Below are 57671 nucleotides of genomic sequence, written 5' to 3'. Positions count from 1 at the left end.
CAACTCCTCGGCATCGGGAGCCAGCGGTTCCACGGCGGTTGGCGCCTTCTCCAGCGCCAGTGCCACCAATAGCGTTGCGCTTGGCGAATTCGCCACGGCATCCGCTGCGAATGCTGCGGCGGTCGGTCCCGGCGCGAAGGCCGCCGCGGCGAATGCGACCGCAATCGGCAATCTCTCGCAGGCGCTGGCGGCATCGACCGTGGCCTTTGGCGATTCGAACACGGTCGCCGCCACCGCCGGCACCGGCTCCATCGCCGGTGGTCGCAACTCGCAGGTGCTGGGCGGCACCGGTGCCGTGGCGCTGGGCGAGAGCCAGACGGTCAATGGCGATGGCGCGGTGGCAATCGGCGATCCGAATTCCGCGACCGGCACCGGTGCCGTCACGGTCGGTTCGAACAATACGGCCAACGGCACGGGTGCCGTGGCGATCGGCAGCGGCAATAGCGCGGTGGGCGCCGGCTCCATCGCCCTTGGCAACGGCAGCACCGTGCAGGTCAACGGCGGCGTGGCGCTGGGCAATGGCGCCAACGCGGTGCACGGTAATGATGTGGCGTTGGGTTCCGGCAGCGTGACGGACGTGGCGGTTGGTACGGGCAGCTACACGATCGCCGGCAATACCTACACCTTCGCCGGCACCGGACCCGATTCCACGGTGAGCGTGGGTTCGGTCGGCGCCGAGCGCACCGTCACCAATGTCGCCGCGGGCCGCATCAACGGCAACAGCACGGACGCGATCAACGGCTCGCAGCTGTATGCCACCAACCAGGCGGTGGACAACCTGAGCAACGTGGTGGCCGCAGGTGCCACGCATTACTACAGCGTCAACGACAACGGCACGCAGGGCGGCAACTACGCCAACAACGGGGCCACCGGCGTCAACGCACTGGCCGCGGGTGTCGGTTCCACCGCCACGGCAGACCGCAGCACCTCGCTGGGCCAGGGCACGGGTGTGTCGATTCTGGGCGGTGTCGCGTTGGGCGCGGGAGCGGTGTCCGATCGCGCGATCGCGCCGGCCTCCGGCTCGATCATCGTCGGCACCAATGTGATCCCGTACAACACCACGGATCGCAACCTGCTCGGCGCGGTATCGGTGGGCAACGCCACCGACTTTCGCCAGATCACCAACCTGGCGGACGGCACGCAGGACCAGGATGCGGTGAGCCTGCGCCAGCTGAAGGGCGCGATGAGTTCGTTCTCGGTGACGCCGATCAAGTACTTCCATGCCAACTCCGCGGCGACCGACTCGGCCGCGATCGGTGCGGAATCCGTCGCCATCGGTCCGCAGACCACGGTGAACGGCGACAACGGCATCGGCCTGGGCAACGGCGCGATCGTGCAGCAGACCGCTCCTGGCGGCACGGCGATCGGCCAGACCGCCACGGTGAACCTGGCCGATGGCGTGGCACTGGGCACCAATGCCACCTCCAACGGCATCCAGGCGATGGCACTGGGCGCGGGCACGCAGGCGGCGTTCGCCGGCAGCGTGGCGTTGGGCGCCGGTTCGGTGACCGACGCGGCGGTAGGCACGGCCAGCTATGCGATTGCCGGCACGACTTACAACTTCACCGGTACTACGCCCGGTTCGACGGTGAGCGTGGGCGCACCGGGTGCCGAGCGCACCATCACCAACGTTGCGGCGGGACGGATCAGCGGCGGCAGCACGGATGCGATCAACGGCTCGCAGCTGTACGCCGCCACCCAGGCCATCGACGCGCTCAACACCAGCGTCGTCGCCAACGCGATCCACTACTACAGCGTCAACGACGGCGGCACGCAGCAGTCCAACTACGCCAACAACGGTGCGACGGGCGTCAACTCGGTCGCGTCCGGCCCCGGCACGCTGGCAGCGGGCGTGGGCTCGGTCGCCATGGGCCATAACTCGCAGGTGCAGAGCGGCACCGGCGCGGTGGCGATCGGCGAAGGCCAGACCGTGAACGGCGACGGCGCCGTGGCGATCGGCGATCCGAATACGGTCTCCGGCACCGGTGCGGTGGGCATGGGTGCCAACAACACGGTCAACGGCAATGGCGCGGTGGCGCTGGGCAACGGCAACAATGCGCAGGGCGTCGGTTCGGTGGCCCTGGGCAATGCCAGCAGCGCGCTGGCGGCCGGTGCGGTGGCGTTCGGCAACGCGGCGACGGCGAACAATGCCAATGACGTGGCGCTGGGTTCGGGCTCGACCACCACGGCCGCGGTGGGCACGGCCAACACCGTCATCAACGGCACCACCTATGCCTTCGCCGGCACCAACCCGACCAGCACGGTCAGCGTGGGCAGCGTCGGCAACGAGCGCACCGTCACCAATGTCGCCGCCGGCCGCATCAGCGGCAGCAGCACGGACGCGATCAACGGCTCGCAGCTGTTCCAGACCAACCAGGCCTTGAACACCGTGGGCAACACGGTGACCAACCTGGGCGACTCGATCGCCAACAGCTACGGCGGCAGCACCACCTACGATCCGACCACCGGCACGCTCAACACCAGCATCACCTATGCCGGCAATACCTACAGCTCGCTGCAGCAGATCTTCAACCAGATCAGCGGCGTGGTGGACGGCGCGGGCATCAAGTATTTCCACGCCAACTCGACCCTGGCCGATTCGCAGCCCACCGGCACCAACAGCGTGGCGATCGGCCCGGTGTCCAATGCCACCACCACCGATGCGGTATCGATCGGCAACGGTGCCACCGCGGGCGCCAACGTGGGTGACGTGGCGCTGGGCGCGGGCAGCACCACGGGTACGGTGGTGCAGACCGGTAGCGGCACCATCGACGGCAACACCTACACCTATGCCGGCGCGACGCCGACCAGCACGGTGAGCGTCGGTGCCCCCGGCGCCGAACGCACCATCACCAATGTGGCGGCCGGGCAGGTCAATGGCGGCAGCACGGATGCCGTCAACGGCTCGCAGCTGTTTGCCACCAACCAGGCGGTGGAGAACCTCAGCAGCACCGTCACTGCCAATGCCACCCACTACTACAGCGTCAACGACGGCGGCACCCAGGGCGGCAACTACGCCAACAACGGCGCGACGGGGGCCAATGCACTGGCCGCCGGCGTCGGCGCCAGCGCCACGGCAGCATCCGGCACGGCGCTGGGCCAGAACACCGGCGTCTCGGTGCTGGGCGGCGTGGCGCTGGGTTCGGGGGCGGTGTCCGATCGCGCGATCGCGCCGACTTCCGGCTCGATCCTGGTCGGCACCAATGTGATCCCGTACAACACCACCGACCGCAACCTGCTCGGCGCGGTATCGGTGGGCAATACCACCGACTTCCGCCAGATCACCAATGTGGCGGACGGCACGCTGGACCAGGACGCGGTGACCTTGCGCCAGCTGAAGGGCGCGATGAGTTCGTTCTCGGTGACGCCGATCAAGTACTTCCACGCCAATTCCACGGCGAGCGATTCGTTGGCGGCGGGTGCGGAATCGGTGGCGGTCGGTCCGCAGACCACGGTCAATGGCGACAACGGCGTGGGCATCGGCAACGGCGCGATCGTGCAGCAGACCGCTCCGGGCGGCACGGCGATCGGCCAGAACGCCACGGTGAACCTGGCCGACGGCGTGGCGCTGGGTACCAATGCCACCTCCAACGGCATCCAGGCGATGGCGCTGGGCGCGGGTACGCAGGCGGCGTTCGCCGGCAGCGTGGCCCTGGGTGCGGGTTCGGTGACGGATGCGGCGGTCGGTACGGCCAGCACCACGCTGGCAGGCACCACGTACAACTTCGCCGGTACTACGCCGGTCTCGACGGTCAGCGTCGGCGCGGTCGGTGCCGAGCGCACGTTGACCAATGTTGCGGCGGGCCGCATCAGCGGGAGCAGCACGGATGCGATCAACGGCTCGCAGCTGTACGCCACCAACCAGACCCTGCAACAGCTGTACACCAGCCTGCAGAACCTCACCACCACGGTGAACAACCTGCCCTCACAGGGGCCGGGTAACGGCACCACCATCAACACCTATCAGACCAGCGTCGACAACACCAAGAACGCCACCGCTACCGGCAGCAACTCCACCGCGGTGGGCGCGGGCTCGACCGCCACCGCCGACAACAGCGTGGCGATCGGCGCCAACTCGGTGGCGAATACCGCCAATACGGTGTCGGTGGGCTCGGTGGGCAACGAACGCACCATCACCAACGTGGCAGCCGGCACCAACGCCACCGACGCAGTCAACGTGGGGCAGCTCAACGAGGCGATCGAGAGTGCGAAGAACTGGTCGAAGGACTACGTCGACCAGCGCTTCCAGACGGTCGACCGCGACCTCAACCGCATCGGCAACCGCGCCAACGCGGGCATCGCCTCGGCGATGGCGATGGCCAGCCTGCCGCAGGCCTACCAGCCGAACCAGAGCTCGGCGGCCGTGGCGGTAGGCACCTTCCACGGCGAGTCCGGCGTCGCCGTCGGCGTGTCCACCATCACCGAGAGCGGCCGCTACGTGTTCAAGCTCAACGCCACCACCAACTCGCGCGGCGATACCGGCGCGGGCGTCGGTGCGGGCGTGGTGTGGTGAGGGCGGGCATGACCATGAGCGATATCCAAGGAGCCAAATCCATGCGTAATTCCATCAAGCACATCGCCGTCGCCTCGCTCGTGCTCGCACTGGCCGCCTGCGGCAACGTCAGCCACGACATCGCCAGGGACGGCGGTTCGGCCAGCCAGATGGTGTGGCCGGAGCCGGGCGCGACCACGCCCATGCACAAGGGCGGCACCTTCCCCAACCTGGCCAACCTCCGGCAGATGAAGGCCGGCCTCAACAAGCCGCAGGTGTCGGACCTGATCGGCTATCCGCACTTCAGCGAAGGCGTGTGGGGCGTGCGCGAGTGGAACTACCTGTTCAACTTCCGCAAGCCCGGCAGCGACGAAGTGACGGTGTGCCAGTACAAGGTGCTGTTCGACGAGAACAAGCTCGCGCGCAGCTTCTACTGGAAGCCGGAGTCCTGCGCGGCGCTGCTGGACGAGCCCAAGCCGGCGGCGCCGGTTGCGGCCGCGCCCGCGGCGGGCAAGCCGCGCGTGCTGTCTGCCGATGCGCTGTTCGCGTTCGACAAGGCCGAGCTGTCGCCGGAAGGCCGCCGCACGGTGGACGACCTGGCCGCGGAGTTGCGCGGGCAGGGCGACAAGCTGCGCTCGGTGCGCATCGCCGGCTACACCGACCGGCTCGGTGGCGACGCCTACAACCAGAACCTGTCGCAGCGGCGCGCCGAGTCGGTGAAGGCCGAACTGGTGCGCTCGGGCGTGCCGGCGGGCGTGGTGACTGCCGAAGGATTCGGCAAGGCGGATCAGGTGAAGGACTGCCCGGATGGCAAGCGATCGGAACTGATCGCCTGCCTCGCGCCGAATCGGCGAGTGGAAGTGAAGGTGGATACCACCGAGTAAATCCGTCGCTGCATGGTTCTCTTCCCTCCGGAGCGAACGGAGGGAAGAGAGCTTGAAGCGCCACAGCCGTTAGAGCGCACGCATCGGGTCTCGAAAGAATTTGCCTGTGTGATGCATCGCCGCTTTTGCGATCCGTACGGCTGCGCGCCTTGCCCGGCCTCGGTTACAAAGCGTCCGCGCAGTGGTCGCGCTTTGAAGGTCTGGAAAGATGCGGTATTGGAAGTCCGGTGGTAAGCGCGCGCCGACGCTGGTCGCGCGCCTGATGATGGCGGCGCTCGCGGTCTGCGGCGCCGGTGCGGCGAGCGCCGAAGGCTCGACCTTCGTGCATCCTGGCCTGCTGCATACCGGGCAGGATTTCACGCGCATGCACACCAAGGTGGCGCAGGGTGCGCAGCCGTGGAGTGCGGGCTGGCAACGGTTGGTCGACAACCGCCATGCCTCGCTGGGCTGGCAGCCGCGCGCGCAAAGCATGGTGTACCGGGGGCGCGACGGCGCGCATCCGGAGAACTACTCCGTGCTGTTCAACGATGCCGCCGCGGCGTACGCGCTGGCGCTGCGCTGGAAGGTCTCGGGCGATGCGGCCTATGCGGACAGGGCGGTGCAGGTGTTAAACGCCTGGGGCGCGACGCTCACCGGCATCGGCGGCAACTCCGATCGTTTCCTGGCCTCGGGCATCTACGGTTACCAGCTGGCGAACGCCGCCGAGATGCTGCGCGGCTACAAGGGCTGGAAACCGGCGGACGTCGCGCGCTTCCAGCACATGATGCTGAGCGTGTTCTATCCCATGAACCACGATTTCCTGGTGCGCCACAACGGCGCCCGGGTCGATCACTACTGGGCCAACTGGGACCTGGCCAATATGAGCAGCATGCTCGCCATCGGCGTGCTGACCGATCGCCACGACATCTATCGGGAGGCGGTGAACTACTTCCGCCACGGCGCCGGCAATGGCGCGATCGAGCATGCGGTATGGAAGCTCCATGGCGGTGGGTTGGGCCAGTTGCAGGAAAGCGGCCGCGACCAGGGTCACTCGATGCTCGACGTCGCGCTGCTGGGCGCGTTCTGCCAGATGGCCTGGAACCAGAGCGACGATCTGTTCGGCTATGACGACAACCGCGTGCTCAAAGGTGCCGAATATGCTGCGCGCTACAACCTGGGCCAGGACGTGCCTTACATCAGCTACAGCAACAGCGATGTCACCCAGCCTGGGATTTCCCCCGCGTCCCGTGGCAATACACGGCCGGTGTGGGAGTTGATCTACAACCACTACGTGGTGCTGAAGGGCTTGAAGTCGCCGGCGGTGGCGGAGTTCGCGGCGAAGGTACGGCCGGAGGGTGGCGGTGGGGATTACGGGCCGAACAGTGGCGGGTTCGATCAGCTGGGGTATGGGACGCTGACTTACAGCCGGTGAATCATTGGCCGCAGCGAACCTCAATGTGCCGTGCACCGACATGGCGTGGCGATGTTGGGGTTCGCCTTCGGCTCACCCCAACCTACGGTTAGCGGCGTAGGTTGGGGTGAGCGCAGCGAACCCCAACGTGCCACGCACCGATATGGCATGGCGATGTTGGGGCTGACCCCAACCTACGTCGATGGTTCAGTGCAGGATCCACTGCTGCGGCGCCAGGCCGTTATCGGTCCATAGCTGCAGCTGTGTTCCATGCGTGGTCGAGCCGGCCGGGTCGTCCAGGATCAGCGAACCCGAGGCCTGGTTCAGCAGCTTGTAGCTGCCGTTGCCCAGGTCCATGAACTGCCAGTTCTGGTTGGCGTTGTTGGCGCAGCCCCACAAGGTGACGAGATTGCCGGGCGATGTACTGCCGCCGGTATTGTCCACGCACAATCCGGTCGCCTGGTTCTGGATGCTGAACCAGCCGCCGCCCTTGGCATGCACGGTCCAGTTCTGCACGGACAGGTTGTTGCAATCCCACAGTTCCGCGCTGGTGTTGTTGGCGGTGGACCAGCCGGTGTTGTCCAGGCACAGCGCTGGCGCTTGAACGCTTTGCAACGCATGCGTCGAGCCGTCCGCGGGCAGGCGGTTCCACGGTTCGCTGGCGAAGTACACGATGCAGCCGCCGTTGAGGTAGTCCGAGGCCAGTTCCAGGATGCTGGAGCCATCGGCCGCCGGCAGCAGGGCCGAGGAATAGTTGGGACAGTAGTTGTCGTACGCGCCCGGCACCTGCACCGGCGCGGCGATGGTGTACCAGTTGCCGCTGCCGTCCACGTTGGTGTTGGCGAACAGCACCTTGCCGTTGGAGGCGGACACGTTGCCGTTGGACTCGTACATCACCTGGCCGACCAGCAGGATCGCGCCGTTGGCCGACAGCACCGACGGGCTCCAGCGGTTGAGCGGAGCGTGCTCAAGATACTGGCCGGCGGCAGTCTGCACCCGCGTGCCCATGTTGGTGGGGTCGCCGTAGTTCCAGCCGTCGGTGGAGGTGCGCGAGAACACCGTGCAGGCCGCCGGTCCGCACAGCTCGTTGCTCATGAAGTAATGCCCGTTGGGCAACTTGCTTACCGTGATCATGCCGGGGCGGTCGCCCTGGATGGTGCTGCGGATGGTGTCGGTCCGGTCCTGCCAGGTGCTGCCGTTGTAGCTGCGGATCTGCGCGAGCTTCTGGCTGCAGCACGGGTCGGTCTCGTCGGACCAGAACATCACCAGCGCGCCGTCGCTGGCTACGCTGAATTCCGGTTCCCACAAGCCGCCATGGTTGTTGTCGGCGGCAAGCGCGGGTGTGCTGTGGTAAGTCCACGACACGCCCTGGTTGGTGCTGATGTAGACCTCCACCGCCGGGTTGCCGCCCGAGAAATAGGAGCCGGCGGAGATCAGCGTGCCGGCTGCCAGCGAGCCCACCTGCTGCGGCAGCTCGTACAGCGTGGCGCAGCAGCGCTCGCTGCTGCCGGGCGCGGTGGGCACCGGGCCGAGCAGGTTCCAGCTGGCGCCGTTGTCATTGCTCTGGAAGATGATGCCGTTGGTGCTGGCGATAAGGCGGCCGTAGGTGTTGGCAGGGCCGTGTTCGAGCCGTACCACGCGCGGGTAGAGGGTGCTGCCTTGCAGGACGGTGCCGGTTGCCGCGTGGGCGGAGCCGATGCAGGCGAACAGGCACACGCTGAGTACACAGGACCACCAGGAACGGATGCGATGCATGACGTTCTCTCCGGATGAGTTGGTGGCGTGTGGGTGAAGGCGTGGTGCGCGCGGGCCGGTAGGTCCGGCCTCGCTTTGACTACTGCACGTAGCGATCGTGCTTGTATCGAATCCCAGACTGGAATCCTTCTCCCTTCGGGAGAAGGTGGCGGCAGCCGGATGAGGGTACGGGCGGAGTGAGGCGCACCACTCCGCCCGTACCCTCGCCCCAACCCCTCTCCCGGCGGGAGAGGGGCCGGTCGAAACGTTACCGGCCGATGTCGCGCAGCCGCTTGCCAGCCATCAGGTTCCGCTCGATCTGCTCCAGCGTCACGCCCTTCGTTTCCGGCACCAGCCAGAACGTCAGCACGATGAACACCGCATTGAGCGCGGCATACAGCCAGAACGTCGAAGCGTTGCCGATGGTGTTGAGCAGGCTGAGGAAGGTGAAGCCGACCACCATGTTGGTGATCCAGTTGGTGAAGGTGGAGACGCCGATGCCGAAGTCGCGGCCCTTCAAAGGCTGGATCTCCGAGCACAGCGTCCACACCAGCGGGCCGGCGGACATGGCGAAGCCGACGATGAAGAACAGCAGCATCGCCACGCAGGTGTACTGCTCGGTCTGGCCGTTGATGCCGCCGTTCATCAGCGCGCCCACCACGCCCAGGCCCACCGCCATCACGGCGAAGCCGGTGTAGAGGATGGGCTTGCGGCCCCAGCGGTCGATCAGGGCGATGGCAATGAAGGTGGCCAGCACGTTGGTCAGGCCGACCAGGGCGGTGAACCACATCTGCGCGGCCGTGTCGTAGCCCATTTCCTGGAAGATGCGCGGCGCGTAGTACATCACCACGTTCATGCCGGTGAACTGCTGCATGATCTGCAGCAGCGCGCCCAGGAACACCGAGCGGCGGAAATTGGGGTTTTCCGCGAACAGGTCCCAGCCGCGCTGCGGGGTCTTGAGCTGCTCCTCGATGTCGGCGGCCTCGCGCGCCACCACCACCTCGTCGCCGCGCAGGCGGCGCAGCACGTCGATCGCTTCGTCGCGGCGGCCGCGCATCATCAGCCAGCGCGGGCTGTCGGGCAGGCCGAGCACGCCGAGCAGGAACAATGCGCCGGGAATGGCGATGACGCCGAGCATCCAGCGCCAGGCACCGTGGTAGCTGAGCGCGGTGTCGGAGAGGAAGGCGACCAGGATGCCGATGGTGATCATCAGCTGGTAGGTGGAGATCATCGCGCCGCGGATATGCTCCGGCGCCACTTCGGCCAGGTACAGCGGCGCGGTGAAGGTGGCGATGCCGATGGCCAGGCCCAGGATCACGCGCGCGGCGATCAGGGTTTCCGGCGACCAGGCCAGCCCGCACAGCAGCGAGCCGATCACGAACAGGATCGCGCCCAGGATCAGCGAACGCTTGCGGCCCAGGTGCGAGGACAGCCAGCCGGCGCCCAGTGCGCCTACCGCGGCGCCGAACATCATGGAGCTGACGATCCACTCGATGGTGTGGTCGCTGATGGCGAACTCTGCCTTGATGAACTGCGAGGCGCCGGAGATCACGCCGATATCCAGCCCGAACATCAGGCCGGCCAGCGCGGCGAGCACGCAGGTATAGATCACGGTGCCCTTGACGTGGGCGGTGGGTGTGGCGATGGCTTGGGAGTTCATGGAACTGACGACCTCGCTGGCGTGAAGGGTGAACCGCCGATGGATGAGAGCGAACGATGGATCAGGAGGAGCGCCCGAAACCGGGCGGCGCTCCGCGGAAACGCGGTTCGGGCAGGCCGCTCGCGCCGGCGTCCGCCGCGAACAGCGCGCCGGCCAGCGGTTGCGTCGCCAACGCCGCGCTGGACAGGCCATCGCGTGCGCTGGTGATGTAAAGCGTGTCCAGCGGCGAATCGCCGAAGGCCGGACGGGTAGGTTGCGTGGCCGGCACCTCGACGATGCGGTCGACCCGGCCGTCCGGCGCGTAGCGCACCACGCGGCCCAGGCCCCATTGCGCATTCCACAGACAGCCCTGCGCATCCACCGCCGAGCCGTCCGGCTCGCCGCGCTCGTCGTCCACGCGGGCGAACACGCGCGGCTCGCCGCAGCGGTCGCCGTAGTCGCAGCACTGGATCACACGGGAGGGCGAGTCGCAGAAATACATGGTGCGGCCGTCGGGACTGAAGGCGACGCTGTTGCTGATGCCGATCCCCGGCAGATTAAGCCGCTCCAGCGTGAGGTCCGCGTTGAGGCGGTAGAACGCACCGATCGGTTGGCGCGTCTCGCCGGCGGCGGGCTCGTGCAGGGTGCCGAACACGAAACGGCCCTGGCGATCGCAGGCGCCGTCGTTGAGGCGGGTGGGCAGGTCCGGTTCCACCGAGACGAGCGGCAGCAGCAGGTCGTCTTCCGGACGGAAGAACGCCAGGCGCGTGGCGAGCCCGAGCAACAGCCAGCCATCGGCTTCGCACAGCGCCAGGCAGCCGAGGCGTTCGGGCATCTCCCAACTGCGCGTCGCGCCGTCGGCCGGCCGGTGCCGCCACAAGGTCGCGGCCTGGATGTCGGTCCAGTACAGCGCCTGCTCGCGTTCGCACCACAGGATGCCCTCGCCCAGCGTATTGGCAGGGTGGTGGACGACGCGCGCGTTCATACCCAGCCGCCGTCCACCAGGAAGGACTGGCCGGTGCACATGCGGCTGTCGTCCGCGCCGAGGAACAGCGCGGCGCGCGCCAGGTCCTCGGCCATCAGATAACCGGGCAGGCACTGCACGCGCTTGATTTCTTCTTCGCCCGCCGCGTCCAGCCACAGGCGGCGCTGCTTCTCGGTGATCACCCAGCCCGGCACCAGCGCGTTGATGCGGATGCGATCGTGGCCGAGCTCGCGCGCCAGGCCGTTGACCAGGCCGTGCACTGCCGACTTGGCCATCGCATAGATCGGATAGCCGGCGTTCTTTTTCATCCAGCCGGTGGAGCCCAGGCAGATCACCGAGCCGCCGCCAAGTGCGCGCATGTCCTCGCGCACGGCCTGGGTGGCGAAATACTGGTGGCGCAGGTTGATGGCGATGCTGCGGTCGAACTGCTCGCCAGTGGTATCGCCGAAGGTATGGCGCACGTCATTGGCGGCATTGTTCACCAGCACGGCAACCGGGCCGTGCGCTTCGCGCGCGGCGGCGATCGACGCCTGCAGCGCATCGAGATCGGTGATGTCGCAGGGCAGGAAGCGCGGCGCGTGGCGTTCGCCAGCCAGGCTCTGCGCGAGCGCCTCGGCGTGCTCGCGGTCGATGTCGACGAAAGTCACGCGGCTGCCCTGGCGCGCGAAGTGCTCGACGAAGGCGGCGCCGATGCCGGTGGCGCCGCCGCTGACGAAGACATGGCGATCGATCAGGCTGGGGTAGGTAGCGAACTGGCTCATGCTCACCACTCCGCCACGCTGCCGTCGGCATGGCGCCACAGCGGATTGCGCCAGCGATGGCCTTCGGCGGCGCGCTCGGCGACGTATTCCTCGTTCACGGTGATGCCCAGGCCAGGGCCGGTGGGCATGGTGACGTAGCCGTCCTGGTAGGCGAACACGCTGCGGTCGCTGACGTAGTCGAGCAGGTCGTTGGAGGCGTTGTAGTGGATTCCCAGGCTCTGCTCCTGGATGAAGGCGTTGTGGCTCACCGCGTCGATCTGCAGGTTGGCCGCCAGCGCGATCGGGCCGAGCGGGCAGTGCAGGGCGATAGCCACGTCGTAGGCTTCGGCCATCGCGGCGATCTTGCGCGTCTCGGTGATGCCGCCGGCGTGCGAGGGATCGGGCTGCAGGATGTCCACGCCGCCGGTTTCCAGCACGCGCTTGAAGTCGTAGCGCGAATACAGGCGCTCGCCCAGCGCGATCGGCGCGGGCGAGATGGAGGCGAGCTCGGGAATGCATTCGAGGTATTCGGACAGCACCGGTTCCTCGATGAACATCAGCTTGTACGGTTCCAGCTCGCGCATCAGCACCTTGGCCATCGGCTTGTGCACGCGGCCGTGGAAGTCCAGGCCCAGGCCCACGTGCGGACCGACCGCATCGCGCACCGCCTGCACGTTGGCAAGCACGCGCTCGACCTTGTCGAAGCTGTCGACATACTGCATTTCCTCGGTGGCGTTCATCTTGACCGCGGTGAAGCCGCGCGCCACCGCTTCCATCGCCGCGCGCGCGGTGTCGGCCGGTCGGTCGCCACCGATCCACGAGTACACGCGGATGCGGTCGCGCACCGGGCCGCCGAGCAGGTCGTACACCGGACGGCCCAGGTCCTTGCCCTTGATGTCCCACAGCGCCTGGTCGATGCCGGCGATCGCACTCATCAGGATCGGGCCGCCGCGATAGAAGCCGGCGCGGTACATCACGCTCCACAGGTCCTCGATATGGTGCGGGTCCTTGCCGATCAGATAGTCCGACAGCTCGTCGACCGCCGCCGCCACCGTGTGTGCGCGACCCTCGACGACCGGCTCGCCCCAGCCGCTGATGCCCGCATCGGTGTCGATGCGCAGGAAGCACCAGCGCGGGGGAACCAGAAAGGTGGTGAGGCGGATGATCTTCATGCGCGGTTTCCTTGCGAAGCAGGGTGTAGATGCCGCCAGGCGTCGGCGAAGTCGCGCGCGCGGGCGGCGACGTCGACGGCCGGGCGGCCGGGGGCGTACAGCGACGAGCCGATGCCGAAGCCGGCGGCGCCGGCGGCCAGCCACGGCGCCATGTTGTCGGGCGCGATGCCGCCGACCGGCAGCATGGGCACGTGCCTGGGCAGCACCGCGCGCCAGGCCTTGAGCACGGCGGGCGAGGACTGCTCGGCGGGGAACAGTTTCAGCGCGTCGGCGCCGGCGGCGAGCGCGGCGAACGCCTCGGTCGGCGTGGCGACGCCCGGTACGCAATACAGGCCGGCCTGCTTGGCGGCGCGGATCACAGCGACGTCGGCGTGCGGCATCACGATCAGGCGGCCGCCGGCATCGGCGATGTCCTTCACGCGCGCCGGATCGAGCACCGTGCCGGCGCCGATCAGGTAATCGTCGCCGAGGGCGTCGACCAGGCGGCGGATGCTGATGCAGGGTTCCGGCGAATTGAGCGGCACTTCGAGCACGCGGAAGCCGGCGCCGGCGAGCGCGCCGCCGATCGCCACCGCTTCGTCGGGATGCAGGCCGCGCAGGATCGCGACCAGCGGCAGGTCTTGCAGCCAGGTATGCATGGGCGGTAAGGCACTCATGAGGTGATGGTCGCGGGCGCGGGAACGAGGCCGGCCGCGGCGGCGATGCGCCACAGGCCGTCGGCGGTGGTGCCGTCCGGCGCGCGCGCCAGGCGCAGGCCGAACGTGTCGGCGGCGCGGCGGTAGCGGTCGCACAGCGGGCCTTCGCCGACCATCGGGATGGCGTCGTCGGCGTCGGCCCAGCCGGCGGCCAGGGCCATGCGCAGCTCTTCGCCGATCAGCAGGCCGGACAGATAGTCGGGCACCGCGGCGGGATCGAGCACGCCGTCGAGCATCAGCGCGCGCGCGGAGAACAGCAGCGACAGCGCGCCGGCCGGACCGCTGCCGCGCGCGGCGGCGACGCCGCGGCGGAAGGCGTCGGCGTCGTCGCGCGCCTCCGGCAGCGCAGCGCCCAGGATCGAATGCTGCCGCAGCAAGCCGTACAGCTCGCCGGTCATCACCGTGGCGAAATCGGTGACGATGCCGTCGCGCAGGCGCACCCACTTGCTATGCGTGCCGGGCAGCAGCAGGCGCGTGGTGGCCGGTTCGCGCGCCAGCACGCCGGCGATCTGGGTTTCCTCGCCGCGCATCACGTCGGGACGGTGCGTGTCGTGCAGGCCGGGTACCAGATAGAGCGCATGGCCGTCCGGCGCCGCGATGCGGGTCAGGTGCTGCGCCAGCCGCTCGACGCCGGTGGGCGTATCCAGATAAGGCACTTCCTGCCAACCGTTGCGGCTGCCGACCATGCCGCAGGCGAGCACCGGCAACGCGGGCCAGTCGCGCACGGCGCTGGAGAACGCTTCCGGAAACCCTCCTGCCGGCAGTTGGCGAATGCCGTGGGGCAGGGCGCGCGACTCGAGCGCATGGCCATCCGCGCCGTACAGATAAGCGCGCAGATGAGTGCTGCCCCAATCCAGGCCGATCAGGCCGGCGCTCACGCCGAAGCCTTCCGGCGCGTGCGCGGGCGGCTGCGGCGCATGTTGTCGCGCGAGTCGGCGATCATCGCCAGCATTACCTTGCGCGCCACTTCCGGTTGCTTGCGGCGGATCGCCTCCAGCACCTGGTGGTGGTAGGGCAGCGAATACTTGAAGTCGCCCGCGCTGCGCGCGGACAGGCTGAAGAACGCACTCAACGCGGTTTCCACCACCGAGAACAGCGAATGCAGCAGCTCGTTGCCGGTGGCATGCAGCACGGCGTCGTGGAAGCGCACGTCGGCTTCGGTCCAGGCATCCAGGGTCTGCGCGGCATCCATCGCCTGGTAGGCGGCGTCGATCTCGGCCAGTTGCGCCGCGGTGCGGTGGCGCGCGGCGGAGGCCGCGGCGGCCGGTTCGATCAGTTCGCGCATCTCCACCAGCTTCTCGACGAAATCGTCGGTGGGCATGGAGGCGCAGCGCCAGGCCAGCACGTCGGAATCCAACTGGTTCCAGTAGCGTTCTTCCTGCACGCGCGCACCCACGCCGGTGCGCGAGGCGATCAGGCCCTTGGCCGACAGCACCTTCAAGGCTTCGCGCAAGGCGGTGCGGCTGACGCCGAGGTTTTCCGCCAGGGTTTCCTCGCGCGGAAGCACGTCGCCCGGCTTGACCCGTCCGCTGACGATGCGCTGGCCGAGTTCGTGCATCACATGTCCGTACAAGGTGCGAACGGCGGACGGCTTCTTCATGAATTCCTCGTTCCCCAATGTCTCTCTGACGCGAGAGGCGGCGGTGCCGCAGCTGCCCGGCTTTCGCGGCGCCGGGTCGTTTGTCATACAAACCGACTATAAGCACTTCGCTCGGTTCCTGCCAAGCGTCGAGCGCACTTTCGGACACTTCGTCACATGGACGGCTATTCGTCAGCGATGACGCATTGCGATATTTCTCAGGTCGATTGCGAAAATTTCGGGTCTAGGGAAGTCGCGCAATGGCCTGAAATGACCAAACGAAAACGCGAAGCGATGTCATCCGGATAACCGATGTTGCGTCGCGCAAGGCCGAAAAATCGCGCCGAAGATCACTTGCACGATAATCATACAATGTGATTGCATGCCCCGTCCCGTAAGGGTGGCGAAGGGGAAATGCGACATGCGACGTGCGATGCTCCTGGGTTCCTTGGGTGCGATGGCGATGACGATGGCGACGACGGTGCAGGCGGTGGAAGCGAAGCGCAAAGCATTCGGGGCGCTGCCCGATGGCACCAAGGTCGATGCCGTGGTGCTCGACAGCGGCCATGGGCTGCGCGTCCGCGTCATTGCCTATGGCGCCAGCCTGCAGGAAGTGGTCGCGCCGGATCGCCACGGCAAGGGCGCCAATATCCTGCTGGGTTACGCCAAGCTCGATGACTATCTGAAGAAGCCGCAGTACTTCGGCGCCACGGTGGGGCGTTATGCCAACCGCATCGCCAAGGGCCGCTTCGTGCTGGACGGCCACGCCTACCAGGTGCCGGTCAACGACGGCCCCAATTCGCTGCACGGCGGCGGCAAGGGTTTCGACAAGGTGCTGTGGACGGTGGGCGAAGTGAAGAGCGGCGCCGACGGCGCCAGCGTCACGCTGACCTATGTCAGCCCCGACGGCGACATGGGCTACCCCGGCAAGCTCACCGCCACCGCCATCTATGCGCTGGACGCGCACAACCGCCTCACCATCGAATACCGCGCGAGCACCGACCAGCCCACTATCGTCAACCTGACCAATCACGCCTACTGGAATCTCTCCGGCGAGGGTTCCGGCTCGGTGATGGCGCAGAAGCTCACCATTCCGGCCGAGACCTTCCTGCCGATCGACGCCACTTCGATTCCGCTTGGTCAGTTCAAGCCGGTGGCCGGCACGCCATTCGATTTCCGCCAGGGCAAGCCGATCGGCCGCGACATCCGCACGCCGGATCCGCAATTGCTCAACGGCCGCGGCTACGACCACGACTTCGTCATCGCGCACGACGTGGCGAAGGAGCCGCGGGTCGTCGCCAAAGTGGAAGATCCGGCCTCCGGCCGCGTGATGACGCTCAGATCCACCATGCCGGGCCTGCAGTTCTATTCCGGCAACTTCCTCGATGCGACCAGCGTCGGCACCGGCGGTCAGGTGTACCGCCAGGGCGACGCCTTCGCGCTCGAGCCGCAGTTCCATCCCGATACGCCCAATCAGCCGGCGTTCGGCTCGGCGCGGCTGGCGCCGGGGCAGGCATACCGCCACACCATCGTGTACGAGTTCGGCACGGAGCCGGTGCAAGGCAAGCACTGACGGGCAGGCAGGCGCCCGCCGCAGCGATCGAGCGAAGACGCCCCGAGCGGGCGTCGCGGGAGCGCTTTGCCCGGATATCAACCCAAGGCCTCCGGCAGGGACCGGAGATCGTCTGAAAAAGGGGAGTTCGAAATGAAGCATGCATTGATGGCGACGGCTCTGGGACTGGCGGCGCTGCTCGCCACGCCCGTGTCCCTGGCGCGGGAAAGCACCGCGCGCTGGACGCCCGCCGAAGCCAAAGCCTGGTACGCCAGGCAAGCCTGGCCGCTGGGCAGCAACTATCTGCCGGCCAACGCGATCAACGAGCTGGAGATGTGGCAGGCCGATACCTTCGATGCCGCACGCATCGACCAGGAACTGGGCTGGGCGCAGCAGCTGGGCATGACCACCATGCGCGTGTTCCTGCACGACCTGCTGTGGCAGCAGGATGCCGCCGGCTTCAAGCAGCGCATCGACCGGTTCCTCGCCATCGCCGACAAGCACCACATCAAGCCGATCTTCGTGCTGTTCGATTCGTGCTGGGATCCGGAGCCGAAGCTCGGCGCCCAGCATCCGCCGATCCCCGGCGTGCACAACTCCGGCTGGGTGCAGAGCCCGGGCGTGGCGCTGGCCGATCCCAGCCAGTACCCGCGCCTGGAGCAGTACGTGAAAGACATCGTCGGCAGCTTCGCCAAGGATCCGCGCGTGCTCGCCTGGGATGTGTGGAACGAGCCGAACAATCCCGGCGGCGGCAACTACGACGCGAAGGAGCCGAAGGACAAGTTCACCCTGGTCGCCAAGCTGCTGCCGCAGGTATTCGCCTGGGCGCGCAGCGCGTCGCCGACGCAGCCGCTGACCAGCGGCCTGTGGGAACACGAGGACTGGTCGGATCCTGCGAAACTCGATGCGGTCGAGCGCACCCAGGTCGAGCAGTCCGATGTAATCAGCTTCCACAACTACGGCTGGCCGGAGGAATTCGCCCGCCGCGTGAAGCAGCTGGAAGGCTATGGCCGTCCGCTGATCTGCACCGAGTACATGGCGCGCGGCAACGGCTCGACCATCGACGGCGTGCTGCCGCTGGCCAAGCGGCTCGACGTGGGCATGGTCAACTGGGGCTTCGTCGACGGCAAGTCGCAGACCATCATGCCGTGGGATTCCTGGCAGCGGCCGTACACCTTGCAGCCGCCGACGCTGTGGTTCCACGACCTGCTGCATGGCGACGGCACGCCGTACCGCCAGCGCGAGGCCGAGATCCTGCGCGCACTGTCGCATGCACCGCGCGGCGTGGTGCCGGCGGAGGCGGCGAGCTATCCGGTAGGGACGCTTCTTAAGACGCGCTAAGCCACGCGCGCCACATCGGCGCGCCCGCTGGAGCGGGCCGCCTTCTTTTCTTCCAAACGCATGCCGCCGGCACGCGCCGGCGTCGCTTTGACTCCGAAAACCGGGGAGGTTCATTCCATGACTCGCTACCGCATCCCGCTGTCCCTGCTCGCGATCGCCATCGCCGCCGCGCTGGCACCTGCCTACGCGGCCGATACCAAGCCCGCCGACCAGGCCGCCGATCCGCAACAGTCCACTGACCAGGCCGCACCCGCCGGCCAGGCGCCGGCCAAGAAGAAGGCGGGTACCGCCGACCAGGCTTCCACCCAGAATGCGGTGAATCTCTCCGGCGTGGTGGTGACGCCGCTGCGCGAAAGCCTGCAGAGCGCGCAGGCGCTCAAGCAGGACTCGCGCATGGTGGTCGATTCCATCGTCGCCGAGGACATCGGCAAGCTGCCCGACAACAGCGTGGCCGACGCCATGCAGCGCATCACCGGCGTGCAGATCGCGCAGGGTTTCCAGGGCGAGACCAGCTCGGTGGTGATCCGTGGCCTGCCCAACGTGATCACCACCTTGAACGGCCGCGAGATCTTCAGCGGCGTGGGCCGTGCGTTCGCCTTCCAGAACCTGCCGGCGACCGCGGTGAAGACCGTGCAGGTCTACAAGACCAGCGAAGCCAGCCTGCCCGACGGCGGCATCGCCGGCCTGGTCGACATGCAGCTGTACCGCCCGCTGGATTTCGACGGCAGCAAGGTGGCGGCGACGCTTACCGGCACGCACAGCAAGTACGGCGGCCACACCGATCCCAACGGCAGCCTGCTGCTGAGCAACCGCTGGCACACCGACGCCGGCGAGTTCGGTGCGCTGCTCAACGTCGGCTATGACAAGCAGCGCTATGAGTACAACGCCGTGTGGGCGGACTTCCCCAAGGTGCTCACCGGCGGCAACGGCGCACCGATCCGCACCTCCGCCGGCGACCTGATCTCCGTGCCCAACGGCTGGGGCGCCGACTACAACATCGGCAGCCGCAAGCGCCAGGAAGCCAACTACGCCTTGCAGTGGAAGCCGAACAAGGACACCGAGGTCTATATCGAAGGCCTCTACACCTGGGATTCGGACCGCTACAACCAGCCGTATTACTTCAGCTTCCCGGTGGGCGTGGTCAATCCGTCCAGCCTGTCGGTCACCAACCATTGCTATGCCGACCAGCTGACCGGTTCGCCGTATTACGGCCAGCGCATCTGCGACGCCTCCAGCGGCATGTGGACCGGCGACACCTACGCCGCCACCAGCACGCAGGCGCACGAGCAGTGGGGCCATGACATCCAGAACTCGATCGGCATGAAGTGGCATGGCGACAGGCTCAACCTGTCCACCGACCTGTCCTTCAATTCCAGTTCGTTCCACGACCAGACCTTCATCGTCGACACCTTCCTGAAGGGACCGGTCACCACGGTGTGGAACGGCGCGCAGAACTGGACGCTGGGCGGCAATCCGCAGCTCAACCCGTCGAACTACTACCTCAACGGCCTGTTCCAGACCTGGAACAACCAGCGCGGCGAACAGACCGCGTGGCGCGGCGACGGCACCTATGACCTGGGCGGCGACTTCTTCCAGTACATGGATTTCGGCCTGCGCTATTCCGACCACAAGGCCGAGTACCGCGGCAGCGTCGAGATCTCCACGCCGCCGCCGGGCGGCACCGGCCAGATCGCGCTCAACCCGAACCCCGCCAACCAGGTGGTGGCGCGCTTCCCGAACGGTTATTTCTGCAACCAGCCGACTACCGATGCGATTCCGGTGTCCTGGCTGAGCGGCTGCTACAACTTCCTGGTCAACAATGCCGATGCGATCCGCGGGCTGTACGGCCTGCCGAACGGGCTGGCGCCGGAGAATCCGGGCCGCTTCTATCACATCCAGGAGAAGTCGTACGCCGGCTACCTGCAGTTCGGCTACGGCAACGAATTGTTCGGCCTGCCGTACGACGGCCTGATGGGCATGCGGGTGGAGCGCGTGAAGCGCCATCTCGATGCGTTCTCGTTCGACGCGTCCACCGGCGTCTACTCGCCGCTGACCGCTTCCACCAGCGCGCCGGTCTACCTGCCGAACCTCAGCTTCAACCTGCATCTGCGCGACGACCTGCAGCTGCGCGTGGTGGCGGCCAAGACGCTGACCTATCCGGGCTTCGGCCAGTTGAATCCGTCGATCTCGCTCAATCCCGGCACGATCAACCGCGCCGGCGTGGCCAGCAGCGGCAATCCGAACCTGAAGCCGATCCGCAGCAACAACTATGACGCCTCGCTGGAGTGGTACTTCGGTCCGGCCAGCTATATCAGTGGCGGCGTGTTCTACCGCGACATCAATGGCTACATCCAGAACTACATCACCGACGTGACGATCGGCGGCCAGCCGTACCAGCTGAACTCGCCGCAGAGCGCGGGCTCCGGGCATCTCGACGGCGCAGAATTCGCCTACCAGCAGTTCTTCGACTTCCTGCCTGGCGTATGGAGCGGCCTGGGCGCGCAGTTCAACTACACCTATATCGAGGGCTCCACGCGTTCGCCGCAATACATCGGCGGGCCGATCACCGCCTCGCCGCTGCAGAACGTGTCGAAGAACAACTACAACGCGGTGCTGATGTATGAGAAGTACGGCTGGTCCGCGCGCCTGGCCTACAACTACCGCAGCCGCTACATCCAGGGCTTCAACCAGCCGACGGTGGCGGGTGTGAACGACGAGATCAAGCCGGCCAACCAGGTGGACTTCTCGCTGGGCTACGACGTCAACCAGAACTTCACCGTGGTGCTCAACGCGACCAATATCTTCGGCGCCAACCTGCACCAGTGGTGGGGCGACGGCACCACGCGGCCGCGCGACATCCGCTACCAGGACCGCACCCTGGGCCTGGGCGTGCGCTTCAAGATGTGATTCCTCCCCGGCGGGCGGCGTCGTGGCGTGGCCGCCCGCCTTTTTTATTCGGAGGCAAGTGGATGAAACGAACGATGTTCGCGCTGGCGTTCGCGCTGGCTTCGCTGGCGGCGCATGCCGACGAGCGCGTGGCCGGCGAGCGCATCGCCGACGGCACCGGTTATGCGTCGGTGGTGCGCGCCGGATCGGAGCATGACCGCCTGCTGATGGTGTTCGAGCAGGACGGCATGGCCGGCATTCCGTTGTGGGAAAGCCGCGACGAAGGTGCGCACTGGCGCTTCCTGATGAATGTCACCGACCAGCCGCACGCCGGCGACAAGCAGTGGCAGCTGCGCTGGCAACCGCACATTGCCGAGTTGCCGCGCGCCACCGCCGACCTGCCGGCCGGCACGCTGCTGCTCTCGGCCAACGCCACGCGCAACGACGAGCGCGGCCGCGTCCATGTCGAGGACCTGCAGATGTACGTGTCCACCGACGGCGGCAAGAGCTGGCGTTATCGCAGCTCCATCGTGCAGGGCGGCGGCCGTCCCGAGGACAAGGACAACAAGGGCGTGTGGGAGCCGAACGTGCACCTGCTGGACGATGGGCGCCTGGTCGCCTATTACTCCAGCGAGCAGCACAAGGGCGAGGGCTACAACCAGTTGCTGGCGCACAAGGTCTCCACCGACGGCGGTCGCAGCTGGGGCCAGGAAGTGTGGGACGTGGCGATTCCCGGCGGCGTGCAGCGGCCCGGCATGGCCATCGTCACGCGCCTGCCGGATCACCGTTATGCGATGACGTACGAGAATATCGACGGGCCGCGCAATGGCCAGGTATTCATCAAGTTCAGCCGCGACGGGCTGGACTGGGGCGATCCGCAGCGGCACGGCGAGCCGGTGATGACGCTGTCCGGCTTCTGGCCGGCGGCGTGTCCGGTGCTGCAGTGGTTTCCGCAAGGCGGACCGGAAGGCGTGATCGTGGTGTCGGCGCAACGCGCCGGTGGCGGTGGCGACGAAGGCGGGCGCACCTTGTACTGGAACAATGCCTCCGGCCGCGGCCCCTGGTGGGAAGTGCGCGCGCCGGTGCAGAAGCGCAGCGGCAATATCCACGCGGGCTGGACCCAGGCATTGCTGGAGCGCGGCGACGGTTCGTACCTGCACGTGACATCGTCATCCGCGGCGGATGCGCCGGAGCATGCGTCGCGCAACGAGATGCTGTCGGCCATCGCGCCCTTGCGCTTCGATCGCTATGAAGCCGAGGACGCGGAACTGGCCGGCGCCGCCGTGGTGCCGGATCCGGCCGCTTCCAACCTGCGCAAGGCGCGGCTGGGGCAGGGCGGCGAGGCGCGGCTGCGCTTCCTCGTGCATGCCACGGCCGGCGTGCACAGCTTGCGGGTGCGCTACGCCGACGTGGGCTTGCCGGCCACGCCGGTGTTGGCGGTGAACGGTGCGCGCATGCCTGCGACGATCGAACAGGCGACGGACGGCGGGCAGGTGGCGACGCTCACCGCGCCGCTGCTGCCCGGCTTCAACACCATCGATATCGAAGGCGGCGCGCACGTGCTCGATATCGATTATCTGCAAGTCGACGGCGATGCCGCGTCGCGTTCGGGAGGAAAAGGCAAGTGAAGCGTCATGCCTTGCTGTTCACCCTGTTGCTGGCGGCCATGCCGCTGGCGCAGGCCGCCAAGCCGGTCGGCCCGCTGCTGCCGTCCGGCCCCGATCCCTGGGTGACCCAGCGCGACGGCGTGTACTACTACATGCATACCCAGGGCGACCGCATCTCGCTGTGGAAGACGCGCGACATGGCGAAGCTGGCGCAGGCTGCGCCGGTGACAGTGTGGCGCGCGCCGGCCAGCGGCCCCAACTCCGCGGCGATCTGGGCGCCGGAGCTGCATCTGATCGGCGGCAAGTGGTACCTGTACTACTCCGCCGCCGACAAGGCGCACAACGACGACGCCCACCGGCACGTGTTCGTGCTGGAGAACGCCTCGGCGGATCCGACCCAGGGCCGCTGGTTGGACAAGGGCATGCTGCGCACCAGGCTCAGCGGCATCGACGGCACGGTGTTCGAGCATCGCGGCAAGCTGTACTTCGTGTACTCGGCCTACGTGGGCGATCACAGCGACCTGGTCATCGCGCCGATGCGCGATCCGTGGACGCTGGCCGGGCCGGAGGTGGACATCGCGGCACCGACGTTCCCGTGGGAGATGCGGGGCGGGCGGAAGATCCTGGAGGCGCCGGAATTCCTTCCCGGGCCACGCGGCAAGGTATTCCTCACGTATTCGGCCAGCGCGTGCTGGTCGGACGATTATTCGATCGGGATGTTGAGCGCCGACAGCGATGCGGACCTGCTCAAGCCGGCTTCCTGGTCGAAGTCGCCGCTGCCGGTGCTGAAAAGCTCGCCGCAGGACGGCGTATATGCGACGGGGCACAACGGTTTCTTCAAGGCCGCCGACGGGACCGACTGGATCGTGTTCCATGCCAATGGCGGGCCGGATTGGAAGTGCACCTCCAGGCGCGCGCCGTATATGCAGAAGTTCACCTGGGACGACCAGGGACGACCGGCATTCGGACCATAGCGGCGTAGGTTGGGGTGAGCCGCAGGCGAACCCCAACGGGCATGCGGTTTCACCAGGCGCCCGTTGGGGTTCGCCTGCGGCTCACCCCAACCTACGTCCTACGCCCGGTGGGCGGACATCACGACAACGCCTCCGTCCCCGGCACCTCCGCCCACGCCACCTGATTCCTCCCCGCCCGCTTCGCCGTGTAAAGCGCCGCGTCCGCCGCACTGAGCATCGCCTCGGCGTCGCCATACCGCGCCAGCTCGCTGGACGCGATCCCGGCACTGACCGTGACGAAGCCGCGCACGCCGCGCACATGCAGGATGCGCAGTGCCTCCACCCGCTCGCGCAGTTGTTCCAGCAGGGCGCCGGCGGCATGCGGCAGGTAGCCGCTGATCAGCACCACGAATTCCTCGCCGCCCGCGCGGGCCACGGTGACGCCCGGCATCGACGCGGCTTCGCCGGCCAGGGCCTGCGCGACGGAGGCCAGGCACTGGTCGCCGGCGAGGTGGCCATAGGTGTCGTTGAAGGCCTTGAAGTGGTCGATGTCCAGCATCGCCACCGCCAGCGGCACGTGGACTCGCCGCGCGCGTTCCCATTCGCGGTCCAGCGCGCGGTAGAAGCCGCGGCGGTTGAGCAGCTGGGTCAGGTCGTCGCGCAACGCCGCGCGGCGCAGGCCGTGGTGCAGGCGCTTGAGTTCGTCTTCCGAGGACAGGCGCTTGCCCAGCATCAGCGCGGCGCGCAGCGCGTACGAGGCGATGCCGGCGACCAGCGCGCCCACCGCCACCGCGGGGATGCGATGCAGATAGCCGAAGGCGAGCAGGCACAGTGCAAGGCTGAGGACGAAGGGACTGATGCTGCCGGCCAGGTAGCGGGCGCGGGTGGAGGGCCGGTAGCCGCGCAGCCAGTCGCCGCGGCGCCGGCTCAGCAGCAGGCCGAGCAGGGCGAACGGGACGCTCAGCAAAAACTCTGGCAGGTACGACTCGCTGGACAGCACAAAGCGGTTATGCGCCGCCGGCGCGAACAGCTCGATCCAGGCGAAGGCGGCGAGCACCACGAAGAAGCGCCGCTCGTCGCGGCGGCGCGCGCCCAGCAGGCGCAGCGAGGCGAATACCGCCACGAACAGCGCCATGCCGTCGAACATCCACATGATCGCGCGCGCGTTCTCTGGTTGCGCCTCGGCGCCGGCAACCAGGGCGCGCACCAGGCCGTAGAACATCAAGGCGATGAACACCGCCAGCGCGGCATCCAGCAGCCCGGTCCAGCGGTACACCGGCGGCACCGGGTCGTAGGTGGCGGCGAGGGTGAGCAGCAGGCTGCTCATGCAGAAATAGAAAGTGGGGTCGAAGGCCACCAGGGTGCCCTGGGGATTGGCCAGCGAATCGACGAACAGCAGCACGAAGGCCGCGCCCTGGCTGAACAGTGCGGCCAGCAGCAGCGACCACAGCGGCCGGTTGTGCGGGAGGCTCAGGCCGATGCGCCGGATGCCCAGGATCAGGGTGAGGCCGAGTACGGCCAGCACCAGCGCATAGCTCCAGCTCAGCACGCGCGGCGGCTCGGTCGCCAGCACGGCGAAGTGCGCCGCCAGCAGCGGCGCATACAGACGCGGGGCGAGGGCCTGCATGTTCATGGCGCGTCGTGGGGCAGGTGGTGCGATCACTTAAGCACGAATCCATGGGGACGGGGTATCGCCGGTTCCGACCCCCGGCGATGGCGCCTACGCGGCCATGGCGATGCCGCGCATGGCTGCGCGCATCCGACGTACGCGCCGTGCCGGCATCGGCCTACATACGCAGGCCGCCCGGCGCAGCAATCTGTACTTGTCCGGACGCGCTCCCCAGCGGGTTCCGGACCGCGGCAGCCCGGGACTCTTCCCCTCTCTCGCCCCGGGCCGGCGCGGGTCCCCCCGGTTATCGGGGGGGCCGCTTTTCGAGCGGTAAACGGAAACCGAAGGAGCAGCGCCATGACAGATCCGAACAGGCAGCCGACGCGGCCATCCGGCCTAGCGGTCGCGCGCCGCTTCGTCGCCGTGCAGGGGCAGGCTGACCCGCACGTGCAGCCCGCTGCCGAAGCGCGAATCGAGCAGCTCGATCCGTGCGTGGTGCATCAGCGCCGCGCGCTGCACGATGGAAAGCCCGAGGCCGTAGCCATCGCCGCGCGTGCCGGGCTCGCGATGGAAGCGCTCGAACAGGGCATGCCGGCGTTCGGGCGGGATGCCCGGTCCGTTGTCGGCGACATCGATCACAGCCATCCGTCCCGCCCGCGACAGCGCCAGCTCCACCATGCCGCCGGACGGCACGTGACGCATCGCGTTTTCCAGCAGGTTGCGCAGCATCGCCCTGAGCGCCGCCTCGTCGCCGTACACCAGCAGGCGCTCGGGCAGCGGCACCAGCACCAATTCGACGCGGCTGTGCACGATCACCGAGACCATCTCGTCGATCACGTCGCCGGTGAGCGCCACCAGGTCGACCGGCGCCAGGGCGCGCCGGCCCTCGCCGGATTCCAGTCGTGCCAGCGCCAGCAGCTGCTCCGTGCGGCGAGCGAGCGCGACCAGGCATTCGCGCGCATCGGCCAGGGCGCTGTCGGCGGTACCGGACTCGCGCGCGCCGATCGCGGCGTCGAGGTTGATCATGGTGGAGGCCAGCGGCGTGCGCAGTTCGTGCGCGACATCGGCGCTGAAGCGGCGTTCGCGTTCGAGCGCGCTCTCCAGCCGGCCGATCTGCTCGTTCAGCGCATCCAGCAGCGGGCGCAATTCCAACGGGGCATTGTCCAGCGTCACCGGCGCATGGCTGCCCGGCTCGCGGCGGAGCAGCCGGCGGGCCAGGGTGTCCAGCGGCCTGAGGCCGCGCCGGATCGCCCAGCCCATCAGCAGGGCGAGCAAGGGCAGGGCGACGAACAGCATCAGGCCGTACTGCACCCACAGCGCCTGGCTGATCTCGGTGCGGCTGTCGTAGCGTTCGGCCGTGCGGATGAGTTCGCCATCGCCGGTGCGAGGCAACTGGAACACACGCCAGCGGCGCTCGCCGAAGGAGACGTCGCGGAACGATGCATCGTCCGCGCGCGGCGCGGGCATGCCGTCGAGGTTGGCCGTGGTGGCCAGCAGCCGGCCATCGGCGCCGAACACCTGGTATCCCACTTCGGGCTCGTACGAATGCATGTTCCTGCCGTGCACGGCAGGCGTGCGCGAAGGCGTCGGCACCACCACGGCGTGGCCGTCGTGCGGCATGCCGCCGGTACGCAGCAGCACGTCGAGCGTGCGCGCGGACTGGGCCAGCCGGCCGTCGAGCAGCTCGTGCACTTCCTTCAGCGTGTACCGGTAACTGAGCGCGCCGAGCAGGAGCATCGCCGCAGCGAGGATGGCGATGACCATCCAGCGCAGGCGGGCACGCAGGCTGGGGAAGCTCATTGCCGGTTCGCTCACGAATGATCCAGCGGAATGGTGTAGCCGAAGCCGCGCACCGTCTTGATCGCATCGAAGCTCAGCTTGCGGCGCAGGCCATGGACCAGCACGTCGAGCGCGCCGGAACCGACATCGTTGTCCCAGCCGTAGAGCGAGCTTTCCAGCTGTTCGCGGCGCACGACGCGGCCGGCGCGTTCCATCAGGTATTGCAGCAGGGCGAATTCGCGGCGGCTCAGTTCCACCTTCCGTCCCTGGTAGCTGACCTCGACCGCCGCCGAGTTGAGCACCAGCGGACCGACTTCGATGCGGTTGTCGGCCATGCCGTTGGCGCGGCGCGCGGTGGAACGGATGCGCGCGGCCAGCTCGTCCAGGTGGAAGGGCTTGACCATGTAGTCGTCGGCGCCCGCGTCCAGGCCGCGGATGCGCGATTCCAGGTCGTCGCGTGCGGTCATCACGATGATCGGCGTACGCAGGCGCCGGCCGCGTGCTTCGGTGAGGATCTCGAAGCCGTCGCGGTTGGGCAGGCCCAGGTCGAGCAGGATCAGGTCGACGGAAGGATCGTTCACCGCGGCCATGGCCTCGCGGCCGTCGCGGACCCAGGTGAGGGTATAGGCGAGCTGTTCGAGGGCCCGCTGGATGGCTTTGCCGAGGAGCGGATCGTCCTCGATAAGAAGTATGTGCACGAAAGCACCCAGGGTCGCGAATGGCGCGTATGGCGCGAAGTATCCTGGAAAATGATCCAGCCGGCGCATTAGCGCCGGCTTAGCGTGGAAGCTCAGGCCTGGCGGCCGGCTTCCGCGGCGGCACCGGCTTTCCGTGCACCGAATGCCTCGTGCGCGATCAGGAACGGCACGATGGGCAGGGCATATGCCATCCAGCCCAGTTGCTTCCACAGATAGATCCGCGCCAGCCAGAACAGCACCGGCAATACCAGCGACAGGCTGAAGGCGAATGTCGGCCGGCGCCGCACCAGCAGCAACACCGCCAGGCCGATCGGCGCACAGGCGACATAGGCGAGCTGCCACGGTAGAGCGCCATGGCGCACGGGTTGCAGCGCCGGATAGGCGGGCAGGATATGGAACGCCATATCCATGGCGGTCAGCACGACACCGGCCGCCATCAGGCCGATCAGCCATCGGGCGAAATGGAGAGCGGTCGAAGTGGCAAGCAGCGAGGGTGTCGGTTCCATCCGGGGGGCAACTCGTCCTGAGGCTCGGGGCGTGGGAAAGCAGCGCCACGTGCCAGTCCAGGCTGCGGCATCTGCTTAGGATTTGGACTATGACATAGCGCCAGCCACGCTAGGATGATTCCTTTGCGGCTTTAGGACGATGCCATGTCCGAACGAATCGTCGAGTCCACCATCATCGACGCCCCCGTGGCGATCGTCTGGGAAAACCTGACGCAGCCCGAGCTGATGCGCGCCTGGATGGGCGAGCCGGCCATGAAGCTTGAAGTCGAAGCGGACTGGCGTGTCGGTGGCAAGGTGAGCGTGCGTGGCGTCCACACCGGTCGCTTCGAGAACCGCGGCACGGTGCTCGCGTTCGAGCCGCCGATGCGGCTGAGCTATACGCATCTGAGCTCGGTATCCCGGCTGCCCGACTATCCTGCCAGCTACACGGTCTTCGAGTTCCGCCTGAGCGCGATGGGCGAACGGACCCGGCTCGATTTCGAGGCCAGCGGCTTCCCCACCGAGGTGATCTTCAGGCACCTGGCCTTCTACTGGGGCGGCACGCTCGATGCGATCGGCCGGCAGGCGGCATCGTTCTACAGGGACAGATCCATCTCCACCAGGTCTTAGCCACCACCGAACCCATCCGCTTCGACGCGCTCACGGCGAAGCCGAAGCGCGCGAAGAAGCCCTGGCTCATCGGCGTCGTTTCGACCAGCACGCAGGTGAAACGGCCTTGCGCACGGATGCGCGCCGGTCGCGCGGCCAGCAGGCGCGTGCCGGGACCAGGGCCGTGCAGGTCGCAACGGATCATGCCCCACACCAGGCCGGCGGTTCCTGCCCGCGGATGGGCCGCATAGCCGCCGCAGCCGAGCAGGGCGCCGGGCGCCGTCGGCATCCTCGCGCACGAAATACCGCGTGCCCTCCTCGTCGATGCCGGCAAGGCAATCCGTGCGCTCGTGCGCACCGAAATCATCGGGCACGTTGCCTTCGAACAGGGCGATGCAGACGGCCAGATCGTCGGGGCTGCAGGGGCGCAGGTCGGGGAGGGCGGTCATGAGGTCGGTGGATGCGGCGTCGAGTTTAGGAATTTACTCAATGGAAAATTCCATCGCTGCGCCACATGCTGAGGCTTAGTCATTCGCTGAGACCGGTCGCTTTCCACGCCTGCGGTGCTTTATCCATTTCCTAGTGTTTTGGATTGCGCCGATTGTTTTCTCTGCCGCTGCTGATGGAACGTTGCCGCCGGCGAAAGGGAAGAGTGTTGCAGGTCATCGGCATGCGAGGAGGACAACATGATCGGCCGGCTTCCGGGTATGGCCCTTGGAGCGTGCCTGTTCGTTTCGGTAGAGGCCGTGTCGGCCGATCTGTACTGGTGCGACCGATGCACGCCGGAGCAGGAAAAAACCATGCTGGCGCGCATCGATCACGGCCGGACCTGGTCCGAAGTCTATGTGGGCGACCCGTCCACGCGCAGCTTGCATAAGTACGGCGTGGCGCGCAGCTGGGGGCAGGCGGTGCCTTACGACGTGCGGCGCAAAGGGACGGAGCCGGAGATCGAATCGGCGTTCGCGCAGCTGCTGCGCTTCCACGATGCCGCACCGGCCGGCTGGAAGAAGACCTACACGCTGCGTATCGTCGATGCGGCGCGGGACGCCTCCGATTATTTCAACCGCCAGGCGATCCCGGTCTTCGACTATCCCGACCCGGCCGTCTCGGTCTACGACGTGCTCGGCGACGTACGGCAGCGCCGCTTCTTCGAGGGCTATGTGCAGGCGGACATCCTGCGCAGGATTCCGCTGGACCTGGGCATCACCCGGCGCAGCCTGGCCTATCTGCATACGGTGGACGACGCGCGCAGTCCGACCGTCAGCGTGCGGGTGCAATTCATGGACGGCAGCCGAGTCGTGGCGCGGCTGGAGATCGCCGATGGCCTGATGGTGAAGATCGACGAACGCAGCGCCCGCGATGCGCGGGATCGCGCCATATCCGCGCTGCCGCGGCCCGGCGGCAGCGCGCCGCGCATGTGCAGGGCTCCGGCATCCTCCGAGACGGAATTCGGCCGGTGGCATCGATCGCATCGGCCAATGGCCGGCACCGTGTCCGGCGTGGATGGCTGAGGCGGATGCGGCACGCGTAAATCGGAGTTCGCCCCATGGCGATGACTTCGATGTTTACGCATCCTTGTCGAGCTCGCTGCGGTCATGGTGGCGGCCTCGATGCTCGAGTGCAGAGCGGCCCGGGCTTCGAGTGTTCCAGCGGTACTCCAACGCCGTACCCTTTCACCTCCGAGGTGCGCATCTCGGGGGTGTTTTTTTGCCGCTCCGCCGCGCCCCCGCATGGCCGGCACTCACCGGCCTTACGGGACCCGGACCTCCATCGCCAGGAATGTGACGGCCCCAGCAGATGCCCGCCAAGGCCGCGGCCCCACCTCCAACCGTCATGGCCGTTGAGTTAGCTTTCGCCCGTATCCATGCGCCGGTCGTTCCCGGGGCCTGGCGGCATGCAGGACGCTGCCGCCTCCCGTGTCATCGCGCGCCGACTTGCCGTAGGGGGAATGTGAGCATGCTTCTTCGTCGTTCGACCTGGCGCGCCTTGCCGGTAGCGCTGGTATCGCTGTGGCTGGCGTCCTGCACCAGCGCGCCGGTCAAGTCCGGACAGCCGGTGGTGGTGGCCGACCACGCCCGCTTCTCCTTTCTCACGCCGACCCTGGTGCGCATGGAGTATTCGCCGGGCGGCGCCTTCGTGGACGCGCCGACCGCGGTGATGAAGAAGCGCGACTGGGCGCCGGTCACCGTGCACGTATCGCGCGAGAACGGCTGGCTGGTGGCCGGCACGGACGCCATGACCCTGCGCTACCGGCTCAATTCCGGCCCGTTCAACGCCACCAACCTCAAGGTGAGCTGGAACGAGACCAGGCCTGCCGGCAAGCCCGGCGAATGGCATCCCGGCGCCGACGACCCGCAGAACCTCGGCGGCCTGACCTATTCGCTGGACAACATCAGCAAGGCCAACCTCACCGGCAATCCGCTGGAAAGCCCGGTGAACAACGTGATTCCCGGCATCGAGGTGAAGCTGGAGCAGGCCAGGCCCGGCCTGCTCAGCCGCAGCGGCTACGCCTTCGTCGACGACAGCGGCACGCCGCTGTGGAACGCGGGTACGCAGTGGATCGAGCCGCGCAAGGAGCGCAACGAACAGGACTGGTACCTGTTTGCCTACGGCGGCGACTACCGCAAGGCGCTGGGCGAATACGCCCAGCTCAGCGGTGCGATCCCGATGATCCCGCGCTACGTGCTCGGTCCGTGGATCACCGACTTCAACTTCGAATACTTCCCCGGCACCGCGGAGGCCAGACAGCCGGCCTTCCAGCGCTACAACCAGAAGATGCTGGAGGACCAGGTGACGCGCCTGCGCAATGCGCGCATCCCGTTCGACACACTGGTGCTGGACTTCGCCTGGCACAACTACGGCTGGGACGGCGGCTACGACTGGAGTCCGCTGATCCCGCAACCGGACCGCTTCATCACCTGGCTGCACGGGCGCGGCGTAAAGCTCGGTCTCAACGACCATCCCGGCTACGCCAATACGCAGGAGAGCATCCTTTCCTTCGACGACAGCCATGCGCCGGCGGTGCTGCAGGACCTGGGCAAGCCGCCGCTGGTGCGGCCGTCGTTCGACCTGGACCTGTCCAGCCGCTGGCGCTTCGCCATCGATCCGCGCGACGTCGGCGTGAACGCGAAGTGGTACGCGGCGGATTTCGACGCGCGCAACTGGAAGGCGATCCAGGCCGACCGCTCGTGGCAGGTACAAGGCCAGCCGAACTACGCCGGCGTGGCCTGGTACCGCGCCGACGTGCGCCTGCCGGCCGACCTGCCCAAGACGCTCTATCTCGTGCTCGGCGAGGTGGACAAGAGCTACCGCGTCTTCGTCAACGGGCAGGAGCTTCAGCACAGTCAGGTCCAATGGCCGCAGCGGCTCACCTATACCGACATCGCGGCCGTGGCCAGGCCCGGCGACCTGCTCCACATCGCCTTGCGCGTAGAGCCCGGCCGCGGCGGCGGCGGACTGTTGCGCGGGCCGGTGGCGCTGCGCGACGTGCATCCGCCGGAGCGCATCGCCTTCGACCTGTCCAACCAGCGCGAGGCCGAGATCTTCATGCGTCGCCTGCACGAACCGCTGATGCGCCAGGGCGTGGACCTGTGGTGGGTGGACGGCGGCGGCGGGGCGACCGGCATGCCGGGCCTCAATCCGCAGTTCTGGACCAACAAGGTGTTCTACGACTTCAGCGCGCAGGCCACCGGCAAGCGCGCCTTCATCCTCGGCCGCTATGGCGACTGGGGCAGCCAGCGCTATCCCGGTTTCTTCACCGGCGATACCTATTCGGAATGGCCGGTGCTGGCTTATGAAGTGGCATTCACCGCGCGCGGCGGCAACGTGCTGGTGCCCTATATCAGCCACGACATCGGCGGCTTCCACGGCGCGAAGCTCGACTTCGACCTCTACGCACGCTGGATCCAGTTCGGCACCTTCAGCCCGCTGCTGCGCATGCACAGCGCGCACGCCAACCCGCGCGAGGGCAATACGCGCATGCCGTGGCTGTATGGCGAAAAAGGCATGGCACTGATGCGCAAGTACTTCACCCTGCGCACCCAGCTGATCCCCTATATCTATTCCTACGCCTGGGTGGCGCACCAGGATTCGCTGCCGCTGCTGCGGCCGCTGTACCTGCAGCAGCCGGAGCTGGAAGAAGCCTACAAGCAGCCGTACGAATATTTCTTCGGCGACGACCTGCTGGTGGCGCCGGTGCTGGAGGCCAGCGGCCAGCGCACGGTGTATCTGCCGCCGGGGCAGTGGGTCGATTTCTTCAAGGGCAAGCGCTACCAGGGCGACAGCACGTTCACTGCGCGCTACGCCGTCGACGACATGCCGGTATTCGCCCGCGCCGGCGCCATCGTGCCGATGCAGCCGCCGAGCGATTACTCGGATGCGAAGCCGCTGGATACGCTGATCCTGCACGTATTCGGCGATGGCGACGGCAGCTTCTCGCTGTACGAGGATGACGGCATCTCGCTGGACTACGACCAGGGCGGCCACGCCATCACCGCGATGCACCACACCACCGGGCAGGATGGCGGCAACGAGTTGACCATCGATGCGGCTCAGGGTGAATTCAAAGGGCAGGTGCAGCGACGCGCGTACGAACTGCGCGTGCATATGGCGAAGAAGCCCAGTGCGTTGAGCGTCAACGGCAAGCCCGGGCCGGCGTGGCGTTGGAATGCCAAGGAGGGTGTGGCAACGGCGACGGTGCCAACGCGTTCGGTGCATGAAGCAGTGCACTTGAGTTGGCATTGAGCGGACGTGACGCTTTGCAGCGCATGCTGCTTGCCGCGCTGTGCGCCGTTGCTCTAGGCGGTTGCGCCACCTCGATGGAGCGGACTTACCGTGGCGAGTATTTCCAGAATTTCGAGAGCTCCGCCTTGACGCCCGCCGGCGGTGGCGCGCCGCTATGTGTCCATAGCGCCCAGTTGGCCGAACGGTTGGGAATGCAGAGCGCAACCGTGCGTGCGAATGTCACGGTTCGCGGGCGGTTGAGCAAAAAGGGCCGTTACTGCAACCTCGGCGCGTATGAGCGCGTGCTGACCATCACCGGGATTGTCGATATCAGCGACGTGCGCGCAGGCAACGAATGAACTGCCCGGTCCCTATTGCGTTGTCTGCCCTTCGCGCCGATCGGTGCCAACAATCGCATGGAGCCTGGCGTAGGTTGGGATGAGCCACAGGCGAACCCCAACATGGCGTACCCAACGCACCACATGGTTGGGGTTCGCCGTTGGCTCACCCCAACCTACGCAGGCTTTGTACAGCCGCTGGCCCTGGTTCCCTGGCCAAGACAACCCCATCTCGGCGTAGACTCCACCGGCGCTGCCACCCGCCGACCCAAGGAACGCCATGACCGAACAGGCCACTCCAACGCCGCACGCGGTTTCCGTCCGGGGCATAAGCAAGACCTACAAAGGCGGCTTCCAGGCCTTGAAGTCGATCGACCTCGATATCCGCCGCGGCGAGATCTTCGCGCTGCTCGGCCCGAACGGTGCGGGCAAGACCACGCTGATCAGCATCATCTGCGGCATCGTCAAGCCCAGCGCCGGCACGGTGAGCGCCGATGGCCACGATGTGCTGCGCGACTATCGCCTCACGCGGGCAAAGATCGGCCTGGTGCCGCAGGAGCTGTCGACGGACGCGTTCGAGACGGTGTGGGCCGCGGTCAGGTTCAGTCGCGGCCTGTTCGGGCGCGCCCGCGATGATCGGCACATCGAGAAGGTCCTGCGCGATCTCTCGCTGTGGGAAAAGAAGGACGCGAAAATCATGACGCTGTCCGGCGGCATGAAGCGGCGCGTGCTGATCGCCAAGGCGCTGGCGCACGAGCCGAGCATCCTGTTCCTGGACGAGCCCACCGCCGGCGTGGACGTGGAGCTGCGCCACGACATGTGGGAGATGGTGCGCCGGCTGCGCGCCACCGGCGTGACCGTCATCCTCACCACGCACTACATCGAGGAGGCCGAGGAAATGGCCGATCGCGTGGGCGTGATCACGCGCGGCGAGCTGATCCTGGTGGAAGACAAGCGCGCGCTGATGCGCAAGCTCGGGAAAAAGCAGCTGTCCATCAGCCTGAAGTCGCCGATCCAGGCCTTGCCCCAGGGCTTGGACGAGTACGCGCTGGAGCTGGCCGACGACGGCGCGACCATCACCTACACCTTCGACGCCCAGGGCGAGGACACCGGCATCGCCGTGCTGCTGCGCAAGCTCGGCGATCGCGGCGTGGACTTCAAGGACCTGCACACCTTGGAGAGTTCGCTCGAAGATATTTTCGTCAGCCTGGTACGGGGAACGCGATGAACCTGCCCGCCGTTCGCGCCATTTACCGTTTCGAGATGGCTCGCACCTTCCGCACGCTCACCCAGAGCATCGTTTCGCCGGTGCTGTCGACCTCGCTGTATTTCATCGTGTTCGGTACCGCCATCGGCTCGCGCATGGGCGAGATCGGCGGCACCAGCTACGGCGCCTTCATCATTCCCGGGCTGATCATGCTGTCGCTGCTCAACGAAAGCATTTCCAATGCTTCGTTCGGCATCTACCTGCCGAAGTGGTCGGGCACCATCTACGAGCTGCTCTCCGCGCCGGTCTCGCCGCTCGAGGCGGTGCTCGGCTATGTCGGGGCGGCGTCCACCAAATCGGTGATGCTGGGCCTGCTGATCCTGCTCACGGCGCGCTTCTTCGTGCCTTACAGCATCCTGCATCCGTTCTGGATGGTGGCCTTCCTGCTGCTGACGGCGGTCACCTTCAGCTCGTTCGGTTTCATCATCGGCCTGTGGGCCGACGACTTCCAGAAGCTGCAGGTGATCCCGTTGATGGTGGTCACGCCGCTGACCTTTCTCGGCGGCGCGTTCTATTCGATCGGCATGCTGCCGCCGTTCTGGCAGAAGGTCGCGCTGTTCAATCCGGTGGTGTACCTGATCAGCGGGTTCCGCTGGAGCTTCTACGGCCAGTCCGACGTCAATGTCGTCTTGAGCGCGGGCATGACCGTGGCGTTCCTGCTGGTCTGCGCGGTGGCGATCGCCTGGATCTTCCGCACCGGCTACAAGCTGCGTTCGTAGCGCGCGCAGCCTAGCGCCAGAGCACGTCCCGCCCGATCCGCCGCACGTCGGTCTGCCCCGTCAGCGCCATGCTCACGCTCAGCTCGCGGCGGATGATCTCGATCGTGCGCGCCACGCCGTCCTCGCCCAGCGCGCCCAGGCCGTAGAGGAAGGCCTTGCCGATCAGGCCGGCGCGAGCACCCAGCGCGAGCGCTTTCAGCACGTCCTGGCCGCTGAGGATGCCGCCGTCGAACAGCACGTCGAGCTTGTCGCCCACGGCGTCGGCGATGCGCGGCAACACCTCGATGCTCGCCGGCGCGCCATCGAGCTGGCGGCCGCCATGGTTGGACACCACGATCGCGTCGACGCCGTGCGCAGCGGCGAGGCGTGCGTCTTCCTCGTCCATGATGCCTTTGAGGATCAGCTTGCCGGGCCACAGCTCGCGGATCCATTCCAGGTCCTGCCAGTTCAGCGTGGGATCGAACTGGTTGGCGATCCACTGCGCCAGCGTGGTCAGGCTGTCGGTGCCCTGGATGCGGCCGGCCAGGTTGCCGAAGGAGCGGCTGGGCGCGCGCAGCATGCTCCAGGCCCAGCGCGGCTTGCTCATGACGTCGAACAGGTTGCGCAGGGTGATCTTCGGCGGCACGCTCAGGCCGTTCTTGATCTCGCGATGGCGCTGGCCCTGCACGGTGAGGTCGGCGGTGAGCATCAGCGCCGAGCAGCCGGCGTCGCTGGCGCGGCGGATCAGGTCGCGCGCGAAGCCGCGGTCGCGCATCACATAGAGCTGGAACCAGAACGGCGCCTGCACCGCATCGCGCACCTGCTCGATCGAGCAGATCGACACCGTGCTCAGGCAGAACGGAATGCCGGCCTTGGTCGCGGCGCGCGCGCCGAGGATCTCGCCCGCGCCGTGCTGCAGGCCGGTGAGGCCGGTGGGAGCGATCGCCAGCGGCATCGAGATGGGCTGGCCGACCACACTGGTGGCCAGCGAGCGCTGGTCCACGTTCATCATCACGCGCTGGCGGAACTTGATGCTCTCCAGCGCGGCGCGGTTCCCGCGCAGGGTCACCTCGTCATAGGCGCCGCGGTCGGCGTACTCGAAGAAGGCGCGCGGCACGCGGCGGCGCGCCAGCTCGCGCAGGTCCAGCACGTTGGTGATCGGCGTGGCCATGCTGGTGCTCCCCTCAGTGCAGCGCCGCGACCGTCTGCTCGCTCCACACCGGGCCGTCGGGGAAGCGGTACTCGACCAGTGTGCTCTCGTGCATGCGTGCCGAGAAGCCCGGCGCGGTGGGCGCGAGGTAATGGCCGTCGCGGATCGTCACCGGGTCGTCGAAATGCTCGTGCAGATGATCGACGAACTCGATCGCGCGATCGTCCTTGCGGCCGGTGATCGCCACGAAGTCGGCCATGGCCAGGTGCTGCACCAGCTCGCACAGGCCCACGCCGCCGGCATGCGGGAACACGCGCACGCCGAACTTGGCCGCCATCAGCAGGATCGCCAGGTTCTCGTTGACGCCGCCGACGCGCGCGGCGTCGATCTGCACCAGGTCGACCGCGCCGGCCTGGAACAGCTGCTTGAAGATCACGCGGTTCTGCGTGTGCTCGCCGGTGGAGACCGGCACGGACACGGCGCGGCGGATCGCGGCATGGCCGAGCACGTCGTCGGGGCTGGTGGGCTCCTCGATCCAGGCCAGGTCGAAACCTTCCAGGCGGCGCAGCCAGTCGATCGCGGCGTGCACGTCCCAGCGCTGGTTGGCGTCCACCGCGATGGCCACGTCCGGCCCCACGGTCTGGCGCACCAGACTGCAGCGGCGCACGTCGTCTTCCACGCTCAGGCCGACCTTGAGCTTGATGGTGCGGAAGCCGTCGGCCACCGCTTCGCGGGCCAGGCGCAGCATCTTCTCGTCGGTGTAGCCGAGCCAGCCGGGCGAGGTGGTGTAGGCGGGGTAGCCCTCGGCCAGCAGCTGCTCGATGCGGGCGGACTTGGCCGGTTCCGCCGCACGCAGCATCTGCAGGGCCTCGTCGGGGGTGATCGCGTCGCTGAGGTAGCGGAAGTCGATGGTCGCGACCAGCTGCTCCGGCGTCAGTTCGGCGATATAGCGCCACAGCGGCTTGCCGGCGCGGCGGGCGGCCAGGTCCCAGCCGGCGTTGATCACCGCGCCGATGGCCATGTGCATCACGCCTTTCTCCGGCCCCAGCCAGCGCAGCTGCGAGTCGCCGACCATGCGCGCGGCGAAGCCGCCGAGGTCGTTGGTCACTTCGTCCAGCGTCAGGCCGACCACATAAGGACGCAACGCATCGAGCGCCGCCTTCTGCACGTCGTTGCCGCGGCCGATGGTGAAGGCCAGGCCATAGCCGGCCAGGGCCGGATCGTCCGTGCGCAGCACGGCGTAGGCGGCGGAGTAATCCGGATCCGGGTTCATCGCGTCCGAACCGTCGAGCTGGCGCGAGGTGGGAAAGCGGATGTCGTAGGTGTCGAGCGCGGTGATCTTCACCGGGGCGTGTTTCGCCATGCGGCCGGCCTCCCGATGCCGGTAGAGAAATGTGTAGGTGTGCGGCGCTCAGCGCGCCGCGGATGCATCGGCCGGATGGGCGCGGACCTGCTGGCGCTGCCGGCCGAGACCGTCGATGCCCAGCTCGATCACGTCGCCGGGACGCAGGTAGGTCGGCGGCTTCAGGCCCAGGCCCACGCCGGCCGGCGTGCCGGTGCTGATCACATCGCCAGGCAGCAGGGTCATGTAGCGGCTGATATAGCTGACCAGTTTCGCCACGCCGAACACCATGTCGCTGGTGTTGCTGTCCTGGTAGCGGTGGCCGTTCACTTCCAGCCACAGGTGCAGGTTCTGCGGGTCGGGCACTTCGTCGATGGTGACCAGCCAGGGGCCGAGCGGGCCGAAGCTGTCGCAGCTCTTGCCCTTCACCCACTGGCCGCCGTGCTCGAGCTGGAACTCGCGCTCCGAGAGATCGTTGATCACGATGAAGCCGGCCACGTGCGCCAGCGCCTCGTCGACCGAGACGTCGCGCGCGGTCTCGCCGATCACCACGCCCAGTTCCACTTCCCAGTCGGTGCAGGTGGAGCCGCGCGGGATCACCACGTCGTCGTTCGGACCCATGATCGCGGTGGTGGCCTTCATGAACAGCACCGGCTGCGCGGGCACTGGCTGGCCGGTTTCCGCGGCGTGGCGGGCGTAGTTCATGCCGACGCAGATGATCTTGCTGACCGGCGCCACCGGCGCGCCGAAGCGCGGCGTGCCTTCCACCTCGGGCAGGCTGGCCGGATCGATCGCCGCCAGGCGGGCGCGGCCTTCGCGGCCGAGCACGTAGGGATCGATGTCGGCGACGTGCTCGGACAGGTCGCGCAGCGCGCCGTCCTTGTCGATCAGGCCGGGTTTCTCGTTGCCGTGGGCGCCGTAGCGGACCAGTTTCATGTTCGATTCCTCAGTTGGACCAGCCGCCGTCCACGATGTGCACGGTGCCGGTGGTGAAGGCCGCTTCGTCGGAGGCGAGATAGAGCGCGAGCATGGCGATCTCCTCGGGATTGCCCAGGCGCCCCATCGGCTGGCGCTCGACGAAGCCGCGCCACACCGCGTCCTCGTCGCCGCCCAGCGCGCGCACGCGGTCGCCCAGCGACGGCGTCTTCACCGTGCCCGGGCAGATCGCGTTGCAGCGGATGCCGCGGCCGACGAAGTCGGCGGCGACGGACTTGGTCAGGCCGATCACCGCGGCCTTGGTGGTCGAATAGGCGAAGCGGTTGGGCACGCCCTTGATGCTCGAAGCGACCGAGGACATGTTGACGATGCTGCCGCCGCCGCGCTCCAGCATGGCCGGCAGCACGCGCTGGCACAGGTGGAACATGCTGTCGACGTTGATGGCGAAGGAGCGTTTCCAGGCCGCGTCGTCGGTGTCGAGGATGGTGCCGGCGTGCACGTAGCCGGCGCAGTTGAACAGCACGTCGAACGGCGGATGGCTGGCGACCAGGCGGTCGATCTGCACGGGGTCGGTCACGTCCAGGCGTTCAGTGCGCAGTTCCGGCGCTTCGGCCGACAGCGCGGCGAGCGCCTGTTCGTCGATGTCGGTGGCCAGCACGCGCGCGCCTTCGCGGGCGAAGGCGAGGGCGGTGGCGCGGCCGATGCCGGCGCCGGCCGCGGTGACCAGCGCATGCTTGCCGGCGAGACGGCCGCTCATGCCGGCAGCTCCGACGCGGAACGAAGATGGCGAGCGATCATGAGGTGATCTCCTTGCGGTGCGGATGGGAAGTCGGCGCGAGGCGGTAGAAGGCGGCGGCGTTGCCGCCGAAGATCGCGGCCTCGTGGCCGGGGGCGAGGCGGTGCGCATAGGCGCGCGCCAGGTCGATCCAGTGCGCGTAGTCGCCGCGCAGGGTCAGCACCGGCCAGTCGCTGCCCCACAGCAGGCGCGACGGGCCGAAGCAGGCGAACAGGTGCTCGACGTAGGGCGCCAAGGCGCTTTCCGGCAGGTTCGGCGCCAGCTGGGTGAGCAGGCCGGAGAACTTGCACTGCAGCGAGCTGCGCTGCGCCAGCGCGGCGATCGGCGCGGCCCAGGCGTCGAAGCCGGCGACGCCGTCGATCGCCGGCTTGCCGCCATGGTCGAGCACGGCGCGCAGCTGCGGCTCGCGTTCCAGCCGCGCGAGCAGCGCCGGCAACTGGTCCGGGCGCACCAGGGCGTCGAAGGCCAGGCCGTGCCGTTGCAGGCTGGCGAAGGCGGCGTCGAGTTCGGGACGGGCCAGCCAGTGCGGGTCCTCGATGTCCTGCGCCATCGGGCGCAGGCCCAGCAACAGGCCGTCGCCGTCGCGCACCAGCGCGGCGATGCGCGCATCCACGTCGGTCGCCTCGAAATCCACCCAGCCGACCACGCCGGCCACGGCGCGGTCGGCGCGGGCCAGTTCGAACAGGAAGCGCGTTTCCGCCTCGGTCGGTGCGGCCTGCACCAGGATCGCGCGCGTTACGCCGGCGGCGGCGCGGTGCGGGTCGAGTTCGAACGGCAGGAAGTCGCGCCGCAGCACGTGTGGCGCGTCGGCCAGCCAGCCGTAGTCGCCGCGCTGCACGCGCCAGTAGTGCTGGTGGGCGTCGATTACGCTGGCGTGGAGCGGATTCATGGCGTCACCGCATGCTCGCCCAGCAGGCCGGCGGCGCGCAGCCGCGGCCACAGCTGTTCGGGCAGCGCCGTATCGCGCCGCGCGGCGGCGGCGTCAGCCTCGGCCGGCGTGCGCATGCCGCACACCACGGTGGCGACGGCCGGATGGAACAGCGGGAACTGCAGCGCGGCGGCACCGACGCTGGCGCCGGCCTCGGCGCAGACGTCGTAGAAGCGCTGCGCCCGCGCGCGCACCGCGGCATCGGCGGGCGCGTAGTTGTAGGTGTCGCCGGGCTGGTCGCCGCCCAGCAGGCCGGAGTTGTACGGCGCGGCGGCGAAGATCGACACGCCGCGCTGCAGGGCCTCGGCCATCACCTGCGCGCCGTGCTCCTGCTCGAACAGGGTGTAGCGGCCGGCCAGCATGATCACGTCCAGCTCGAAGCGCGGCATCACTTCCAGGCAGACCGCTTCCTCGTTCACGCCCAGCCCGATCGCGCCGCACACGCCCTGCGCGCGCAGCTCGGCCAGCGCGGGCAGGGCCTCGTCCAGGGCCTGGCGCAGGATGCGCGGATGCCCGGCGCCGTGGGTGAGGGCGCCGATGTCGTGCAGCAGCAGCACGTCGACATGCTCCACGCCCAGGCGGCGCAGGCTAGCGTCCACCGCGCGGCGCACGCCGTCGCGGCTGTAGTCGAACACCGCGCGTTTGCCGGCCACGTCGAAGCCGTCGGCCAGCGCATCGCGGCCGGGCGCGTCCTCGATCAGGCGACCGACCTTGGTGGACAGGGTGTAGCTGGCGCGCGGCACGCCGGCCAGCGCGGCGCCCAGGCGCTGCTCGGCCAGGCCGTAGCCGTAGTAGGGCGCGGTGTCGAAGTGGCGGATGCCGTGCTGCCAGGCGCGCTCCACCGCCAGCCGGGCGATGGTCTCGTCCACCCCGGCGTACAGGTTGCCGATCGGGGCGCCGCCGAAGGCCAGCCGCGATACCGCGGGGCCTCGCCGGGGCGCGTGCCGTCCGGCGCCGTGCGGGTTGGGAATGCCTGGATCAGCCATGCAGAAACTCCGCTGAGCGTCCCCCGGAGCCGGCCTCGAAGGCGGACCTGGCGGGGACTTTGGCCCATGCGCGCGCCCCTCTCCGTGCCCCGCGCCGGGTATCGAATCAGTGTGCACCTATGAAATGTGTATTTACAAGTGGAATACGGCCAGTTCGTAAGGACGATGAAATTTGTGTTGCAACGCGACTTGAAACGATCTAAGTAAATATGAACCATCGGTTCGCCGGTGAATGTCGGCGACGTTCCGTTGGCCGGCGCCATCGCCGCTGCGGCGGCATCTGGGGATGAAGGGGAGGCTAGGCGTGGACCGGCACGAAACCACTTCAGCGTTCGCTGGCGCCGCCTGGCCCGTGGACGGCGCGCCTCCCGCGGCGGACCGTACACCCGCATCCCCCATCGCGACATCGGAAGGCTCGCCCACCATGACCGCGCACGCCAGCCGCCGCCCGTTCCTCGCCGCCGACGTCGGCGGCACCCATGCGCGGCTGGCGCTGATGGCGCCGGGCAACCGCGGCGGCGGCCCGGTAGTGCAGGCGTACCGGATCTTCCGCTGCGGCGAGCACGCCAGCTTCGCCGCGATCGTGCGCGCCTTCCTCGACGGCCTCGGCTCGCGCCCGCGCGAGCTGGTGCTGGCCTGCACCGGCTGCGCGCACGAAGGCGTGCTGATCAACGAAAGCCTGCCGTGGCGCATCGAGCCGGCCGCGCTGGCCGCCGAGTTGCGGCTGGACGAAGTGCACCTGCTCAACGATTTCGTGGCCCTGACGCATGCGGCGCCGTACATCGACACCGCGCGTTCGCCGCTGCTGCATGCCCCCGCGCGCGCCGCCTCGGCGCCCGGCCCCATCGTGGTGGTGGGACCGGGCACCGGGCTGGGTGCCGCCGTGCGCCTGCCGGGTTCGCCGTCGGTAGTGCTGCCCAGCGAAGCGGGCCAGATGCAACTTGCTGCGCGGGTGGGCCGCGAACAGGACGTGATGCGCCTGCTCGCCGGGCGCGATACGCACATCTCGTACGAAGCCGTGCTGTCCGGGCCTGGCGTGCTGCGCGTGTACGAGGCGCTGTGCCGCGAGCAGGGCAAGGTGCCGGCCTGCGCGGAGCCTGCCGCGGTGACCGCCGCGGCCATCGAAGGCAGCGATCCGCGCGCCAGGGAAACGCTGGACCTGTTCTGCGGCTGGCTGGGTTCCTTCGCCGGCGACCTGGCCATGCTGTACCAGGCCACCGGCGGCATTTACCTCGCCGGCGGCTTCCTGTCCCGCCTCGCCGGCTATGTGCGCGGCAGCAGTTTCCTGGAGCGCTTCCTCGACAAGGGCGTGATGCGCCCATTCCTGGACAACGTGCCGGTGCGCGTGGTCGATCACGGCCAGCTCGGCGTGATCGGCGCGGCCAGCTGGTTGCTGGACCGGCCGGCGAACCGCTGATGCAGGCATCCCTGGTTCGTCCCGGCGCACTGGCGCTCGCGCTGCTCGCATCCGGCGCGGCCGACGCGCGCGCCACGCCGCTGGCGGCTTGCGCCGACATCCCCTTCGAGCAGCAGGCGGACGGCCTGCACTTGCGCCTCCCCACTGCCCCCACAGGACTGCATGCCCATGCCTATCGCATCGAACTGCACTGAGCCGCGCCCGCTGCGCTGGCGTTTAGCCGTCGCATTGCTGTGCGCCTGCGCCGGCTTCGCCGCGCACGCCCAGGACGCCACCGCGCCCACTGCGCCCACCGCCAAGACGCAGAGCCCGCGGCGCAACAGCGAGATCTGGCAGCAGGCCAGCGCCAAGTTCGAGCCGCAGCGCCAGGCGCTGCTGGCGGAAGTGGAGAAGGGCGACGGCGCCGGCCCGTTCCGCGCCGACTGGGCGTCGCTGCAGGCTTATCACTCGCCGGCGTGGTACGACGACGCCAAGTTCGGCATCTTCATCCACTGGGGCGTGTACTCGGTGCCCGCGTTCGGCAGCGAGTGGTATTCGCGCAACATGTACGTGCAGGGCAGCAAGGAGTTCGCCCACCACGTGGCCACCTACGGGCCGCAGGCGAAGTTCGGCTACAAGGACTTCATCCCGATGTTCAAGGCGGAGAAGTTCGATCCGGCGGCATGGGCCAGGCTGTTCCGCGAAGCCGGCGCGCGCTACGTGGTGCCGGTGGCCGAGCACCATGACGGCTTCGCCATGTACGACTCCAAGCTCAGCGACTGGACTGCGGTAAAGATGGGCCCCAGGCGCGACGTGATCGGCCAGCTGGCCAAGGCGATCCGCGCCGAGGGCCTGCATTTCGGCCTTTCCTCGCATCGCGCCGAGCACGACTGGTTCATGGGCAACGGCCGCGAGTTCGCTTCCGACGTCAACGATCCGAAGTACGCCGAGTTCTACGGCCCCGCGCAGCTGCGCATGAGCGGCCCGGACAGCGACAACCTCTCCGGCGACTTCACCTACGTCTCGCAGGCCTGGCTCGACGACTGGCTGGCGCGCACCACCGAGCTGATCGACGACTACCACCCGGACCTCATCTACTTCGACTGGTGGATCGGCCATCCCACCTTCCGCAACTCGCTGCCGAAGATGCTGGCCTACTACTACAACCAGGGCGCGACGCGCGGCGGCGTGGTGGTCAATTACAAGTTCGGCGAGTTCGCCGACGGCGCCGGCACCTACGACGTGGAGCGCGGCCGCCTCACCGGCATCAATCCCACCCATTGGCAGACCGATACCTCGATCAGCAACGACTCCTGGGGCTACGTCGAGCACGACACCTACAAGCAGCCGCAGGAGCTGATCCAGCTGCTGGTCGACGTGGTGAGCAAGAACGGCAACCTGCTGCTCAACATCGGCCCGCGCGGAGACGGCAGCATCCCGCAGGCCGCGCAGGACACCCTGCGCTCGATCGGCCGCTGGCTGAAGACCAATGGCGAGGCGGTCTATGGCACCACGCCGTGGCGCCAGTTCGGCGAAGGTCCGACCGAGGTCCAGGGCGGATCGTTCCAGGAAACCAAGACCAAGCCGTTCACCGCGCAGGACTTCCGCTTCACCAGGCACGGCAACAGGCTCTACGCGATCGAGCTGGCCTGGCCGGCGGACGGCAAGGCGGTGATCCATGCGCTGAAGGCGGAAGACGGCGTGAAGTCGGTGACCCTGCTCGCCAACGGCAAGTCCGTGCCGTTCAAGCAGGCCGACGACGGCCTGCACCTGACCTTGCCGGCCAAGCCGGTCGGCGAATACGTGTACGTGTTGCGTATCGAGCTGGGGAGCAAGTGATGCGGCGCCTGTTCTTCCTCGCCTTGCTGCTGGCCCCCGCGCTGGCCTGCGCGCGCATTCCCGGCGCGATGTTCTATCTGATGGGCACGCCCAAATCGATGGCCTCGTTCGAGGCGCATGCCGACAAGATCGGCGTGGTGGTGCCGACCTGGTATCACGTGGACGAAAGCGGCCTGGTCTCCGGCGAGCCCAATCCGCTGGTGATGCAGCTGGCCAGGCAGCACCGCATGCCGGTGATGCCGATCCTCTCGGCCGGCGGGCTGCGCGACAAGTTCCACCAGCTGCTGCACGACGAGGCGGCGAAGAAGGCGATGATCGCCGCGCTGGTGGAGCAGGGCACCAGGCACGGCTATCTCGGCTTCCAGTTCGATTTCGAGAACATCGACTGGAACGACCGCGACGCGCTCAGCCTGATGACGAAGCAGACCGCCGAGGCGCTGCACAAGCACGGCCTGCAGCTGTCCATCGCGGTGGTGCCGAACGCTCCGGGCTACGCCGGCGGCGGCGGTTTCGCGCAGTGGATGTGGAAGTACTGGCGCGGTGCCTACGACCTCAAGGCGCTGGGCCAGTCGGCCGACCTGATCTGCCTGATGACCTACGACCAGCACACGCGCTGGACCACGCCGGGCCCGGTGGGCGGCATGCCGTGGACGGTGCAGCACCTGGAGTACGCGCTGACCCTGGTGCCGAAGGACAAGCTCTCGGTCGGCATCGCCACCTATGGCTACCACTGGTACACGGCGGATCCGCGCCGCGAGGACGGCAAGGAGGAATCGAACATCGCCGCCGCCTACATCGACGCGGACGAGTCTTTCCCGCTGGCCAGGCAGTACGGCGCCACCATCCAGTGGGATCCGGTGGAGCACGAAAGCTGGTTCTGGTTCTACCGCGACGGCATGCGCGAATGGGTGTTCCTGCCCGATGCGCGCGCCTTCCGCGACCGCGTGGCGCTGGTCAAGCAATATGGGCTGCAGGGCTATTGCTCGTGGGTGCTGGGCGCCGAGGATCCGAAAGTATGGGACGAGCTGCCGGAGGCCACGCGATGAGGAAGGCTAACGTCCTGCGCTGTGGCGTGGCCGTGGTAGCCCTGGCCTGGGCTGCGTTCGCGCATGCCGGGCTGGCGCTGGTGCCGTATCCGCAGCACGTGGAAGAGGGCAAGGGCAGCTTCGTGCTGGACCCGAAGGTCGGCATCGAGGCGCCGGCCGATGCGCGCTCGAAGGAGATCGCCGCGTTCCTGCACGACGCCGTCGAGGCGCAGGCCGGCATCGACCTGCACATGGCGGGCAAGGGCCGCCGCATCGCGCTGCGCCTGGATCCGGCGCTGGCCGGCGAGGAAGCCTATCGCCTGGAGGTCACGCCGCGCGGCATCGAGATCCGCGCGTCCACCGACCAGGGCCTGTTCTGGGGCGTGCAGACGCTGCGCCAGCTGCTCCCGCCGGATGCTTCCGGGTCGGCCAAGGTAACGATACCAACGGTGCGCATCGAGGACGCTCCGGCGTTCGGCTATCGCGGCCACATGCTCGACGTGGGCCGGCATTTCTATCCGGTGTCCTTCGTCAAGAAGCAGTTGGACCTGATGAGCTACTACAAGCTCAACGTGTTCCGCTGGCATCTCACCGAGGACCAGGGCTGGCGCATCGAGATCAAGCGCTATCCCAAGCTCACCGAGGTCGGCGCCTGGCGCACCGAGGCCGACGGCAGCCGCTACGGCGGTTTCTACACGCAGGAGCAGATCCGCGAAGTCGTGGAGTACGCGCGCCAGCGCAACATCATGGTGATTCCCGAGATCGAGATGCCGGGCCACAGCTCGGCGGCGGTCGCGGCCTACCCGGAGCTGTCCTGCGCGAAGAAGCCGATCGCGGTGCCGACCGGCTGGGGCGTGTTCAGCGACGTGTTCTGCCCGGCGGACGAGAACGTCTACGTGTTCCTGCAGAACGTGCTGGACGAAGTGCTGCCGCTGTTCCCGTCGCCGTACGTGCACATCGGCGGCGACGAAGTGCCGGCCGGTGCGTGGAGCCACTGCGAGGACTGCGACAAGCTGATCCGCGAGCAGGGCCTGGAGAACGAGGCCGGCCTGCAGAGCTACTTCATCCGGCGCATGCAGGTGTACCTGGCCGGCAAGGGCAAGACCATGATCGGCTGGGACGAGGTCCTCGAAGGCGGCGTGGACCCTGCCGCGGTGGTCGAGGTCTGGCGCGGCGATGCCGGATTGGGCAAGGCGTTCGCCAATGGCAACCGGGTGATCAACGCCAGCCCGTACTACCTCGACTCGCCGCTGACGCGGCTGACCGTGGAGAAGCTCTACCTGGTCGATCCGCTGGGCAATGCCGACTTCGCGCAGAGCAAGCAGGTGCTCGGCGCCGAGGCCCCGTTGTGGAGCGAGCGCGCCGATCCGCTGAACGCCGAGCAGCGCCTGTACCCGCGCCTGCTTGCCTTCGCCGAACGGCTGTGGCGCGGCGGCACGGCGGACGCCGCCGCCTATGCGGATTTCCACCAGCGCCTGGCCGCGCAATACCCGCGCCTGGACGCCTGGCAGGTGGCGTATGCGCCGGAAGACCGCGACACGGCCGCTTACGCGGTCAGCGCCAATGCCGCGCACGACGGCTGGCGGGTGAGCGCGCAGCGCGGCTTCGACGACGTCGTCAGCCACTACACGACCGACGGCAGCGAGCCCACGGCGGCATCGCCTTCGTTCACGGATGTATTGGACTTGAAACAACCCGGCACGCTGCGCATCGTGCCGTTCCGCCGCGGTCGCGCCTACGACCATCCGCGCTCGTTCCAGCTCGAGCGCAGCGCCGCCTTCGGCGCCGCCGCCAGCACCGATCCTGCCCCTGACGCCGCCTATAGCGGCCATGGCGCGGCGACGCTCACCGACGGCCTGCTGGGAGGCGTGGAGTTCAAGAACGGCGCATGGCTCGGCTGGGAAGAGCAGGACCCCAAATTGAGCCTGGACCTGGGCAGCGTCACCGAGCTGCACGAGGTCAGCGTCGGCGTGCTGCAGCAGGACGAATCGTGGATCTGGTGGCCGCGCAAGGTGCGCTTCGCCGCCTCTGCGGACGGCAAGCACTGGACCACCCTGCGCGAGGTGAAGATCAAGCCGATCGAGCGCGACCACGTGGGCCATATACAGCGTGTGGCCTATACGGCCTCCCGGCCGTTCAGCGCACGCTATCTGCGTATCGAATTGACCCGCCATCCGGCGGAAGACGAGCGCCATACCTGGACGTTCGTCGACGAAATCCTGGCGCGCTGAGGGAGCGCGTCGGGCAACAGGAGCAACAAGCTGTACCTGCGCCTTCGGGGGAAGGCATCCATCTAACGGGGAGGAGTTAACCATGTCGCACATCGCACTACGCCGTCACAGACTCGCCAGCGCACTCGCGCTGGTGCTGTTGCCAACGTTCGCGCTGCACGCGCAGGACGCCGGCACCAACCAGGCCCAGTCGCAGGACCAGGCCCAGCAAGGGGACAAGAAGGCCAAGACGCTGGACAAGGTCGTGGTCACCGGCTCGCGCATCGCGCGCGCCGAAGTGGAAGGCCCGGCGCCGGTCAACATCATCAAGGGCGAGGAAATCCAGAAGCAGGGCTTCAACACCGTCTACGAGGTGATGAACTCGATCACCCAGGCCGGCATCGCCGAGACGCCGCCGAGCTGGGGCAGTACCTCGGTCAATGCGCGCCAGCTCAACCTGCGCAACATGGGTTCGAACCGCAACCTGCTGTTGATCGATGGCCATCGCGTCACCGATTACCCGATGCCGGCCAACGGCAAGACCAATTTTCAGAACTACAACAATATCCCCACCGGCATGATCGACCGCATCGAGATCCTGGCGACGGGTGCCTCGGCGATCTACGGTTCGGATGCGATCGCCGGCGTGGTCAATATCATCCTGAAGAAGAACTACCAGGGTGACGACATCAAGGTGCAGCTGGGCACCTCCACCCGCGGCGGCCGCGATTTCGGCGACCTCAACTTCGTCGGCGGCCGTTCGGGCGACAACTGGAACGTGATCTACAACCTGCAGCGCAGCCATCGCACGCCGCTGTGGGGCCGCGACCGCCGCTACACCGATTCGGATGCCGATGCCGGCTACGGCGCCTGGGACCAGAATGCGCGCATGTTCGGCTATCCGCGCTACACCGGCCTGATGCTGGCCGACGGCGACGGCAAGTACATCACGCCGCCGGCGGGCGCCTGTAACCAGCGCGGCTTCAAGAACAACTTCAGCCAGTACCACAAGCAGAGCGTGGCGACCAACGGCAACACGGTCGATCCCACCAACATCACCGACGGCGGCAGCTACTGCGCGCAGAACGACCTGTTCGGCAACTGGGTGCTGACCCCGGGCCGCGACGATCGCGACGCCTTCCTGGCCGGCAATTACGACTTCGGCGGCGGCCTGCAGGCCTACGGTTCGGTGGGCTACTGGGAAACCCATGGCGTGTCCAACACGGAGTTGCCCTTCCTGTATCCGATGGGCGGCATCCCCGGCTCGTTCTACGACCAGGGCACCGGCCAGGTGATCACCAACTATTTCCGCCAGCTGACGCCAGGCGAAATGGGTGGCTACGGCAACACCCACGACGACGAGAAGAACTGGGACATCCACGCGGGCCTGCGCGGCACGCTGTTCGACAACCGCTTCAACTGGGACCTCAACCTCGGCCACGCCAAGTACATCGTGCGCGAGAGCTACACGGGCCTGAACGAGCAGGGGATGTTCAACTACTTCTTCGGGCCGCAGCAGGGCACCACCACGGTGGGCGGCGAGGAGTACCCGGTCTATACGATCAACCAGCAGCGCTTCTGGAATCCGATCTCCAAGGCTGACTACAGCACGTTCGCGGTGACCGGCCAGAACACCGCCGTGTCGTGGATGGACCAGGCTTCCTTGAACGTCACCGGCGACCTGTTCAGCACCTGGGCCGGCCCGGTCGGCTTCGCCGGCGTGCTGGAAGCCAACCACCAGGGCTACAAGCTGACGCCCGACGCGCGCGGCAATACCACCACCTTCGGCGATCCCTTCCAGGACTACAACGCCGGCGGCGGCACCCGCATGCGCCTGTCGGCGGGTACCGAGTTCCGCATTCCGCTGTCGGATACGCTGACCTGGAGCCTGTCCGGCCGCCTGGACAAGTACCGCGACGCCAGCAGCGCCGACATCGCCCGTACCTGGGGCACGGCGATCGAGTGGCGCCCGCTGCAGGGCCTGCTGCTGCGCGGCACCTACGGCACCAACTTCCACGCGCCGGACATGCAGTACCTGTACAAGCAGGACTCGCTGTCGACCAAGGGCATCTACTCCGACTACTACCAGTGCATCGCCGCCAATCAGTCGGTGTGTCCGGCGATCCAGCACACCACCTACTACACGCTGCATGCCGCCGGCGGCCATAACCTGCTGCCGGAAGAAGGCCATGCCTGGACCTATGGCTTCGTGTGGGACGTCAATTGGGTCGAAGGTCTGTCGGTGTCGGCGGACTACTGGCACATGGGCATCGACAACGCCATCGACAACGTCGGCGAAGACGACGTGCTGAAGGACGAAGCCGGTTGCCGTACCGGCCTGCAGGTGGGCGGCGCGCCGTACACCCTGCATCCGCAGGGCTCGGAGTACTGCAAGCAGATCGAAGCGAACGTGGTCCGCGACGCGCAGGGCAATATCACCGCCGTCTACACCGGCCCGATCAACCAGAACAAGCTGTACGTCAGCGGCGTGGACGCCAACGTCAGCTATCGCTGGAAGACGCAGAACTGGGGCGCGTTCAACTTCTCGCTCGACTGGACCGACAATCTCTCGTACAAGCTGCGCAAGTACGCCAGCGATCCGCTGCTCAACACCCGCTACGACCGCGTTGCCACGCGCACCCGCGCCACCTTGAACTGGCTGAACGGGCCGTGGGACGTGACGGTGTACGGCGAGCGCCAGGGCGGCGTGCGTGCGCCGCACTACGGCGGTTGCGAAGTGCTGGCCAACGGCATCACGCCGGCGCTGGGCGATCCGTCCTGCGTGGTCTATCACGCCTACACCTCGCCGTGGGTGACCTTCAGCAGCACCGTGGGCTACCGTTTCGACGAGAAGCTGCGGCTCGGCCTGACCGTCACCAACCTGTTCGACAAGGTCGGCAAGATCCCGTACTACGCGGGCGGCTTCGAGTTCATCCCGACGCTGCAGGGCGCGAACTACAACGGTCGCGAGATCTCGCTGCAAGTGGAATACAAGCTCGACTAAGCAAGACGGCGGGGCGCCCCTTGGGCGCCCCGCCGGCAGGTCCGGCTGCCCCGGCCGGGTACATCACAACAACGCAGGAACAACTCATGTCGAAGTGGTCGCAACGTCTCCTCTGCCTGGCGCTCGGCGCGGGCCTGGCCTTCGCCGCCAACGCGCAGAACGCTTCCGGTCTGACGCCCTCGCCGCAGCAGACCCACTGGCAGGACCTGGAATTCGGCGTGATCGTGCACTTCGGCACCAACACCTTCCTCGATCGCGAGTGGGGCGACGGCAAGGCCGACCCGAAGGTGTTCAATCCGGACAAGGTGGACCCCGTGCAATGGGCGCGCGCTAGCCGCGCGGCCGGGGCCCGCTACATGGTGATGGTGGCCAAGCATCACGACGGCTTCGCGCTGTGGCCGACCGAGCAGAGCAACTACTCGGTGAAGAGCAGCCCGTGGCTGGGCGGCAAGGGCGACCTGGTGAAACTGGCTTCCGACGCCGCCGCCAGGGAGGGCCTGGAGTTCGGCATCTATCTGTCGCCGTGGGATCGCCACGAGCCGCGCTACGCCGATTCCAAGGCCTATGACAGCTATTACGTGGCCCAGCTCGGCGAGCTGGTGCAGCACTACGGCATGCTGGTCGAGTGGTGGCTGGACGGCGCCGGCAGCGGCGGCCACGTGTACGACTTCAAGCGCTATATCGAGGAACTGCGCACCTACCAGCCCAATGCGGTGGTGTTCGCCGACATGGCGCTGTTCGAATACGGCGACGCGCGCTGGGTGGGCCAGGAAGATGGCCATATCCGCTACGAGAACTGGAACGTGATCGACCGCCACGGCTACCAGCGCTGGCGCCCGGTGGAAGTGGATACCCCGCTGCACAAGCTGCACTGGTTCTGGCATCCCAACGACGAGGCCACGCTCAAGAGCGTCGCCGAGCTGATGGACATCTGGGAAAGCAGCGTGGGCCGCGGTGGCCAGCTGATGCTCGGCATCGCGCCGGACCGCCACGGCCTGTTGCCGGACGCCGACGTGAAGCGCCTGGAAGAGTTCGGCAAGGCGGTGGAGGCGCGCTACGGCGAGGCCGCCAACCTCGCGCGCAAGCACGCGAAGACCGACGAGAACACCGAGCGCGCGCTCGACGGCAACCGCGACAGCTTCTGGTCCGCGCCGGCCGATGCGCGCAGCGCCACCGTGGAAGTGGATTTCGGCAAGCCGGTGACTTTCGACCGCACGCTGGCGATGGAATGGCTGGACGAAGGGCAGGCGGTGCGCCGCTATGCGGTGGAGATCTGGGACGGTCAGGCTTGGAAGGCGGTGGCCCAGGCCGAGGCGATCGGGCACAAGAAGATCGATACCTTTGCGCCCGTCACGGCACAGAAGGTACGGTTGCATATCCTGTCCAGCGCGGGCGTCGCGCGCATCCGCGAATTCCAGGTGTTCGACGCCAGGCATTAGAGCCCCTCTCCCCGTTTACCCATTTGTGCACGGGAGAGGGGTTGGGGTGAGGGTACGGGCGGAGCGCAAGCGTGATGTGCGCCGCTCCGGCCGGACCCTCATCCGGCTGCCGCCACCTTCTCCCGGAGGGAGAAGGGTTCCAGTCTGGAACGGTGAGGTGATCCCCTCTCCCTCCGGGAGAGGGGCTGGGGTGAGGGTTCGGGCGGAGCGCGAGAATGATGTTCACCGCTCCGCCGCACCCTCATCCGGCTGTCGCTACTTTCTCCCCGTGCACCATCTGGTAAACGAGGAGAAGGGATTCCAGATCGAAAACTGACGACTACATCGGAACCTTTCATGCAGAGAAGCGCAACGTTCCCCTACTGGTCCGCATTGGCGGTGTCGCTCATCCTGGCCGGACCGGCCACCGCCGCGCAGCTGAGCGCGCAGTCCCTCGAACAAGGCTGGCAGTTCCACATCGCGCCGAAGTCGGCCGAGGCCAAGACACACCCGGAGGCGGCCGAATGGCGCGCCGCCGCGGTGCCGGGCAGCGTGCAGACCGACCTGCTGGCGGCCGGCGTGATCACCGATCCGTTCTATCGCGACAACGAGGCGCGGCTGCAGTGGATCGGCCTGGCCGACTGGGACTACCGGCTGGCCTTCAAGGTCGACCCGGCCACGCTCAAGCGCGGCCATGTCGAGCTGGTGTTCGACGGGCTGGATACGTTCGCCGACGTCACCCTCAACGGCCGCAAGCTGGTCTCCGCGGACAACATGTTCCGCCGCTGGCGCGTGCCGGTGAAAGGCATGCTGCGTTCCGGCGAGAACAAGCTGGAAGTGCACCTGCATTCGCCGATCGCGCGCCTGCAGCCGTGGCTGCTCAAGCAGCCCTATGCGCTGCCGGGCGAGTTCGACTCGGCCTTCGGCGACGAGCCCAAGGGCAAGCAGACCGCCAACTACATCCGCAAGGCCAACTACCAGTACGGCTGGGACTGGGGCCCGCGCTACGTCACGCTCGGCATCTGGCAGCCGGTGCGGCTGGAAAGCTGGGACGAAGTGCGCCTGAGCGATTTCCACATCGCGCAGCAGCACGTCGACGCCGACCTCGCCCAGCTGCAGGCCGAAACCAGCGTGCAGGCCGACCAGCCGGGCAAGGCCAGGCTCACCGTGAGCTGGTCCGATCCCGACGGCAGCCACCAGCAGGCCAGCCAGGAGGTGGAGCTGCGCAAGGGCGACAACGCGCTCAGCCTGCCGATCCGCATCGAGCACCCGCGCCGCTGGTGGCCGACCGGCTACGGCGCGCAGGACATGTACCGCTTCGAGGTCACACTGAGCCGCGACGGCGACACCCTGGCCACCGCCAGCCGCGCCACCGGCCTGCGCAGCGTCGAGCTGCGCCGCGACAAGGACCAGTGGGGCAGGGGCTTCGCCTTCGTGGTCAACGGCGTGCCGGTCTTCGCCAAGGGCGCCAACCTGATTCCGTTCGACAGCTTCCCCAACCGCGTCACCCCCGAGCGCATGGCGCAGATCCTGCGTTCGGCCCACGACGCCAACATGAACATGCTGCGCATGTGGGGCGGCGGGCATTACCAGAGCGATGCGTTCTACGAGGAAGCCGACAAGCTCGGCCTGATGATCTGGCAGGACTTCATGTTCGGCGGCGCGATCCCGCCGTATGACGAGGCTTACCGCGAGAACACCCGCATCGAGGCGGTGGAGCAGGTGCGGCGCCTGCGCGACCATCCCAGCATCGTGCTGTGGTGCGGTAACAACGAAGTGCAGACCGGCTGGGAGGCGTGGCCAGACCGCAAGGCGCTGCGACAGTCGCTGGCGCCCGAGGAAGTCGCGCGCATCGAGAACGGCATGAAGACGCTGTTCGGCGAAACCCTGCGCAGCGTGGTGCGCGAGAACGCGCCGGACGTGCCGTACTGGGCCAGCTCGCCCAGCACCGACTACGAAGGCGCGGCCAACCAGCTCACCGACGGCGACTACCACTCGTGGAGCGTGTGGTCCGGTTCCAAGCCGATCGAGCAGTACCTGGGCGAGACGCCGCGCTTCCAGTCCGAATACGGCCTGCAGTCCTTCCCGGTGATGGCCACCGTGCGCGCCTTCGCCGAGGAGCGCGACCTGGAGCCGAACTCGCCGGTGATGCGCGCGCACCAGAAGTTCGCCAACGGCGACGGCAACGACCGCCTGCTGCTGTACATCCGCAAGTACTACGGCGAGCCGAAGGATTTCGAATCGTTCGTCTACCTGAGCCAGGTGATGCAGGCCGAAGGCATCGAGCTGGCCGCCGAGCACCTGCGCAGCGTGCGGCCGCAGGCGATGGGCTCGTTGTACTGGCAGTTGAACGATGTGTGGCCGGGCGCGTCGTGGTCGAGCGTGGACTATTTCGGGCGCTGGAAGGCGCTGCAGTTCCATGCGCGCCGCTTCTACGCGCCGGTGCGCGTGGTGGCGATCCACAACGACGGGCATAGCGATGTGTTCGTGGTGTCCGACCGCACCGCGCCGTTCCAGGCCACCTTGCGCAGCCGTGTGATGAGCATGGACGGCAAGGTGCTGCGCGAGCGCAAGCAGGCGCTGAAGGTCGAGCCGCTGGCCAGCACCAAGGTGGCCAGTCCCACCGACGCCGAACTGCTGCGCAAGGCTGACCCGGCCGCCAGCTTTGCCGTGTACGAACTGCTGGACGACAAGGGCGCGGTGCTGTCGCGCCACCTGCTGTTCGTCAAGCCGCCGATCGAATTGAAGCTGCCCGATCCGGATCTGAAGGCCGAGCTGCGCGACAACGGGCAGGGCGGCGTGCTGGTGCTCAGCGCCAGGCACCTGGCGCGCGAGGTGTGGGTGGACTTCGGCACGCTCGACGCCACGCCGGACGACAACGCCTTCAGCCTGCTGCCCGGCGAAACACGCGAACTGCGCGTCGTCAGCGAAGCGGGTATCGACGCGCTGCGCGGCGCGCTGCGCGTGCGCTCGCTGGCTGGCGCGACCAAGGGAGACGCCAAGTGAGCGCCTCCCGCCGCGACGTGCTCAAGATGATGTCCTTCGCGCTCGGCGCCGCGGCGGTCGGCGGTCCGGGCCTGATCGCCAACGCGCGCGCTGCCGCCTCCGGCTTCGTCAGCAAGCGTCCATCACTGGCCAAGCGCAAGTTCACCAGCAAGGCGGTGGAGCAAGTGATCGCGCGCACCAAGGCGAAGATCGCCGATCCGGAACTGGCCTGGCTGTTCGAGAACTGCTATCCCAACACGCTCGACACCACGGTGCAGCTGGACACGCTGCGCGGCAAGCCGGACACCTTCGTGGTCACCGGCGACATCGACGCGATGTGGCTGCGCGATTCCTCGGCCCAGGTATGGCCCTATGTGCCGCTGGCCAAGGACGACGCCGACCTGCGCCGGCTGTTCCGCGGGCTGATCCGCCGCCAGGCGGTGTGCATTTCGATCGACCCTTACGCCAACGCGTTCCTGCCCGATCCCACGGCGAAGACCAACCTGGACTGGGCGCAGCACGACGTCACCGACATGCGCCCCGGCGTGGCCGAGCGCAAATGGGAGATCGATTCGCTGTGCTATCCGGTGCGCCTGGCCGCGGCGTACTGGAAAGCCACCGGCGACCGCGAGCCGTTCGACGACGACTGGCGCGCCGCGATGCGCCTGGTGGTGAAGACCTTCCGCGAGCAGCAGCGCAAGGACGGCCCCGGGCCGTACCGCTTCCAGCGGCAGTCGCTGGTGCCCACCGAAAGCCTGTTCCTCGGCGGCTACGGCAGCCCGGCCAAGCCGGTCGGCCTGATCCATTCGATGTTCCGTCCCTCCGACGACGCCTGCCTGTATCCGCTGTTCATTCCCGCCAACCTGTTTGCCGTGCACGTGCTGCGCGAGCTGGGCGCGATGACGCAGGGCCTGTTCAACGACACCGCCTTCGCTGCGCAGTGCACGGCACTCGCCGACGAAGTGCAGCAGGCCGCGGAAAAGTACGGCGTGATGCGCGACGAGCAGGGCCGCGAGTTCTGGGCCTACGAAGTGGACGGCTACGGCAACCAGCTGTTCATGGACGACGCCAACGCGCCGGGCCTGCTGAGCCTGGCCTATCTCGGCTGCTGCCCGCTCGACGATGCGCGCTATCGCCATACGCGCGAGCTGGCGTGGAGCAGGCGCAACCCGTATTTCTTCGCCGGCAAGGCCGCCGAGGGCATCGGCGGTCCGCATGAGGGCCTGCGCATGATCTGGCCGATGTCGATCATGATGCGCGCCTTCACCAGCACGGACGACGCCCAGACGCGCCAGTGCCTGCACTGGCTGAAGACCACCCATGCCGGCAGCGGCTTCATGCACGAGGCGTTCGACCAGGACGATCCCGCGCATTTCACCCGCGCCTGGTTCGCCTGGGCCAATACTCTGTTCGGCGAATTGATCGTCGGACTGGCCGACCATCGGCCGGCGCTGCTGCGCGGCTGAGACGAAAGCTGAATTGTTCTCCCTCCATCCCCCTCTGGAGTTCCCCTCATGGTGACACGCAGGCGATTCCTGCAAGGCGCAGTGGCCGCGGCCCTGCTGGGCAACCGGCTCGATCCGTTCGGCAGCATGGCGCAAGCGCATGCTGCGGGCGCGAAGGGCGGCGGCGCGGCCGAAGCGGCCACTGGCGTCTCGCGCCATGTGGACGTGTTCATCGGCACCGGCGGCCACGGCCACACGTATCCCGGTCCGTCGCTGCCGTTCGGCATGGTGCAGCTCAGTCCCGATACCTACGACGCGCAGTGGGACGCCTCGTCCGGCTACCACCAGGGCGACGGC

Annotated in this window: 43 protein-coding genes (2 of these 43 only partly in view); 24 read left to right on the top strand and 19 right to left on the bottom strand. The window is 67.7% G+C overall.

The features are described from left to right. The 3 genes from BM172_RS05615 to BM172_RS05605 all read left to right on the top strand — a co-directional run. A protein-coding gene (locus BM172_RS05615; protein ID WP_026636324.1) for an ESPR-type extended signal peptide-containing protein crosses the window boundary here: on the top strand, positions 1 to 4513 show its 3' portion. It extends 2096 nt beyond the left edge of the window; 4513 of the gene's 6609 nt are visible here — the last part of the coding sequence; its start codon lies off the left edge, out of view; its stop codon occupies positions 4511 to 4513. 41 nt (positions 4514 to 4554) lie between these two features. Next, positions 4555 to 5376, top strand: coding sequence for an OmpA family protein (locus tag BM172_RS05610; RefSeq protein WP_026636325.1), 822 nt, complete (start codon positions 4555 to 4557; stop codon positions 5374 to 5376). Between the two features lie 208 nt (positions 5377 to 5584). Next, complete coding sequence (locus BM172_RS05605; RefSeq protein ID WP_026636326.1) at positions 5585 to 6787, top strand: alginate lyase family protein; 1203 nt, start codon at positions 5585 to 5587, stop codon at positions 6785 to 6787. A 186-nt stretch (positions 6788 to 6973) separates the two neighbouring features. Here the strand turns inward: BM172_RS05605 and BM172_RS05600 are convergent, their stop codons facing one another. The 8 genes from BM172_RS05600 to BM172_RS05565 all read right to left on the bottom strand — a co-directional run bounded on the left by BM172_RS05600 (position 6974) and on the right by BM172_RS05565 (position 15331). Continuing rightward, the gene (locus BM172_RS05600; RefSeq protein WP_051548956.1) at positions 6974 to 8521 is read right to left on the bottom strand and encodes an RICIN domain-containing protein; all 1548 of its coding nucleotides are present in this window, start codon (positions 8519 to 8521) and stop codon (positions 6974 to 6976) included. A gap of 247 nt (positions 8522 to 8768) precedes the next feature. Next, on the bottom strand, positions 8769 to 10160 hold the full coding sequence (locus BM172_RS05595) for a sugar porter family MFS transporter (protein WP_035323785.1): 1392 nt from the start codon (positions 10158 to 10160) through the stop codon (positions 8769 to 8771). Between the two features lie 61 nt (positions 10161 to 10221). Beyond that, positions 10222 to 11124, bottom strand: a complete 903-nt coding sequence (locus BM172_RS05590; RefSeq protein WP_026636328.1) for an SMP-30/gluconolactonase/LRE family protein — start codon at positions 11122 to 11124, stop codon at positions 10222 to 10224. Further along, positions 11121 to 11885, bottom strand: a complete 765-nt coding sequence (locus BM172_RS05585) for an SDR family NAD(P)-dependent oxidoreductase (RefSeq protein ID WP_051548957.1) — start codon at positions 11883 to 11885, stop codon at positions 11121 to 11123. Before BM172_RS05585 ends, BM172_RS05590 begins: the two co-directional genes overlap by 4 nt. Positions 11886 to 11887: 2 nt before the next feature. Further along, positions 11888 to 13036: a galactonate dehydratase gene (gene dgoD / locus BM172_RS05580; RefSeq protein WP_026636330.1), complete on the bottom strand. Its 1149-nt coding sequence runs from the start codon at positions 13034 to 13036 to the stop codon at positions 11888 to 11890. Further along, positions 13033 to 13692, bottom strand: coding sequence for a 2-dehydro-3-deoxy-6-phosphogalactonate aldolase (locus BM172_RS05575; protein WP_231504236.1), 660 nt, complete (start codon positions 13690 to 13692; stop codon positions 13033 to 13035). Before BM172_RS05575 ends, dgoD begins: the two co-directional genes overlap by 4 nt. Beyond that, positions 13689 to 14609 carry a 2-dehydro-3-deoxygalactonokinase gene (locus tag BM172_RS05570; RefSeq protein WP_026636332.1) on the bottom strand — a complete coding sequence of 307 codons (921 nt, stop codon included), beginning with the start codon at positions 14607 to 14609 and terminating at the stop codon, positions 13689 to 13691. The genes BM172_RS05575 and BM172_RS05570 overlap by 4 nt, the downstream gene beginning before the upstream one ends. Next, complete coding sequence (locus BM172_RS05565; protein ID WP_026636333.1) at positions 14606 to 15331, bottom strand: FadR/GntR family transcriptional regulator; 726 nt, start codon at positions 15329 to 15331, stop codon at positions 14606 to 14608. The genes BM172_RS05570 and BM172_RS05565 overlap by 4 nt, the downstream gene beginning before the upstream one ends. Before the next feature lie 400 nt (positions 15332 to 15731). Between BM172_RS05565 and BM172_RS05560 the strand changes: the two genes are divergently transcribed. The 5 genes from BM172_RS05560 (at position 15732) to BM172_RS05540 (ending at position 23670) form a co-directional block, all read left to right on the top strand. Then, on the top strand, positions 15732 to 16883 hold the full coding sequence (locus tag BM172_RS05560; RefSeq protein WP_026636334.1) for an aldose epimerase family protein: 1152 nt from the start codon (positions 15732 to 15734) through the stop codon (positions 16881 to 16883). A gap of 132 nt (positions 16884 to 17015) precedes the next feature. Beyond that, positions 17016 to 18203 (top strand): glycoside hydrolase 5 family protein, encoded by a 1188-nt coding sequence (locus BM172_RS05555; protein ID WP_051548958.1) that lies wholly within the window; start codon positions 17016 to 17018, stop codon positions 18201 to 18203. A 117-nt stretch (positions 18204 to 18320) separates the two neighbouring features. Then, positions 18321 to 21110: a TonB-dependent receptor gene (locus BM172_RS05550; protein WP_026636335.1), complete on the top strand. Its 2790-nt coding sequence runs from the start codon at positions 18321 to 18323 to the stop codon at positions 21108 to 21110. Between the two features lie 62 nt (positions 21111 to 21172). After that, entirely contained in the window at positions 21173 to 22717 is a 1545-nt protein-coding gene (locus tag BM172_RS05545) for a glycosyl hydrolase (protein WP_051548959.1), read from the top strand. After that, the gene (locus BM172_RS05540; protein WP_026636336.1) at positions 22714 to 23670 is read left to right on the top strand and encodes a glycoside hydrolase family 43 protein; all 957 of its coding nucleotides are present in this window, start codon (positions 22714 to 22716) and stop codon (positions 23668 to 23670) included. The genes BM172_RS05545 and BM172_RS05540 overlap by 4 nt, the downstream gene beginning before the upstream one ends. A 118-nt stretch (positions 23671 to 23788) precedes the next feature. Here BM172_RS05540 and BM172_RS05535 read toward each other — a convergent pair whose 3' ends face one another. From BM172_RS05535 to BM172_RS05520, 4 genes are all read right to left on the bottom strand, one after another. Further along, positions 23789 to 25282, bottom strand: a complete 1494-nt coding sequence (locus BM172_RS05535) for a GGDEF domain-containing protein (RefSeq protein WP_051548961.1) — start codon at positions 25280 to 25282, stop codon at positions 23789 to 23791. A gap of 372 nt (positions 25283 to 25654) precedes the next feature. Continuing rightward, on the bottom strand, positions 25655 to 27073 hold the full coding sequence (locus BM172_RS05530) for a sensor histidine kinase (RefSeq protein ID WP_331279777.1): 1419 nt from the start codon (positions 27071 to 27073) through the stop codon (positions 25655 to 25657). After that, the gene (locus tag BM172_RS05525; RefSeq protein WP_026636338.1) at positions 27070 to 27735 is read right to left on the bottom strand and encodes a response regulator; all 666 of its coding nucleotides are present in this window, start codon (positions 27733 to 27735) and stop codon (positions 27070 to 27072) included. The genes BM172_RS05530 and BM172_RS05525 overlap by 4 nt, the downstream gene beginning before the upstream one ends. 92 nt (positions 27736 to 27827) lie before the next feature. Further along, positions 27828 to 28241, bottom strand: coding sequence for a hypothetical protein (locus BM172_RS05520; RefSeq protein WP_026636339.1), 414 nt, complete (start codon positions 28239 to 28241; stop codon positions 27828 to 27830). Positions 28242 to 28385: 144 nt separating this feature from the next. Between BM172_RS05520 and BM172_RS05515 the strand changes: the two genes are divergently transcribed. Beyond that, entirely contained in the window at positions 28386 to 28850 is a 465-nt protein-coding gene (locus BM172_RS05515) for an SRPBCC family protein (RefSeq protein ID WP_051548963.1), read from the top strand. Here the strand turns inward: BM172_RS05515 and BM172_RS22100 are convergent. After that, complete coding sequence (locus BM172_RS22100; RefSeq protein ID WP_143096469.1) at positions 28847 to 29278, bottom strand: hypothetical protein; 432 nt, start codon at positions 29276 to 29278, stop codon at positions 28847 to 28849. The two genes, BM172_RS05515 and BM172_RS22100, sit on opposite strands and share 4 nt — an antisense overlap. A 237-nt stretch (positions 29279 to 29515) precedes the next feature. Between BM172_RS22100 and BM172_RS05510 the strand changes: the two genes are divergently transcribed. The 5 genes from BM172_RS05510 (at position 29516) to BM172_RS05490 (ending at position 35875) form a co-directional block, all read left to right on the top strand. Continuing rightward, positions 29516 to 30340 carry a hypothetical protein gene (locus tag BM172_RS05510; RefSeq protein ID WP_143096468.1) on the top strand — a complete coding sequence of 275 codons (825 nt, stop codon included), beginning with the start codon at positions 29516 to 29518 and terminating at the stop codon, positions 30338 to 30340. Between the two features lie 445 nt (positions 30341 to 30785). Then, positions 30786 to 33572 (top strand): glycoside hydrolase family 31 protein, encoded by a 2787-nt coding sequence (locus BM172_RS05505; RefSeq protein WP_026636341.1) that lies wholly within the window; start codon positions 30786 to 30788, stop codon positions 33570 to 33572. Positions 33573 to 33595: 23 nt separating this feature from the next. After that, complete coding sequence (locus BM172_RS05500) at positions 33596 to 33910, top strand: hypothetical protein (protein ID WP_026636342.1); 315 nt, start codon at positions 33596 to 33598, stop codon at positions 33908 to 33910. 259 nt (positions 33911 to 34169) lie between these two features. Beyond that, positions 34170 to 35117: an ABC transporter ATP-binding protein gene (locus BM172_RS05495; protein WP_026636343.1), complete on the top strand. Its 948-nt coding sequence runs from the start codon at positions 34170 to 34172 to the stop codon at positions 35115 to 35117. Further along, positions 35114 to 35875, top strand: coding sequence for an ABC transporter permease (locus BM172_RS05490; RefSeq protein WP_026636344.1), 762 nt, complete (start codon positions 35114 to 35116; stop codon positions 35873 to 35875). Before BM172_RS05495 ends, BM172_RS05490 begins: the two co-directional genes overlap by 4 nt. 10 nt (positions 35876 to 35885) lie before the next feature. Here BM172_RS05490 and BM172_RS05485 read toward each other — a convergent pair whose 3' ends face one another. The 6 genes from BM172_RS05485 to BM172_RS05460 are packed head-to-tail and all read right to left on the bottom strand — an operon-like array spanning position 35886 to position 41992. Beyond that, positions 35886 to 37025, bottom strand: coding sequence for an alpha-hydroxy acid oxidase (locus BM172_RS05485; RefSeq protein ID WP_026636345.1), 1140 nt, complete (start codon positions 37023 to 37025; stop codon positions 35886 to 35888). A 13-nt stretch (positions 37026 to 37038) separates the two neighbouring features. Beyond that, positions 37039 to 38367 (bottom strand): enolase C-terminal domain-like protein, encoded by a 1329-nt coding sequence (locus BM172_RS05480; RefSeq protein ID WP_026636346.1) that lies wholly within the window; start codon positions 38365 to 38367, stop codon positions 37039 to 37041. A 48-nt stretch (positions 38368 to 38415) separates the two neighbouring features. After that, positions 38416 to 39282 (bottom strand): fumarylacetoacetate hydrolase family protein, encoded by an 867-nt coding sequence (locus BM172_RS05475; RefSeq protein WP_026636347.1) that lies wholly within the window; start codon positions 39280 to 39282, stop codon positions 38416 to 38418. Positions 39283 to 39292: 10 nt separating this feature from the next. Further along, a complete protein-coding gene (locus tag BM172_RS05470) occupies positions 39293 to 40039 on the bottom strand; it encodes an SDR family oxidoreductase (RefSeq protein ID WP_026636348.1) in 747 nt (248 codons plus the stop codon). Between the two features lie 37 nt (positions 40040 to 40076). After that, a complete protein-coding gene (locus BM172_RS05465) occupies positions 40077 to 40967 on the bottom strand; it encodes an amidohydrolase family protein (protein WP_026636349.1) in 891 nt (296 codons plus the stop codon). Then, entirely contained in the window at positions 40964 to 41992 is a 1029-nt protein-coding gene (locus BM172_RS05460) for an aldo/keto reductase (RefSeq protein WP_081805251.1), read from the bottom strand. Before BM172_RS05460 ends, BM172_RS05465 begins: the two co-directional genes overlap by 4 nt. Before the next feature lie 424 nt (positions 41993 to 42416). Here BM172_RS05460 and BM172_RS05455 point away from each other — a divergent pair, with 424 nt between their 5' ends. From BM172_RS05455 to BM172_RS05410, 10 genes are all read left to right on the top strand, one after another. Beyond that, positions 42417 to 43409, top strand: coding sequence for a glucokinase (locus BM172_RS05455; RefSeq protein WP_026636350.1), 993 nt, complete (start codon positions 42417 to 42419; stop codon positions 43407 to 43409). After that, entirely contained in the window at positions 43409 to 43603 is a 195-nt protein-coding gene (locus tag BM172_RS05450) for a hypothetical protein (RefSeq protein ID WP_026636351.1), read from the top strand. The genes BM172_RS05455 and BM172_RS05450 overlap by 1 nt, the downstream gene beginning before the upstream one ends. Beyond that, entirely contained in the window at positions 43578 to 45227 is a 1650-nt protein-coding gene (locus BM172_RS05445) for an alpha-L-fucosidase (protein WP_231504237.1), read from the top strand. Before BM172_RS05450 ends, BM172_RS05445 begins: the two co-directional genes overlap by 26 nt. After that, entirely contained in the window at positions 45227 to 46273 is a 1047-nt protein-coding gene (locus BM172_RS05440) for a glycosyl hydrolase family 18 protein (RefSeq protein ID WP_026636353.1), read from the top strand. The genes BM172_RS05445 and BM172_RS05440 overlap by 1 nt, the downstream gene beginning before the upstream one ends. Next, complete coding sequence (locus BM172_RS05435; RefSeq protein WP_177218786.1) at positions 46270 to 48483, top strand: glycoside hydrolase family 20 protein; 2214 nt, start codon at positions 46270 to 46272, stop codon at positions 48481 to 48483. The genes BM172_RS05440 and BM172_RS05435 overlap by 4 nt, the downstream gene beginning before the upstream one ends. 82 nt (positions 48484 to 48565) lie before the next feature. Then, complete coding sequence (locus tag BM172_RS05430; protein WP_026636355.1) at positions 48566 to 51466, top strand: TonB-dependent receptor plug domain-containing protein; 2901 nt, start codon at positions 48566 to 48568, stop codon at positions 51464 to 51466. Positions 51467 to 51552: 86 nt separating this feature from the next. Next, the gene (locus tag BM172_RS05425; protein ID WP_026636356.1) at positions 51553 to 52905 is read left to right on the top strand and encodes an alpha-L-fucosidase; all 1353 of its coding nucleotides are present in this window, start codon (positions 51553 to 51555) and stop codon (positions 52903 to 52905) included. A 336-nt stretch (positions 52906 to 53241) separates the two neighbouring features. Continuing rightward, positions 53242 to 55890: a beta-mannosidase gene (locus BM172_RS05420; protein WP_026636357.1), complete on the top strand. Its 2649-nt coding sequence runs from the start codon at positions 53242 to 53244 to the stop codon at positions 55888 to 55890. Positions 55891 to 55916: 26 nt separating this feature from the next. Next, positions 55917 to 57335 carry a glycoside hydrolase family 125 protein gene (locus BM172_RS05415; protein WP_035324018.1) on the top strand — a complete coding sequence of 473 codons (1419 nt, stop codon included), beginning with the start codon at positions 55917 to 55919 and terminating at the stop codon, positions 57333 to 57335. 48 nt (positions 57336 to 57383) lie between these two features. Then, positions 57384 to 57671, top strand: partial view of a GH92 family glycosyl hydrolase gene (locus tag BM172_RS05410; protein WP_026636359.1) — the start only. Its footprint extends 2148 nt past the window's final position; 288 of the gene's 2436 nt are visible here — the first part of the coding sequence; its start codon is at positions 57384 to 57386; its stop codon lies off the right edge, out of view.

The organism is Dyella marensis, assembly GCF_900112865.1.
GTDB lineage: Bacteria > Pseudomonadota > Gammaproteobacteria > Xanthomonadales > Rhodanobacteraceae > Dyella_D > Dyella_D marensis_A.
This window is presented reverse-complemented; position numbering and strand designations above follow the sequence as displayed.

Excerpts from the sequence above, each read along its gene's own strand:
- BM172_RS05610 (WP_026636325.1), top strand. The coding sequence starts at position 4,555 with ATGCGTAATTCCATCAAGCACATCGCCGTCGCCTCGCTCGTGCTCGCA.
- BM172_RS05605 (WP_026636326.1), top strand. The coding sequence starts at position 5,585 with ATGCGGTATTGGAAGTCCGGTGGTAAGCGCGCGCCGACGCTGGTCGCG.
- BM172_RS05600 (WP_051548956.1), bottom strand. The coding sequence starts at position 8,521 with ATGCATCGCATCCGTTCCTGGTGGTCCTGTGTACTCAGCGTGTGCCTG.
- BM172_RS05595 (WP_035323785.1), bottom strand. The coding sequence starts at position 10,160 with ATGAACTCCCAAGCCATCGCCACACCCACCGCCCACGTCAAGGGCACC.
- BM172_RS05590 (WP_026636328.1), bottom strand. The coding sequence starts at position 11,124 with ATGAACGCGCGCGTCGTCCACCACCCTGCCAATACGCTGGGCGAGGGC.
- BM172_RS05585 (WP_051548957.1), bottom strand. The coding sequence starts at position 11,885 with ATGAGCCAGTTCGCTACCTACCCCAGCCTGATCGATCGCCATGTCTTC.
- dgoD (WP_026636330.1), bottom strand. The coding sequence starts at position 13,036 with ATGAAGATCATCCGCCTCACCACCTTTCTGGTTCCCCCGCGCTGGTGC.
- BM172_RS05575 (WP_231504236.1), bottom strand. The coding sequence starts at position 13,692 with ATGAGTGCCTTACCGCCCATGCATACCTGGCTGCAAGACCTGCCGCTG.
- BM172_RS05565 (WP_026636333.1), bottom strand. The coding sequence starts at position 15,331 with ATGAAGAAGCCGTCCGCCGTTCGCACCTTGTACGGACATGTGATGCAC.
- BM172_RS05560 (WP_026636334.1), top strand. The coding sequence starts at position 15,732 with ATGCGACGTGCGATGCTCCTGGGTTCCTTGGGTGCGATGGCGATGACG.
- BM172_RS05555 (WP_051548958.1), top strand. The coding sequence starts at position 17,016 with ATGAAGCATGCATTGATGGCGACGGCTCTGGGACTGGCGGCGCTGCTC.
- BM172_RS05550 (WP_026636335.1), top strand. The coding sequence starts at position 18,321 with ATGACTCGCTACCGCATCCCGCTGTCCCTGCTCGCGATCGCCATCGCC.
- BM172_RS05545 (WP_051548959.1), top strand. The coding sequence starts at position 21,173 with ATGAAACGAACGATGTTCGCGCTGGCGTTCGCGCTGGCTTCGCTGGCG.
- BM172_RS05535 (WP_051548961.1), bottom strand. The coding sequence starts at position 25,282 with ATGAACATGCAGGCCCTCGCCCCGCGTCTGTATGCGCCGCTGCTGGCG.
- BM172_RS05520 (WP_026636339.1), bottom strand. The coding sequence starts at position 28,241 with ATGGAACCGACACCCTCGCTGCTTGCCACTTCGACCGCTCTCCATTTC.
- BM172_RS05515 (WP_051548963.1), top strand. The coding sequence starts at position 28,386 with ATGTCCGAACGAATCGTCGAGTCCACCATCATCGACGCCCCCGTGGCG.
- BM172_RS22100 (WP_143096469.1), bottom strand. The coding sequence starts at position 29,278 with ATGACCGCCCTCCCCGACCTGCGCCCCTGCAGCCCCGACGATCTGGCC.
- BM172_RS05510 (WP_143096468.1), top strand. The coding sequence starts at position 29,516 with ATGATCGGCCGGCTTCCGGGTATGGCCCTTGGAGCGTGCCTGTTCGTT.
- BM172_RS05505 (WP_026636341.1), top strand. The coding sequence starts at position 30,786 with ATGCTTCTTCGTCGTTCGACCTGGCGCGCCTTGCCGGTAGCGCTGGTA.
- BM172_RS05500 (WP_026636342.1), top strand. The coding sequence starts at position 33,596 with ATGCTGCTTGCCGCGCTGTGCGCCGTTGCTCTAGGCGGTTGCGCCACC.
- BM172_RS05495 (WP_026636343.1), top strand. The coding sequence starts at position 34,170 with ATGACCGAACAGGCCACTCCAACGCCGCACGCGGTTTCCGTCCGGGGC.
- BM172_RS05490 (WP_026636344.1), top strand. The coding sequence starts at position 35,114 with ATGAACCTGCCCGCCGTTCGCGCCATTTACCGTTTCGAGATGGCTCGC.
- BM172_RS05485 (WP_026636345.1), bottom strand. The coding sequence starts at position 37,025 with ATGGCCACGCCGATCACCAACGTGCTGGACCTGCGCGAGCTGGCGCGC.
- BM172_RS05480 (WP_026636346.1), bottom strand. The coding sequence starts at position 38,367 with ATGGCGAAACACGCCCCGGTGAAGATCACCGCGCTCGACACCTACGAC.
- BM172_RS05475 (WP_026636347.1), bottom strand. The coding sequence starts at position 39,282 with ATGAAACTGGTCCGCTACGGCGCCCACGGCAACGAGAAACCCGGCCTG.
- BM172_RS05470 (WP_026636348.1), bottom strand. The coding sequence starts at position 40,039 with ATGAGCGGCCGTCTCGCCGGCAAGCATGCGCTGGTCACCGCGGCCGGC.
- BM172_RS05465 (WP_026636349.1), bottom strand. The coding sequence starts at position 40,967 with ATGAATCCGCTCCACGCCAGCGTAATCGACGCCCACCAGCACTACTGG.
- BM172_RS05460 (WP_081805251.1), bottom strand. The coding sequence starts at position 41,992 with ATGGCTGATCCAGGCATTCCCAACCCGCACGGCGCCGGACGGCACGCG.
- BM172_RS05455 (WP_026636350.1), top strand. The coding sequence starts at position 42,417 with ATGACCGCGCACGCCAGCCGCCGCCCGTTCCTCGCCGCCGACGTCGGC.
- BM172_RS05450 (WP_026636351.1), top strand. The coding sequence starts at position 43,409 with ATGCAGGCATCCCTGGTTCGTCCCGGCGCACTGGCGCTCGCGCTGCTC.
- BM172_RS05445 (WP_231504237.1), top strand. The coding sequence starts at position 43,578 with ATGCCTATCGCATCGAACTGCACTGAGCCGCGCCCGCTGCGCTGGCGT.
- BM172_RS05440 (WP_026636353.1), top strand. The coding sequence starts at position 45,227 with ATGCGGCGCCTGTTCTTCCTCGCCTTGCTGCTGGCCCCCGCGCTGGCC.
- BM172_RS05435 (WP_177218786.1), top strand. The coding sequence starts at position 46,270 with ATGAGGAAGGCTAACGTCCTGCGCTGTGGCGTGGCCGTGGTAGCCCTG.
- BM172_RS05430 (WP_026636355.1), top strand. The coding sequence starts at position 48,566 with ATGTCGCACATCGCACTACGCCGTCACAGACTCGCCAGCGCACTCGCG.
- BM172_RS05425 (WP_026636356.1), top strand. The coding sequence starts at position 51,553 with ATGTCGAAGTGGTCGCAACGTCTCCTCTGCCTGGCGCTCGGCGCGGGC.
- BM172_RS05420 (WP_026636357.1), top strand. The coding sequence starts at position 53,242 with ATGCAGAGAAGCGCAACGTTCCCCTACTGGTCCGCATTGGCGGTGTCG.
- BM172_RS05415 (WP_035324018.1), top strand. The coding sequence starts at position 55,917 with ATGATGTCCTTCGCGCTCGGCGCCGCGGCGGTCGGCGGTCCGGGCCTG.